Origin of the sequence: Nesterenkonia sp. YGD6 (assembly GCF_022565895.1) — a bacterium.
In the GTDB taxonomy this organism is placed as follows: Bacteria; Actinomycetota; Actinomycetes; order Actinomycetales; family Micrococcaceae; genus Nesterenkonia.
The window spans coordinates 113,045-169,652 of the sequence record NZ_JAJOYY010000003.1 but is presented as its reverse complement, the minus strand read 5'-3'; the positions used below and the strand labels follow the sequence as shown (position 1 = coordinate 169,652).

The 56,608-nt window shown below is 67.8% G+C and carries 56 protein-coding genes (2 of these 56 cut by a window edge); 39 read left to right on the top strand and 17 right to left on the bottom strand.

All coding sequences use genetic code 11. The features are described 5' to 3' along the window. The 11 genes from infA to glmM all read left to right on the top strand — a co-directional run. Window positions 1-57, top strand: partial view of a translation initiation factor IF-1 gene (infA, locus tag LTI14_RS06040; protein ID WP_036473267.1) — the end only. 165 nt of this gene lie to the left of the window's left edge; 57 of the gene's 222 nt are visible here — the last part of the coding sequence; the start codon falls outside the window, past its left edge; its stop codon occupies window positions 55-57. A 62-nt stretch (window positions 58-119) separates the two neighbouring features. Next, a complete protein-coding gene (rpmJ, locus tag LTI14_RS06035) occupies window positions 120-236 on the top strand; it encodes a 50S ribosomal protein L36 (protein ID WP_036473268.1) in 117 nt (38 codons plus the stop codon). A gap of 214 nt (window positions 237-450) precedes the next feature. Further along, entirely contained in the window at window positions 451-819 is a 369-nt protein-coding gene (gene rpsM, locus LTI14_RS06030) for a 30S ribosomal protein S13 (RefSeq protein ID WP_241465376.1), read from the top strand. A 63-nt stretch (window positions 820-882) separates the two neighbouring features. After that, window positions 883-1,284, top strand: coding sequence for a 30S ribosomal protein S11 (rpsK, locus tag LTI14_RS06025; protein WP_036473271.1), 402 nt, complete (start codon window positions 883-885; stop codon window positions 1,282-1,284). Window positions 1,285-1,403: 119 nt separating this feature from the next. Beyond that, entirely contained in the window at window positions 1,404-2,420 is a 1,017-nt protein-coding gene (locus LTI14_RS06020; protein ID WP_241465375.1) for a DNA-directed RNA polymerase subunit alpha, read from the top strand. 77 nt (window positions 2,421-2,497) lie between these two features. Further along, window positions 2,498-3,034: a 50S ribosomal protein L17 gene (gene rplQ, locus LTI14_RS06015; protein WP_241465374.1), complete on the top strand. Its 537-nt coding sequence runs from the start codon at window positions 2,498-2,500 to the stop codon at window positions 3,032-3,034. Between the two features lie 107 nt (window positions 3,035-3,141). Then, window positions 3,142-4,020, top strand: coding sequence for a tRNA pseudouridine synthase A (locus LTI14_RS06010; protein WP_241465373.1), 879 nt, complete (start codon window positions 3,142-3,144; stop codon window positions 4,018-4,020). A 229-nt stretch (window positions 4,021-4,249) separates the two neighbouring features. Next, entirely contained in the window at window positions 4,250-5,713 is a 1,464-nt protein-coding gene (locus LTI14_RS06005) for a sugar porter family MFS transporter (protein ID WP_241476053.1), read from the top strand. 368 nt (window positions 5,714-6,081) lie between these two features. Then, window positions 6,082-6,525, top strand: a complete 444-nt coding sequence (gene rplM, locus LTI14_RS06000; RefSeq protein WP_241465371.1) for a 50S ribosomal protein L13 — start codon at window positions 6,082-6,084, stop codon at window positions 6,523-6,525. A 37-nt stretch (window positions 6,526-6,562) separates the two neighbouring features. Further along, window positions 6,563-7,060, top strand: coding sequence for a 30S ribosomal protein S9 (rpsI, locus tag LTI14_RS05995; protein WP_241465370.1), 498 nt, complete (start codon window positions 6,563-6,565; stop codon window positions 7,058-7,060). A gap of 115 nt (window positions 7,061-7,175) precedes the next feature. Beyond that, window positions 7,176-8,528: a phosphoglucosamine mutase gene (glmM, locus tag LTI14_RS05990; RefSeq protein ID WP_241470570.1), complete on the top strand. Its 1,353-nt coding sequence runs from the start codon at window positions 7,176-7,178 to the stop codon at window positions 8,526-8,528. A 180-nt stretch (window positions 8,529-8,708) separates the two neighbouring features. Here glmM and LTI14_RS05985 read toward each other — a convergent pair whose 3' ends face one another. Both LTI14_RS05985 and coaA read right to left on the bottom strand, forming a co-directional pair. Beyond that, window positions 8,709-9,656: a M15 family metallopeptidase gene (locus LTI14_RS05985; protein ID WP_241476052.1), complete on the bottom strand. Its 948-nt coding sequence runs from the start codon at window positions 9,654-9,656 to the stop codon at window positions 8,709-8,711. A gap of 53 nt (window positions 9,657-9,709) precedes the next feature. Then, window positions 9,710-10,702: a type I pantothenate kinase gene (coaA, locus tag LTI14_RS05980; RefSeq protein ID WP_255727424.1), complete on the bottom strand. Its 993-nt coding sequence runs from the start codon at window positions 10,700-10,702 to the stop codon at window positions 9,710-9,712. An 83-nt stretch (window positions 10,703-10,785) separates the two neighbouring features. Between coaA and glmS the strand changes: the two genes are divergently transcribed. The 8 genes from glmS to tsaD all read left to right on the top strand — a co-directional run bounded on the left by glmS (window position 10,786) and on the right by tsaD (window position 18,925). Next, a complete protein-coding gene (glmS, locus tag LTI14_RS05975; RefSeq protein WP_241476051.1) occupies window positions 10,786-12,657 on the top strand; it encodes a glutamine--fructose-6-phosphate transaminase (isomerizing) in 1,872 nt (623 codons plus the stop codon). A 74-nt stretch (window positions 12,658-12,731) separates the two neighbouring features. Beyond that, entirely contained in the window at window positions 12,732-13,082 is a 351-nt protein-coding gene (locus LTI14_RS05970) for a holo-ACP synthase (RefSeq protein WP_241465366.1), read from the top strand. A gap of 2 nt (window positions 13,083-13,084) precedes the next feature. Continuing rightward, window positions 13,085-14,569, top strand: a complete 1,485-nt coding sequence (locus LTI14_RS05965; RefSeq protein WP_241476050.1) for an NAD(P)H-hydrate dehydratase — start codon at window positions 13,085-13,087, stop codon at window positions 14,567-14,569. Window positions 14,570-14,612: 43 nt separating this feature from the next. After that, window positions 14,613-15,860, top strand: a complete 1,248-nt coding sequence (gene alr / locus LTI14_RS05960) for an alanine racemase (RefSeq protein WP_241465364.1) — start codon at window positions 14,613-14,615, stop codon at window positions 15,858-15,860. After that, window positions 15,857-16,468 carry a tRNA (adenosine(37)-N6)-threonylcarbamoyltransferase complex ATPase subunit type 1 TsaE gene (gene tsaE, locus LTI14_RS05955; protein ID WP_241476049.1) on the top strand — a complete coding sequence of 204 codons (612 nt, stop codon included), beginning with the start codon at window positions 15,857-15,859 and terminating at the stop codon, window positions 16,466-16,468. The genes alr and tsaE overlap by 4 nt, the downstream gene beginning before the upstream one ends. Next, window positions 16,465-17,205 (top strand): tRNA (adenosine(37)-N6)-threonylcarbamoyltransferase complex dimerization subunit type 1 TsaB, encoded by a 741-nt coding sequence (gene tsaB / locus LTI14_RS05950; RefSeq protein WP_241465362.1) that lies wholly within the window; start codon window positions 16,465-16,467, stop codon window positions 17,203-17,205. Before tsaE ends, tsaB begins: the two co-directional genes overlap by 4 nt. Next, window positions 17,202-17,789: a ribosomal protein S18-alanine N-acetyltransferase gene (gene rimI, locus LTI14_RS05945; RefSeq protein ID WP_342357727.1), complete on the top strand. Its 588-nt coding sequence runs from the start codon at window positions 17,202-17,204 to the stop codon at window positions 17,787-17,789. The genes tsaB and rimI overlap by 4 nt, the downstream gene beginning before the upstream one ends. Continuing rightward, the gene (gene tsaD / locus LTI14_RS05940; protein WP_241476048.1) at window positions 17,786-18,925 is read left to right on the top strand and encodes a tRNA (adenosine(37)-N6)-threonylcarbamoyltransferase complex transferase subunit TsaD; all 1,140 of its coding nucleotides are present in this window, start codon (window positions 17,786-17,788) and stop codon (window positions 18,923-18,925) included. The genes rimI and tsaD overlap by 4 nt, the downstream gene beginning before the upstream one ends. Window positions 18,926-18,957: 32 nt before the next feature. Here the strand turns inward: tsaD and LTI14_RS05935 are convergent, their stop codons facing one another. Continuing rightward, entirely contained in the window at window positions 18,958-20,121 is a 1,164-nt protein-coding gene (locus LTI14_RS05935) for a glutamate--cysteine ligase (protein WP_241465360.1), read from the bottom strand. A gap of 171 nt (window positions 20,122-20,292) precedes the next feature. Here LTI14_RS05935 and LTI14_RS05930 point away from each other — a divergent pair, with 171 nt between their 5' ends. Then, window positions 20,293-22,161, top strand: coding sequence for a glycoside hydrolase family 3 N-terminal domain-containing protein (locus LTI14_RS05930; protein WP_241476047.1), 1,869 nt, complete (start codon window positions 20,293-20,295; stop codon window positions 22,159-22,161). Window positions 22,162-22,167: 6 nt separating this feature from the next. Here the strand turns inward: LTI14_RS05930 and LTI14_RS05925 are convergent, their stop codons facing one another. Continuing rightward, window positions 22,168-23,457: a THUMP-like domain-containing protein gene (locus LTI14_RS05925; protein WP_241476046.1), complete on the bottom strand. Its 1,290-nt coding sequence runs from the start codon at window positions 23,455-23,457 to the stop codon at window positions 22,168-22,170. Window positions 23,458-23,768: 311 nt separating this feature from the next. Here LTI14_RS05925 and LTI14_RS05920 point away from each other — a divergent pair, with 311 nt between their 5' ends. From LTI14_RS05920 to LTI14_RS05905, 4 genes are all read left to right on the top strand, one after another. After that, window positions 23,769-24,860, top strand: a complete 1,092-nt coding sequence (locus tag LTI14_RS05920) for a siderophore ABC transporter substrate-binding protein (RefSeq protein ID WP_241476045.1) — start codon at window positions 23,769-23,771, stop codon at window positions 24,858-24,860. 180 nt (window positions 24,861-25,040) lie between these two features. Further along, the gene (locus tag LTI14_RS05915; RefSeq protein WP_241476044.1) at window positions 25,041-26,090 is read left to right on the top strand and encodes an ABC transporter permease; all 1,050 of its coding nucleotides are present in this window, start codon (window positions 25,041-25,043) and stop codon (window positions 26,088-26,090) included. After that, a complete protein-coding gene (locus LTI14_RS05910; protein ID WP_241476043.1) occupies window positions 26,087-27,178 on the top strand; it encodes an iron chelate uptake ABC transporter family permease subunit in 1,092 nt (363 codons plus the stop codon). Before LTI14_RS05915 ends, LTI14_RS05910 begins: the two co-directional genes overlap by 4 nt. Then, window positions 27,175-27,945, top strand: coding sequence for an iron ABC transporter ATP-binding protein (locus LTI14_RS05905; RefSeq protein WP_342357726.1), 771 nt, complete (start codon window positions 27,175-27,177; stop codon window positions 27,943-27,945). Before LTI14_RS05910 ends, LTI14_RS05905 begins: the two co-directional genes overlap by 4 nt. Here LTI14_RS05905 and LTI14_RS05900 read toward each other — a convergent pair. The 8 genes from LTI14_RS05900 to LTI14_RS05865 form a co-directional block, all read right to left on the bottom strand. Beyond that, entirely contained in the window at window positions 27,939-28,232 is a 294-nt protein-coding gene (locus tag LTI14_RS05900) for a hypothetical protein (RefSeq protein ID WP_241476042.1), read from the bottom strand. The genes LTI14_RS05905 and LTI14_RS05900 overlap by 7 nt on opposite strands. 166 nt (window positions 28,233-28,398) lie before the next feature. Beyond that, window positions 28,399-28,977 carry a DUF3618 domain-containing protein gene (locus tag LTI14_RS05895; RefSeq protein ID WP_241476041.1) on the bottom strand — a complete coding sequence of 193 codons (579 nt, stop codon included), beginning with the start codon at window positions 28,975-28,977 and terminating at the stop codon, window positions 28,399-28,401. Further along, entirely contained in the window at window positions 28,974-29,333 is a 360-nt protein-coding gene (locus LTI14_RS05890) for a phage holin family protein (protein ID WP_241465352.1), read from the bottom strand. Before LTI14_RS05890 ends, LTI14_RS05895 begins: the two co-directional genes overlap by 4 nt. A gap of 101 nt (window positions 29,334-29,434) precedes the next feature. Beyond that, on the bottom strand, window positions 29,435-30,262 hold the full coding sequence (locus tag LTI14_RS05885; protein ID WP_241476040.1) for a hypothetical protein: 828 nt from the start codon (window positions 30,260-30,262) through the stop codon (window positions 29,435-29,437). 227 nt (window positions 30,263-30,489) lie between these two features. After that, entirely contained in the window at window positions 30,490-31,593 is a 1,104-nt protein-coding gene (locus tag LTI14_RS05880; protein ID WP_241465350.1) for a YihY/virulence factor BrkB family protein, read from the bottom strand. 63 nt (window positions 31,594-31,656) lie between these two features. After that, window positions 31,657-31,836, bottom strand: a complete 180-nt coding sequence (locus LTI14_RS05875; protein WP_342357725.1) for a DUF4235 domain-containing protein — start codon at window positions 31,834-31,836, stop codon at window positions 31,657-31,659. A 74-nt stretch (window positions 31,837-31,910) separates the two neighbouring features. Next, window positions 31,911-32,162: a phage holin family protein gene (locus tag LTI14_RS05870; protein ID WP_241476039.1), complete on the bottom strand. Its 252-nt coding sequence runs from the start codon at window positions 32,160-32,162 to the stop codon at window positions 31,911-31,913. Between the two features lie 326 nt (window positions 32,163-32,488). Continuing rightward, on the bottom strand, window positions 32,489-33,256 hold the full coding sequence (locus LTI14_RS05865) for a DUF2382 domain-containing protein (RefSeq protein ID WP_241465347.1): 768 nt from the start codon (window positions 33,254-33,256) through the stop codon (window positions 32,489-32,491). A gap of 542 nt (window positions 33,257-33,798) precedes the next feature. Here LTI14_RS05865 and LTI14_RS05860 point away from each other — a divergent pair. Beyond that, on the top strand, window positions 33,799-34,515 hold the full coding sequence (locus LTI14_RS05860) for a TetR/AcrR family transcriptional regulator (protein ID WP_241465346.1): 717 nt from the start codon (window positions 33,799-33,801) through the stop codon (window positions 34,513-34,515). Between the two features lie 523 nt (window positions 34,516-35,038). Beyond that, the gene (locus LTI14_RS05855) at window positions 35,039-36,451 is read left to right on the top strand and encodes an MFS transporter (RefSeq protein WP_241465345.1); all 1,413 of its coding nucleotides are present in this window, start codon (window positions 35,039-35,041) and stop codon (window positions 36,449-36,451) included. Between the two features lie 90 nt (window positions 36,452-36,541). Here the strand turns inward: LTI14_RS05855 and LTI14_RS05850 are convergent, their stop codons facing one another. Continuing rightward, on the bottom strand, window positions 36,542-38,551 hold the full coding sequence (locus LTI14_RS05850; RefSeq protein WP_241476038.1) for a BglG family transcription antiterminator: 2,010 nt from the start codon (window positions 38,549-38,551) through the stop codon (window positions 36,542-36,544). Window positions 38,552-38,690: 139 nt separating this feature from the next. Here LTI14_RS05850 and LTI14_RS05845 point away from each other — a divergent pair, with 139 nt between their 5' ends. From LTI14_RS05845 to LTI14_RS05825, 5 genes are all read left to right on the top strand, one after another. Next, entirely contained in the window at window positions 38,691-39,038 is a 348-nt protein-coding gene (locus LTI14_RS05845; protein ID WP_241465343.1) for a PTS sugar transporter subunit IIB, read from the top strand. Next, the gene (locus tag LTI14_RS05840) at window positions 39,035-39,307 is read left to right on the top strand and encodes an HPr family phosphocarrier protein (protein WP_241465342.1); all 273 of its coding nucleotides are present in this window, start codon (window positions 39,035-39,037) and stop codon (window positions 39,305-39,307) included. Before LTI14_RS05845 ends, LTI14_RS05840 begins: the two co-directional genes overlap by 4 nt. Further along, the gene (gene ptsP, locus LTI14_RS05835; RefSeq protein ID WP_241476037.1) at window positions 39,307-40,965 is read left to right on the top strand and encodes a phosphoenolpyruvate--protein phosphotransferase; all 1,659 of its coding nucleotides are present in this window, start codon (window positions 39,307-39,309) and stop codon (window positions 40,963-40,965) included. Before LTI14_RS05840 ends, ptsP begins: the two co-directional genes overlap by 1 nt. 118 nt (window positions 40,966-41,083) lie before the next feature. Next, window positions 41,084-43,114 carry a PTS mannitol transporter subunit IICBA gene (locus tag LTI14_RS05830; protein ID WP_241465340.1) on the top strand — a complete coding sequence of 677 codons (2,031 nt, stop codon included), beginning with the start codon at window positions 41,084-41,086 and terminating at the stop codon, window positions 43,112-43,114. 133 nt (window positions 43,115-43,247) lie between these two features. Continuing rightward, on the top strand, window positions 43,248-44,390 hold the full coding sequence (locus LTI14_RS05825) for a mannitol-1-phosphate 5-dehydrogenase (RefSeq protein WP_241465339.1): 1,143 nt from the start codon (window positions 43,248-43,250) through the stop codon (window positions 44,388-44,390). A gap of 82 nt (window positions 44,391-44,472) precedes the next feature. On the opposite strand, the gene LTI14_RS05820 is transcribed toward LTI14_RS05825, so the two are convergent. From LTI14_RS05820 to LTI14_RS05805, 4 genes are all read right to left on the bottom strand, one after another. After that, the gene (locus LTI14_RS05820) at window positions 44,473-46,353 is read right to left on the bottom strand and encodes an ATP-binding protein (protein WP_241465338.1); all 1,881 of its coding nucleotides are present in this window, start codon (window positions 46,351-46,353) and stop codon (window positions 44,473-44,475) included. 79 nt (window positions 46,354-46,432) lie between these two features. Further along, entirely contained in the window at window positions 46,433-47,089 is a 657-nt protein-coding gene (locus tag LTI14_RS05815) for a Maf family protein (RefSeq protein WP_241465337.1), read from the bottom strand. Further along, window positions 47,086-47,478: an acyl-CoA carboxylase epsilon subunit gene (locus LTI14_RS05810; protein WP_241465336.1), complete on the bottom strand. Its 393-nt coding sequence runs from the start codon at window positions 47,476-47,478 to the stop codon at window positions 47,086-47,088. The genes LTI14_RS05815 and LTI14_RS05810 overlap by 4 nt, the downstream gene beginning before the upstream one ends. 14 nt (window positions 47,479-47,492) lie before the next feature. Beyond that, complete coding sequence (locus LTI14_RS05805; protein ID WP_241465335.1) at window positions 47,493-49,076, bottom strand: acyl-CoA carboxylase subunit beta; 1,584 nt, start codon at window positions 49,074-49,076, stop codon at window positions 47,493-47,495. A 179-nt stretch (window positions 49,077-49,255) separates the two neighbouring features. On the opposite strand from LTI14_RS05805, the gene LTI14_RS05800 reads away from it, so the two are divergent. The 8 genes from LTI14_RS05800 to gatA form a co-directional block, all read left to right on the top strand. Then, complete coding sequence (locus LTI14_RS05800) at window positions 49,256-50,263, top strand: SDR family NAD(P)-dependent oxidoreductase (RefSeq protein ID WP_241476036.1); 1,008 nt, start codon at window positions 49,256-49,258, stop codon at window positions 50,261-50,263. A gap of 36 nt (window positions 50,264-50,299) precedes the next feature. Further along, window positions 50,300-51,310 carry a biotin--[acetyl-CoA-carboxylase] ligase gene (locus LTI14_RS05795; RefSeq protein WP_241476035.1) on the top strand — a complete coding sequence of 337 codons (1,011 nt, stop codon included), beginning with the start codon at window positions 50,300-50,302 and terminating at the stop codon, window positions 51,308-51,310. A gap of 78 nt (window positions 51,311-51,388) precedes the next feature. Then, window positions 51,389-51,964: a hypothetical protein gene (locus tag LTI14_RS05790; protein WP_241465332.1), complete on the top strand. Its 576-nt coding sequence runs from the start codon at window positions 51,389-51,391 to the stop codon at window positions 51,962-51,964. Continuing rightward, the gene (locus LTI14_RS05785; protein ID WP_370642710.1) at window positions 51,957-53,522 is read left to right on the top strand and encodes an adenylate/guanylate cyclase domain-containing protein; all 1,566 of its coding nucleotides are present in this window, start codon (window positions 51,957-51,959) and stop codon (window positions 53,520-53,522) included. The genes LTI14_RS05790 and LTI14_RS05785 overlap by 8 nt, the downstream gene beginning before the upstream one ends. 84 nt (window positions 53,523-53,606) lie before the next feature. Next, window positions 53,607-54,386 (top strand): PP2C family protein-serine/threonine phosphatase, encoded by a 780-nt coding sequence (locus LTI14_RS05780; RefSeq protein WP_241465331.1) that lies wholly within the window; start codon window positions 53,607-53,609, stop codon window positions 54,384-54,386. Between the two features lie 116 nt (window positions 54,387-54,502). Next, on the top strand, window positions 54,503-55,558 hold the full coding sequence (locus LTI14_RS05775; RefSeq protein WP_241470551.1) for a baeRF2 domain-containing protein: 1,056 nt from the start codon (window positions 54,503-54,505) through the stop codon (window positions 55,556-55,558). Window positions 55,559-55,705: 147 nt separating this feature from the next. Beyond that, entirely contained in the window at window positions 55,706-56,002 is a 297-nt protein-coding gene (gene gatC / locus LTI14_RS05770; protein WP_241465329.1) for an Asp-tRNA(Asn)/Glu-tRNA(Gln) amidotransferase subunit GatC, read from the top strand. Between the two features lie 8 nt (window positions 56,003-56,010). After that, window positions 56,011-56,608, top strand: partial view of an Asp-tRNA(Asn)/Glu-tRNA(Gln) amidotransferase subunit GatA gene (gatA, locus tag LTI14_RS05765; RefSeq protein ID WP_241465328.1) — the 5' end (the start) only. Its footprint extends 953 nt past the window's final position; the window shows 598 of its 1,551 coding nt (coding positions 1-598); it begins with the start codon at window positions 56,011-56,013; its stop codon lies off the right edge, out of view.

Sequence of the window (56,608 nt, the reverse complement as noted above, 5' to 3'; positions counted from 1 at the left end):
GTGGAGATGAGCCCGTATGACCTCAACCGTGGGCGCATCGTCTACCGCTACAAGTGAGTAGCCGAACGCGTCGGTCAACGTAAAAAACTGTCGCACGCGACCGAATAAGAGGAGAACCCATGAAGGTTCAGCCGAGCGTGAAGCAGATCTGCACTGACTGCAAAGTCATCCGCCGCAGCGGCGTGATCCGTGTGATCTGCAAGTCGAACCCACGCCACAAGCAGCGCCAGGGCTGAGTCCTTCACTTACATCACGTAAGTGAGGGCGCACCCGCGCTGGACAGCTCACATCATATGCAGTGCAGCCCGTCACTGAGCTGGACGAGCACACCCCCGGTTTCCGAAGGCCGGGGACCCGCTGATGACATCACCTCCGATGTCGGACCGTTCAGGTCCCAGAGGGAATTGCACTGCTTGAGACCTTCGGAAGAGAACAAGGAGGACTGCCACTGTGGCACGTCTGGCAGGTGTAGACATCCCGCGCGAAAAGCGCACGGTGATCGCACTCACTTATATCTACGGCGTTGGGCGCACCAGCGCCGAAGCAGCCGTTGAAGCAATCGGTATCGAAGCAGGTACCCGCGTGAAGGATCTGACTGACGATCAGCTGATCTCTCTGCGTGACTACATCGAGAGCAATCTCACCGTCGAGGGTGACCTTCGTCGTGAGGTCGCTGCTGACATTCGCCGCAAGGTGGAGATCGGCTCTTACGAAGGTATCCGCCACCGTCGCGGCCTTCCGGTCCGCGGTCAGCGCACCAAGACCAACGCTCGTACCCGCAAGGGCTCGAAGAAGACCGTCGCAGGTAAGAAGAAGTAGTTCAGCAGCGCAGGCTCACACCGAGTCAGCAGTTGATCCGAAGAACTCAGTCACGGAGAAGAAATGCCACCAAAGTCACGCGCAGCGGCACGCAAGCCGCGCCGCAAAGTCAGCAAGAACATCACCCAGGGTCAGGCTCACATCAAGTCGACCTTCAACAACACCATCGTCTCCATCACCGATCCCCAGGGCGCAGTGGTGTCCTGGGCGTCCTCAGGTGAAGTTGGATTCAAGGGTTCACGCAAGTCGACTCCTTTCGCCGCGCAGCTCGCCGCCGAGCAGGCCGCGAAGCGCGCACAGGAGCACGGGATGAAAAAGGTCGAGGTCTTCGTCAAGGGACCCGGTTCGGGACGCGAAACCGCGATCCGCTCGCTCCAGGCCGCAGGCCTGGAGGTCGGCTCCATCTCGGACGTCACCCCGAGCGCGCACAACGGTTGCCGCCCGCCCAAGCGCCGTCGCGTCTGAGCAAACTTCTTTAACAAGACATTAGAGTCTGCCCCCGGCCGCAACGCCGGGGGCAGGCCGAGCATCATTACTCAGTGAGAATGCGTCAAATAGCGGACGCACTCTGAAAGGAACAATCAGTGCTCATTGCACAGCGCCCCACGCTGACCGAAGAAGTTGTCGCCGACAATCGCTCCCGCTTCGTCATCGAGCCCCTCGAGCCCGGCTTCGGCTATACCCTGGGCAACTCCATGCGTCGCACCCTGCTCTCCTCCATCCCCGGTGCGGCCGTCACCAGCGTTCGGATCGATGGTGTGCTCCACGAGTTCACCACCATCGCCGGCACCAAGGAAGACGTCACCGAGCTCATCCTCAACGTGAAGCGACTCTCCGTCTCTTCCGAGCATGATGAGCCCGTCGTCGCATACCTCCGCAAGGAGGGCCCCGGTCCCGTCACCGCGGCGGACATCACTCCGCCGGCAGGCGTGGAGTTCCACAACCCGGACCTCCACCTCGCCACGCTGAACGAGCACGGCAAGCTCGACATGGAGCTGACCGTCGAACGCGGCCGCGGCTACGTCTCGGCGGCACAGAACAAGATGGCCGACGCAGAGATCGGCCGGATCCCGGTTGACTCCATCTACTCCCCGGTCCTGAAGGTCTCCTTCAAGGTCGAGGCGACTCGTGTGGAGCAGCGCACCGACTTCGACAAGCTCACCGTCGACGTGGAGACCAAGTCGTCCATGGAGCCCCGCGATGCCCTGGCATCGGCAGGCACCACCCTGGTCGAGCTCTTCTCGCTGGCTCGCGAGCTCAATGTCGCAGCCGAGGGCATCGAGATCGGCCCTTCGCCGACCGACGCCGCGCTGGCTGCCGACATGGCTCTGCCCATCGAGGACCTGGAACTGACGGTGCGCTCCTACAACTGCCTCAAGCGCGAGGGCATCCACAGCGTGGGTGAGCTCGTGGCACGTTCAGAGGCCGATCTGATGGACATCCGGAACTTCGGTGCCAAGTCCATCGACGAGGTCAAGGACAAGCTCGTCGAGCTTGGTCTGAGCCTCAAGGACTCCCCGGCAGGCTTCGACCCGACCGCGGCTCGCTTCCAGGAAGCTGGCGACGAGGACTACGTCGAAGAAGAGCAGCAGCGGTTCTAGAGAACTGCGGCCCACGACAACTATTCGCGCTGACGTTCAACTGAACTGACTGCGCACCACTCAAGGAGAACCAGACCATGCCTACCCCCACCAAGGGTCCGCGCCTGGGCGGCAGCCCGTCGCACGAGAAGATGATGTTGGCGAACCTTTCCGCCAACCTGTTCGAGCACCGCGCGATCACCACCACGCTGACCAAGGCCAAGCGCCTCCGCCCCTACGCCGAGCGTCTGATCACGATGGCGAAGCAGGGCGACATCGCTGCTCGCCGTCGCGTGGTCGGCAAGATCAGCGCCAACAGCGCGACCAACCAGGCCATCGTCCACGAGCTGTTCACCGTGATCGCCCCGGCCATGGCCGAGCGCGAAGGCGGCTACACCCGCATCGTGAAGATCGGCAACCGCAAGGGCGACAACGCTCCGATGGCTGTCATCGAGCTCGTCATGGAGCCCGTCTCGCCGAAGCAGGCAGTGGTCAGGGAGGCCGAACAGGCCACCGCGACCCCCGCCCAGCAGCCGGCGCAGGAGGAGACCACCGAGGTCGAGTCCACCGAGGCTGCGGCCACCGAGTCGGAGTCCGCTGCGTCGGAGTCCACCGAGGCCGAGGGTCAGAAGTAGACCCTTCAGCACGCATTCGTCAGGCGCCCCCGATCTCAGCGATCGCGGGCGCCTGACGTGTCTGCAGCTGAGCCCGCATCGAACTCTGCACGTACAGGGGGCAACGCATGAACATCCGCGAAGACCCGCAGTGCCTGACCCTGCGGGTGCGTCTGGACCTGGCCTATGACGGAAGCGCGTTCCACGGGTGGGCCGTCCAGCCTGGGCTTCGCACCGTGGAGGGAGCCCTGCGTGAGGGCCTGGCCACCCTCCTGCGCCGCGAGGTGCCGCTTATCGTGGCCGGACGCACCGACGCCGGAGTCCATGCCCGGGGGCAGGTGGTCCACCTCGACCTGAGCTTGGCCGAGTATGCAAATCTGGGTCGAGACCGAGGGATCACCCCGGAGGAGGCGCTCGTGCGCCGCCTGACCGGGGTTCTGCACGGTGAGCGCGGCGCCGTCGTCGTCTTCGCCGCTGCCATCGTGTCGCAGGACTTCGACGCGAGGTTCTCCGCGCTGAGCCGCACCTACCGCTACCGCATCGCCGACGCCGCCTCCCACCGCGACCCGCTGCGTCGCCTGGACACGGCGTGGCACCGGGTGCCCCTGAACGCTGAGCTGATGAGGCTCGAGGCCGCCTCCGTGGCCGGACTGCAGGACTATGGCAGCTTCTGCCGGCCCCGGGAGCGCAGCACCACCATCCGGGAGCTGCATGACTTCAGCATCCACCGGGACGCCGACGGCGTGATCCTCGCCGCGCTCACCGCCGACGCCTTCTGCCACCACATGGTGCGCGCCCTGATGGGGGCCTGCCTGGACGTGGGGGAGGGGCGCCGGGCCCCCGGCTGGCTGATGAGCCGGCTCGCCGAGCCGGTCTGGGACCAGCGGGTCCGTCTGGCCCCGCCCGGCGGCCTGGTGCTGGAGTCCGTCCAATACCCGGCAGACGAGCAGCTGGGCCGCCGCGCGGAACAGACCCGAGCGCTCCGGCAGCCTGCTGAGCAGGGCTGAGAGTCGGGACCTGCTGTGATATCAGTCACAGCAGACCGCCGCCCCGGACAGGTCAGTCCGGCTGGAGTGCCCTGTCAGTGCTGGGCAGGACACTCGCGTCACCGCTTCTGAGGCAGCGTCAACCGGGGTCGCGGGAGTCGCGAGGTTCACGATCGAGGACCATAATCGTTCGGGCTCGCCTTCACCGACGAAGGCCCTCATCCCTGACCTGCAAAGGAACCAACCACTGATGAGCATCACCTCTCGCTCGCAGGACTCCGGCATCGGCGGCGTCGCCTGGGTCGTCCTGGTCGCCGCGTTCGGCGGCTTCCTCTTCGGCTTCGACACGGCGGTGATCAATGGGGCCGTCGGTCCCATTCAGGCCCAGTTCGACCTCTCAGACATCGCTGTCGGCTTCACCGTCTCCTCGGCCCTGCTGGGCTGCATGATCGGCGCCTGGGCCGGCGGCAGCCTCTCTGACCGCATCGGCCGCCAGCGCGCCATGATGGTCGCCGCCGCACTGTTCTTCGTCTCCGCGATCGGCTCCGGCCTGGCGTTCGGCGCCGTCGACCTGGTGCTCTGGCGGGTGCTCGGCGGCATCGGCGTCGGCATGGCCTCGGTGATCGCCCCGGCCTACATCGCCGAGGTCGCCCCGACGCACCTGCGTGGACGCCTCGGCTCGACCTGGCAGCTCGCGATCGTGGTCGGCATCTTCATGGCTGCCTCCTCCAACGCCTTCATCGCCAACGTCGCCGACGGTGCGGCCGAGGAGCTGTGGTTCGGTCTGGAGGCCTGGCGCTGGATGTTCCTGCTGGAGGCAGGACCGGCGCTGCTCTACGGCCTGCTGGCCTCCTCGATCCCCGAATCGCCGCGCTACCTGGTCTCCCGCGGTCGCGAGAAGCAGGCGGCCAAGGTGCTCGAGGAGATCGTCGGCATCCAGGGTGAGTCTGCGATCGCGCAGAAGATCAAAGAGGTCCGCGAGACCATCAACCTGGAGGCGAGGCAGAAGTTCCGCGACCTCATCGTCAGCGGCAGGCTCACGCCCATCGTCTGGGTGGGTCTGGGCCTCGCGGTCTTCCAGCAGTTCGTCGGCATCAACGTCATCTTCTACTACTCCAACACCCTGTGGCAGGCCGTGGGGATCGCCGAGGACCAGGCGTTCCTGGTCCAGATCATCACCACCAGCGTGAACATCGTGGCCACCGTCATCGGCATCATCATCGTGGACAGGGTGGGTCGCCGCATCCCGCTCGCCGTCGGCTCAGCCGGCATGGCGGCGGGACTGGGCATGATGGCCGTGGCGTTCAGCCAGGCGGTGGTCACCGTGGGCGCCGACGGCGAGGAGCTGGTCTCCCTGCCGGGTGCCTGGGGCATGGTCGCGCTGGTCTCCGCGAATGTCTTCGTGCTCTTCTTCGGCGCCACCTGGGGACCGTTCATGTGGGTCCTGCTGGGGGAGATGTTCCCCAACCGGATCCGCGCGGTGGCCCTGGGCGTCACCGCCTCCGCAAACTGGGCGGCGAACTTCCTGATCTCGATGCTCTTCCCCGAGATGGCCGCGTTCTCGCTGGTCTTCGCCTACGGCTTCTACGCGGCCTCGGCGCTGCTCTCGATGTTCTTCGTGCTCAAATGGGTCCCGGAGACCAACGGGCGCGAGCTTGAAGACATGTCAGACACCGCCTACGCGAAGGCTCCTCGCGCCGCGAAGACCCGATGAGGCGGCCCTGAGGACCCAGCCGATCCAGCGCTGGGAACACAGCAGGATCAGCCGCGTCCCCGCCCGGAGAACAGGTCACCGGCAGGGGTCCTGGAGCGTGACTTTGCTCAAAGGCGGGGGTGCTCTGTATAGTTGTTGGTTGTTGTGCGTGTCCACCCCTGCGTGGGTCCGTGTCGAGGCGGCTCAGTTGCATGGTCGTCAGCCTCCGCGGACTGCAGGGGAACCCACGGGCCCGGTCTCTTCCCAGTCCTCACCTGGGAATCCGGACGTCGCACTCGCGAAGAAACAGTCACTGACACTCGGTGCCTCTCACACACCAGAGAGTCCAGTGCGCTGAACCGTAGAACATCGACCGAAGGCATACCAACGTGCGTACGTACACCCCGAAGCCTGGCGACGCCGACGCCCAGTGGCACGTCATCGACGCGACTGACGTCGTGCTGGGCCGTCTCGCCTCACAGACTGCTGCGCTGCTGCGCGGCAAGCACAAGCCGACCTTCGTCCCACACCAGGACATGGGCGACTTCGTCATCATCATCAACGCCGAGAAGGTCGCCATGACCGGCGACAAGGCCGAGAAGAAGCGCTACTGGCGCCACTCCGGCTTTCCCGGCGGCATCAAGTCGCTGACCTTCAACGAGATGGTCTCGCGCTACCCCACCCGCGCTGCGTACCAGGCGGTCAAGGGCATGTTGCCACATAACAAGCTCGGAACGGCCCAGCTGAAGAAGCTGCGCGTCTATGCAGGTGCAGAGCACCCGCATGTCGCCCAGCAGCCGAAGCCGTTCGACATCTCCCAGGTCACTCAGTAGTCCTGGCCACCCGACACTAGAATTTTCAAGGAGAATCGTGGCTCAGAACACTGAAGAGCTCACCGAAACCGAGGAGCTCTCAAGCTACACCTCGGAATCAACCCCCACCGAGGAGACCGCCGGCGAGTCCGAGCGTGCACCGTTGACCGTCGGCGGAGCCGCCATTGGTCGACGCAAGCGCGCACGTGCTCGCGTCCGCATCACCCCGGGCACCGGCACCTGGACCCTCAACGGTCGCAGCCTGGAGGAGTACTTCCCCAACAAGCTGCACCAGCAGGAAGTGAATGATCCCTTCACCCTGCTGGGCCTCAAGGGCGCCTACGACGTCATTGCTCGCATCGACGGCGGCGGCCCCTCGGGCCAGTCCGGCGCCCTGCGGCTCGGCATCTCCCGTGCACTCAACGAGATCGACCGCGATCACAACCGCGCGGCACTGAAGAAGGCTGGATTCCTGACTCGCGACGCCCGTGCGGTGGAGCGCAAGAAGGCCGGTCTGAAGAAGGCCCGCAAGGCACCGCAGTACTCCAAGCGCTGATCCTTCAGCACTGGTCCCAGTGTTGATCCCCAGCTGCTCGAAGAACCCCGCCGGAGACTCTCCGGCGGGGTTCTTCGCGTATGTGGGGGATCCGCCCAGTAGACTGACCGTCATCATGGCAAGACTTTTCGGCACTGACGGCGTGCGCGGTGTGGCCAACGAGCTGCTCACCGCTGAACTCGCCCTCACCCTCTCCCAGTCAGCAGCGACCATCCTCGGCCACCGGCAGGTGACCCCCGGCACCCGACCCACCGCAGTCGTGGCGCGGGATCCGCGCATCTCAGGGGAGTTCATCTCCGCCGCGGTGCAGGCCGGCATCGCCAGCAGCGGGGTCGACGTCTTCGACGCCGGCGTGCTGCCCACCCCTGCCGCCGCCTTCCTGGTCGCTGACATCAATGCAGACTTCGGCGTGATGATCTCCGCCTCGCACAACCCCGCCCCGGACAACGGGATCAAGTTCCTGGCCCGCGGCGGGCACAAGCTCGACGACGCCGCCGAGGACGCGATCGAGACCGAGATGGGGCGGACGCCCCCGCGGCCCACCGGGGCCGACGTCGGGCGGGTCAGCCGGTTCGCCGACGCCGAGGACCGCTACCTGGTGCACCTGCTGCGATCCCTGAACGGCATCAGCCTCAAGGGGCTCAAGATCGTGCTCGACTGCGCCCACGGCGCCGCCGCCGGCGTCTCACCCCAGGCCTTCACCGACGCCGGGGCCGAGGTGATCGTCATCGGAGCCGAGCCCGATGGGCTGAACATCAACGAGGGCTACGGCTCCACCCATCTGGGTCCGCTGCAGGACACTGTGCGTGAACACCGCGCCGACCTGGGCATCGCCCACGACGGCGACGCCGACCGCTGCCTCGCGGTCGACCACACCGGAGAGATCATCGACGGTGACCAGATCATGGGCATCCTGGCCATCGCGCAGAAGGAGGCCGGGACCCTGGTGGATGACACTCTGGTGGTCACCGTGATGTCCAACCTCGGTCTGAAGCTCGGCATGGAGGCGGCCGGGGTCAGACTCGTGGAGACCGCAGTCGGGGATCGCTATGTGCTCGCCGCGATGCGCGGAGCCGGCTACAACCTCGGTGGCGAGCAGTCGGGGCATCTGATCTTCGCGGACTACGCCACCACCGGTGACGGTCTGCTCACCGGGCTGCAGCTAGCGGCCCGGGTCGCCGCCACCGGGAGATCGGTCCGGACCCTGGCCGCGGAGGCGATGACGCGGCTCCCGCAGGTGCTGATCAACGTCAAGGGCGTGGATCGGACCCGGGTCAAGACGCATCAGCCGGTCCAGGAGGCCGTCGCGCAGGTGGAGGCCCGTCTGGGAGCCACCGGCCGAGTGCTGCTGCGCCCCTCCGGCACCGAACCGGTGGTACGGGTCATGGTGGAGGCACCGACCGCGGATCTCGCCCGGGCGGAGTCCGAGGCGCTGGCCGACGTCGTGAAGGCCGAACTGGCCCTCTGAGCCGGCTCGCTGAGCCGGCTCGCTGAACCGGCCGCACCCCACCCAGCGCGTCGAGCGGCGGACTCTCCGAACATCTCAGGCCTGGACGGCCCTCGGATGAGCCGAGAATCCGCCCCTCAACACTGGGGGTCCTCGCCTGTGCCCAGCGCCGGGTGCCGATCAGGAGATTCACCGCGGGCCTCAGGGTGCAGACAGGTCTGGCTCCGCGACGTCGTACTCCGCCGCTGCCGGCTGGTCCCAGTACTCCTCCAGGGTGAGGCCCTGCGCGGCGACCTCACCTGCCGTGTCCTGCCCGACGTAGCGCAGATGCCAGGGTTCGAACTCGTAACCGGTGATCTCCTCGGCGCCTTCCGGATACCGGATCACGAAGCCATGGTCCGCGGCGTGCTCCGCCACCCATTGCCCCTCAGGCGTATCGGCGAAGCAGTGCCCCTGGATGCAGTCGGGATTGTCGATGCTGATCACATCTGCCGCGAGACCTGTCTGATGCTCCGAATAGCCCGGGCGGGCCACCAGCTCATCGGTCTCCTCGGTGCCGACCGCCGAATGTCGGTTCGCATACAGCTCAAGCTGTGCCGCATAGGAGCGGTACCCGCTGGTCATCGCCAGGACCTGACCGTCCTGGGCTGCGGCGTCTATCAGCTGGGCGAGCGCCTCAGCGGCGGGTCGGCGCAGCAGCAGCTGATTCTCGGTGGTCATCCGCACGTCCGGAGCCTCCAGGTCTGAAGGGGCGTGGTCCTCGGGGTCCAAGGAGTTCTGCGGGTTCACCAGCACGTGGATGGAGTCCGGGTCCCAGGAGGGATCGCTGGCGCGCACAGGGGTGGGTTCAGGACTGGGCTCGGCGTCAGCCTCGGCGCCGGAGTCCGGCTCAGCGCTGGACTCCGCCCCCGGTGCCGGGTCCTCCGCCTCGGGGAGCTGATCACCGCGCACCTCGGAGAGCGTCTGGTCCCCGGTGAGGCCCGCGCGGACCGCATCCCATGCGCGGGGCAGGAAGTACCCCGCCAGCAGCAGCGCACCGATGGTCAGGGCAGCCACGAGCACCCGACGTCGGCGGTAGACCCGGGCGCGCCGGGCCTGCTGCTCCGGCCACTGGCGACGACCGTCCGGGGTCAGCTGTGCCTCAGACATAGAGCACCCCGGGACGCGGAGGGGCGCAGCGGGGCAGAACCAGCTTCACGGACTCAGACCTTGCGCAGCAGGACGCGGGAGACGGAATGGTCCTCGCCCTTGGCCATCACGAGCCGCGCCCGGGAGCGGGTCGGGGCGATGTTCGCGCGCAGGTTCGGGCCGTTGATCCGGTTCCAGATCTCGGAGGCGCGAGCCTGCGCCTGCTCGTCGTCGAGGAAGGAGTACTGGTGGAAGTAGCTCTGCGGGTCCGCGAAGGCTCCGTCGCGCCAGCGCATGAACCGGTCCACGTACCACTGCTCGATGTGCTTGGGCTTGGCATCGACATAGATGGAGAAGTCGAAGAAGTCGCTGAGCGCCAGGCCGGTGGTGCCGTCCTCGCGCACCCGCGCCGGCTGCAGCACATTGAGCCCCTCCACGATGAGCACATCGGGCTGACGGATCACCACTTCACGGTCCGGGACGATGTCATAGACCAGGTGCGAGTACCAGGGGGCGCGCACCTCGGGCTTGCCCGACTTCACCTCGGAGACCATCCGCAGCAGCGCCCGGCGGTCATAGGCCTCCGGGAAGCCCTTGCGGTCCATCAGGCCGCGACGCTGCAGCTCGGCGTTGGGGTAGAGGAAGCCATCGGTGGTGACCAGCTCCACCCGCGGGGTCGACGGCCAGCGGCGAAGCATCTCCTGGAGCACCCGGGCGGTCGTGGACTTGCCCACCGCCACGGATCCGGCCACACCGATGACGAACGGGGTGCGCAGGGTCTGCTCGCCGAGGAACTCATTGGCCGCGGAGCGCAGCTGCGCGGCGGACTCCACATAGATCGAGAGCAGCCGGCTCAGCGGCAGGTAGATCTGCTCGACCTCATTGAGCGAGAGATGTTCGCCGATGCCGCGCAGCCGGTCGACGTCGTCCTGGTTCAGCGGCTGTTCGATGGTGTCGGCCAACCGGGCCCAGGCCTGGCGGTCCAGCTCCGCGAAGGGGGAGTGGGAGGTGTTCGGCTGATCGGGCTTGAACGGGGACCCCGCCCAGGGCGCGGTGCCCGCCACCAGGGCGGGAAGCGGACCCGCAGAGGTGCGCGGATGAGGATCTTCGGATGGGCGCTCAGACACGTTGACACGATACGCTATCCCTCATGTGTGGAATCGTCGGCTATATAGGCCTGCCCGAGAAGACCAGTCAGCACTCAGCCCTCGACGTGCTCCTAGAAGGACTCCGTCGCCTGGAGTACCGCGGATATGATTCCGCGGGCGTGGCGACCGTGACCGGCGGAAGCGTCTCGACGAGGAAGAAGTCCGGCAAGCTCGCCAACCTCCTCGCCGAGATCGAGGCGGACCCGATGGCTGAGGCCTCGGTGGGCATCGGTCACACCCGCTGGGCCACCCACGGGGCGCCCACGGACCAGAACGCGCACCCGCACCTGGCCGACGAGGGCAAGCTCGCCGTCATCCACAACGGCATCATCGAGAACTTCGCGCAGCTCAAGGCCAAGCTCGTCGCCACCGGCGAGGAGTTCAGCTCGCAGACCGACACCGAGGTGGCCGCGAAGCTGATCGGCCAGTACTTCGCCGGCTCCGCCGCGGGTGACCTGACCGAGGCGATGCGTCTCGCGGCCAGCGAGCTGGAAGGCGCGTTCACGCTGCTCGCCGTCCACGCCGACCAGCCCGACCGTGTGGTCGCCTCACGCCGCAACTCACCACTGGTGGTGGGCCTGGGCGAGGGGGAGAACTTCCTCGGCTCCGACGTCTCCGGATTCATCGACTTCACCCGTGAGGCCGTGGAGCTGGAGCAGGACCAGGTCGTGACCATCACCACCGACGACGTGGCCATCATCAACTTCGACGGCACCCCCGCCGAGGGCAAGCGCTTCTCGGTGAACTGGGACGCCGCCGCCGCCGAGAAGGGCGGCTACGGCACCTTCATGGAGAAGGAGATCCACGATCAGCCCAAGGCCGTGGAGGACACCCTGCTGGGGCGCACCGACGCCTCGGGCCGCCTGGTGCTCGACGAGCTGCGCATCGACCCCGGAGAGCTCAAGGACATAGGCAAGATCATCGTGCTGGCCTGCGGCACCTCCGCCTACGCCGGCATGGTCGCCAAGTACGCCATCGAACACTGGGTGCGCGTGCCCGTGGAGGTGGAGCTCAGCCACGAGTTCCGCTACCGCGATCCGATCATCGATGACTCGACGCTGATCGTCTCGCTCTCCCAGTCCGGGGAGACAATGGACACCCTGATGGCGGTCCGCTACGCCAAGGAGCAGGGCGCCCGCACCCTGGCGATCTGCAACACCAACGGATCCACCATTCCGCGCGAGTCGGACGCGGTGCTCTACACCCACGCCGGACCCGAGATCGCGGTGGCCTCCACCAAGGCCTTCCTGGCCCAGATCACCGCCTCCTACCTGCTGGGCCTCTACATGGCACAGCTGCGCGGGAAGCTCTTCCAGGGGCAGATCGAGGACATCCTCGCGGACCTGCACAAGATCCCTGCCAAGATCCAGGAGATCCTCGACGGGGCCGATGACATCCGCAAGCTCGCCCGCGAGATGGCCCAGGCCCCTTCGGTGCTCTTCCTCGGGCGCCACGTCGGCTACCCGGTGGCGATGGAGGGCGCGCTCAAGCTCAAGGAGATCGCCTACATCCACGCCGAGGGCTTCGCCGCCGGCGAGCTCAAGCACGGCCCGATCGCGCTGATCGATGAGGGTCAGCCGGTCTTCGTCGTCGTCCCTTCCCCGCATGGCCGGGATTCGCTGCACGCCAAGGTGGTCTCCAACATCCAGGAGGTCCGCGCCCGCGGCGCCAAGACGATCACCGTGGCCGAGGTCGGCGACGCCGACGTCGTGGACTACTCCGAGACGGTCTTCTACGTCCCGGAGACCCAGCCGCTGCTGATGCCGCTGCTGACCACCGTCCCGCTGCAGATCTTCGCCTGCGCACTGGCCGCCGAGAAGGGCTACGACGTCGACCAGCCGCGCAACCTGGCCAAGTCGGTCACCGTGGAGTGACCATCTAAGTGGAGTGACCATCTAGGTGGTGTGTCCCTTTGAAAGAGAGTGATCCCGCGCAGAAGGAGCAGCACATGATCGTCGGAATCGGCGTCGACGTCGTCCTGGTGACCAGGTTCGAACACCAGCTGCGCCGGACTCCGGCGCTGCGGCAGCGGCTCTTCGTCCCGGCCGAGCGTGAGCTGAACACGCGCTCCCTCGCCGCGCGCTTCGCGGCGAAGGAGGCGGTGGCCAAGGCGCTGGGCGCCCCGGCGGGGATGAACTGGCAGGACTGCCAGGTGGTCATGGACTCCGCGGGTGCGCCTCATGTCGAGGTGTCCGGGACCGTGGCGCAGGTGGCCGAGTCCAAGGGCGTCAAGCGCTGGCACCTCTCGCTCTCCCACGACGGTGACGTGGCCACCGCCATGGTGGTCGCAGAGGGCTGACCATGACTGCATCCTCGCTTCCGCTCTATTCCGGCACCCAGATCCGCGCCGCTGAAAGGCCCCTGGTCGAGGCCGGCGAAGGTCCGGCCCTGATGCGCCGCGCCGCCTATGGCCTTGCCAGCCAGGTGCTGGAGCTGCTCCGCAGCGCCGGTGGAATCTATGGGGCGCGGGTCGTGGGTCTCATCGGCGCCGGCAACAACGGCGGCGATGGACTCTACGCCTTGGCCGAGCTGCGCTCCCGAGGCGTCGATGCGCACGCAGTGCTCCTCGCTGACCGCGCCCACCCGCAGGCGTTGGAGGGCTTTCTCCGCGCCGGCGGTCGGCTGCGTGAGGACGTCCCTGCAGACACGACGGTGCTGATCGACGCGATCCTGGGCACCGGAGCCCGCGGCGCCTTCGTCCTCCCCGAGGTGTCCGGGCTGACCGACGCGGCGCGCACCAGCACCGTCGTCGCCTGTGACATCCCCTCAGGAGTCGACGCCGACACGGGCCGCTGCCCCGGTGACGCCCTGGCGGCCCAGCACACCGTCACCTTCGGAGCGGCCAAAGTGGGGCTGCTGCTGGGTCAGGGTGGTCTGCTCAGCGGGGAGATCCACACCGTGGACATCGGAATGGATGACCGGCTGCCCACTCCTGCGGCCTGGGAGCTGACCGGACCTGAGCGCAACGCCCCGCGACCACGACCGGGGGACCATAAGTACAGCCGCGGGATCCTGCAGGTGGTGGCCGGCTCCGCACAGTTCCCCGGGGCGGCCGAGCTGACCGTGGGCGCCGCCATCACTTCAGGCGTCGGGATGGTGCGGCTGCAGGCCGAAGCCAGCGTCTCATCCTCGGTGCTGCAGTCCTGGCCCGAAGCCGTGATGAGTCACGGGCGCGCAGAGAAGGCCATCGAGGGTGCCACCGCCGCCGCCATCGGACCTGGTCTCGGACGTGATCGGTCCCGCCAGGTGGAGGCCGAGACCATGCTGCGCGCCACCGTGGAATCGCGGATGCCCTGCGTGCTCGACGCCACCGGCCTGGAGCTGCTCCGCGGTGATCTGCTCAGCGCCGGAGAACTCGGTGCCCAGCTGATCCTGACCCCGCACCTCGGCGAGGCGCGACGAATGGCCGAGGTGCTGGAGGACGAGTCCCTGCAGAGCCTGCTCGCCGAGGATCCGGACACCCTCGAAGCGACCCGCGCGCTGGCCCGGGCGCTGGGCGCAACAGTCCTGCTCAAAGGGCCCAGCACGGTGGTGGCGGGCCCCGACGGCGCCGCGCCGCTGATCGTGCGCTCCGCGACTCCCGGGCTGGCCACCGCAGGCACCGGTGACGTGCTGACCGGGATCATCGGGGCGCTGCTGGCCACCGCGTCGAGCGCGCAGAACCTGGACTTCGCCCGCATCGCAGCCGAGGGCGCCCGGCTGCACGCCGCCGCCGCGCAGCGCCTGGATCCCCACGGTCGGGGACACTTCGGAGCCAGCGCGCTCATCGGCGCGCTGCGCGAGTAGCGCCGCCGCCCGAAGTGTCCGTGGCTCTCGATAGGGTGGTCACATGAGCATCATCGGCGACCCCCGCGCCACCCCCCATCCCGAGGCCGCCGAGCGCGCGGCGGTGATCGACCCCGCCGCGATCAGGCACAATGTGCGCACCATCGCCTCCTACGTGCATCCGGCCAAGGTGCTCGTGGCGGTGAAGGCCGAGGGCTACGGGCACGGGGCGGTCACCGCCGCCCGGGCGGCCCTCGACGGCGGAGCGGACTGGCTGGGCACCGCTCATGTCAGCGAGGCGCTGGTGCTGCGCGCCGCCGGAATCCAGGCGCCGATCCTTGCCTGGCTGCACACCCGCGGGACGGACTTCGCGGCGGCCATCACCGAACACATCGACCTGGGCATCTCGGGCTGGGAGATCCACCACGTGGCCCGCGCCGCGGAATCCCTGCAGAAGCCGGCCCGCGTGCATCTGAAGATCGACACCGGGCTGGGCCGCAACGGCTGCACCATCGAGGATTGGCCCGACCTGCTGCGCCTCGCGGCGCAGTTCCAGGAGCGTGGCCTGCTCAGCGTGGAGGGCATCTTCACCCACCTCGCCGTGGCCGACGAGCCTGACCGCCGTGAGACCGACGAGCAGCTTCAGGTGTATCGGGAGGCGCTGACCCTGGCCGAGGAGCACCGGATCGTGCCAGACCTCCGCCATGTGGCGAACACCCCCGGCGCGTTCTCCCGGCCTGACGCCCATTTCGACATGGTGCGGGTCGGGGTCGGCGTCTACGGGCACAGCCCCTTCGCCGACCGGACCGCCGAGGACCTGGGACTGCGCCCGGCCATGGAGCTGCGCACCTCCGTCGCCAATGTGAAGCGCGTGCGTGCGGGCCAGGGCATCAGCTACGGACTCACCCACCGGGTGGACCGCCCCACCAGCCTGGCCCTGATCCCGCTGGGCTACGCCGACGGCATCCCGCGCGTGGCCGTCCACGCCCCGGTATGGATCAGCGGCAGGCGCTACCGGTCGGTGGGCCGGGTCGCGATGGACCAGTTCGTGGTCGACCTCGGAGAATTGGACACCGACGTCCAGGTCGGCGACGAGGTGGTGATCTTCGGAGGAGACTCCGGGATCGAGGCGGCTGACTGGGGCAGCGCCGCCGGAACCATCAACTACGAGATCATCACCCGGATCGGGGAGCGCGTCCCGCGCATCGTGGTGGACTCTGAGCTGACCCCGGCCGCAGGCGGCGCCACGAGTTCGGTCCACGCCGCCGCGTCACCCGCCACACCGGCCACGCCCCCGCGGGGTCCGGCATGAGCCACGGCCAGGACCCCGCCGCACCGCTGGAGGGGGAGCGGTGGAGCGTCGAGGTCATCCTGGATGACCTGCACGCCACCGCCGGGTTCGCCGAGGATCTCGCCAGCCTGTTGAACCCGGGCGTGCTGCTGGTGCTCACCGGAGGTCTGGGAGCGGGCAAGACCACCTTCACCCAGGCCCTGGGCGGCGCGCTGGGGGTCAGCGGGATGGTCAGCTCGCCGACCTTCATCCTCAGCCGAATCCACCGAGCGCAGGGCGACGGGCCGGACCTGGTCCACGTGGACGCCTATCGCACCGACCCCGACGGCCTGGAATCCCTGGACCTGAGCTCCACGCTGACCGATTCCGTGACCGTGGTGGAGTGGGGCCGCGGGATGGTCGAAGCGGCACTGGTCGGGGTGGAAGGCTCCTGGCTGGACCTTGAGCTGATCCGGGGTGAGGGCACCGAGTCCTCGCCGCGAGCGGGTGGGCAGCAGACCGAGATCGTCACCGACTTCTCCGAGACCGAGGCCGATGTCTTGGGATCCCGACGGCGCGCCGTGCTGCGCGGCTACGGGCCTGACTGGGCGCGGCCCCCGCAGCTGGGACGAACTACGATGGAGGGGTGATTCTCGCGATCGACTCCTCCGCCGGCGCCTCCGTGGCCGTGCTCGACCACGGCCACGTGCGCGCCCAGTGGCGCACCTCCGAGACGACGACCCATGCTGAGGTCCTCGCCGAGGCGGTGGCGCACACGATGCGCGAGGCCGAGGTGAGCGGAGCCGGTCTGTGCGGCGTCGTCGTCGGAGTGGGTCCCGGGCCCTTCACCGGGCTGCGGGTCGGACTCGCGCTGGCGCATTCGCTCGCCGAGGTATGGGGTGTCCCGCTTCATGGGGTGTGCAGCCTGGACTCGATGGCGCAGCGCGCCGTGAACTCCCCGGCCGAGCCTTCAGCCGTGCCCGGGGAGTTCCTCGTCGCCAGTGACGCCCGCCGTCGCGAGGTGTACTGGGCCCGCTACCGCGCCGACGCCCACGGATTCGCCGAGCTGCTCGACGGGCCCCAGGTCAGCGCGGCCACCGAGCTGCCAGATCTGCCGGTTGTCGGCGTGGGCGCGAGCCTGTATCCGGAGGCCCTGACCCCGCGCGCGGCGCCGGAGTCGCACTGGCTGCCCGATGCGGTGGAGCTGGGCCAGCTCGCCCAGCGCGAGCTTGGGCGTGACCGGCGAGTCCCGGGCCAAGCTGGGGCGCACCCGGCGGCCCAGCCCGACAGCGTCGCCAGCGCGGTGCTGCGCGAACCCCTTCCGCTGTACCTGCGTGAGTCTGACGCCAAGGTGCCCGCCCAGATGCGCGCGAAGCAGGCGTCATGACCGGCACGAACCCGCCCATCCCCACGGACCCTGCCGATTCACCGAACCAGGCTGACCCTGCGCCCGAGCCATTCGGCGTCATCCCGATGACCGCTCTGGACGTGCCGGAGGTGCTCGCCCTGGAGAACCGGCTCTTCCCGCATGATGCCTGGCCGGAGAGCTTCTTCTACGACGAGCTGGGGCACACCTCCGCCACCGGAGGCGCCGAGCCCACCCGGCGCTATTGGGCGGCCCGGGATGCCGCAGGTCGGCTCGCCGGCTATGCCGGCATGATGTGCGTGCTGCCGCTGGCCGATGTTCAGACCCTGGCGGTGGCCCCCGAGGCACAGGGCCACGGACTCGGCACCCGGTTGCTGCGCCTGCTGATCCTTGCCGCTCGGGAGCAGTCCGCCGAGCAGATCCTGCTCGAGGTCCGCGCCGACAACCCCGGGGCGCAGGCGCTCTACCGGCGTGAAGGCTTCACTCACATCCACACCCGGGCGCAGTACTACCCCGACGGCGAAGATGCGCTGATCATGCAGAAGCCGTTGACCGACCTCACCGCGCCCAGCTCAGCGGCAGACCTCAGGAGTCCGACCCCATGACCAACACCTCCTCGGCCCGCGGCGCCCCGCTGGTGCTCGGCATCGAGACCTCCTGCGACGAGACCGGCATCGGGATCGTTCGCGGGACCCAGCTGCTGGCGAACACCGTCTCGTCCTCCATGGAGGAACACGTCCGCTTCGGCGGCGTGATCCCGGAGATCGCCGCACGCGCCCACCTCGAAGCCTTCATCCCGACGCTGCGCCAGGCACTGGACACCGCCGGGATCGAGCTGCGTGAGGTCGACGCCATCGCGGTCACCGCCGGTCCCGGGCTCGCCGGAGCGCTGATGGTCGGCCTCTCCGCCGCCAAGGGACTCGCCCTTGCCGCGGACAAGCCGCTCTATGGGGTCAACCACCTCGTCGCCCACGTCGGCGTCGGCCTGCTCGACCCCGCCGACGAGCCTGGTGAGCAGCAGGGCCATGCCGCGACCGCGGCCGGAAGGGGCATGCGAGCGCTGCCGGAGAACACCGGAGCGCTGCTGGTATCCGGCGGCCACACCGAGATCCTGCGGGTCGGCTCGCTGACCAGTGACGTCGAGCTGCTGGGATCCACGATCGACGACGCCGCCGGTGAGGCCTTCGACAAGACCGCACGGCTGCTGGGGTTGGGATACCCCGGAGGCCCCGCCATCGACGCCGCCGCAGCCTCCGGTGATCCGCGCGCCTTCCGGTTCCCGCGCGGTCTGACCATGCCGAAGTTCGAAGGCTCCGCCGAGGCGCCGGGGAAGCATCGGCACAACTGGTCCTTCTCTGGGCTGAAGACCTCGGTGGCCCGCGCGGTGGAGCAGTTCGAGGCCGCCGGCCGACCGGTCCCGGTCGCGGACATCGCCGCCAGCTTCCAGGAAGCGGTGGTGGACGTCATCACGGCCAAGGCCGTGCGCGCCGCGGCTGAGCACGGCATCACCACGCTGATGCTGGGTGGGGGAGTCGCGGCGAACAAGCGGCTGCGCGAGCTGCTGGCGCAGCGCTGCGCCGAGGCAGGGATCGAGCTGCGGATTCCACCGGTGAGCCTGTGCACGGACAACGGCGCCATGGTCGCGGCCCTGGGCGCGCAGCTCGTCGCCGCCGGTGTCGCCCCTTCCTCGCTGCAGATCCCGGCAGACTCCTCCCAGCCGGTGCAGCTGATCAGCGTCTGATTCAGCCGGTCTGAACGCTCAGGCCCGCGCGGTCAGACCCGCCGCGGCCCATTGATGGACATCCGGGTCCGCGCGGCCGCATCGAGCACCACCTGCCGCAGATCCCCCTGGTGGGTCTCGGCCACCTGGCGCTGACGGATGTAGCCCGCGCCGTCGCGCATCATCTGCTCCACCAGGGCGAGCTCATCGGCACAGCCGAGCTCCTTGGCCACCGGTTCGAGCCGGTTCAGCTCCTGCTGAAGGTGATCGGTGACCAGCATCTCGTCGCCGTCGGCGTTGAGGATGATCTCGGCGTCCAGGCCGTAGCGCGCGGCGCGCCACTTGTTCTCCTGCACGAACCACGGCGGCATCGAGACCACCTTGCCGCCGTTCTCCAGGTCCTTGACCGTGGAATGCACGATGCACTGGGTCAGCGCCGCGACTCCAGCGATCTCCTCCAGCGTGGCCAGTCCGTCGCAGACCCGCAGCTCCACGGTGCCCAGCCGTGGCACGGCGCGGACGTCCCAGCGCACCTCGGTGACATCGTTGATCACCCCGGTGTGCTCCAGGTCGCTGACGGCCTTCTCATAGCCGGACCATTCCTCGAACTGGAAGGACGCGCCCGCGGTGGGCAGCTGCTGGAAGACCAGCGCCCGCTGCGAGGCGTAGCCGGTGTCCTCCCCGGACCAGTAGGGAGAGGAGGCGGTCAGGGCCTGGAAGTGGGCGTTGTAGTTGCACAGCGCGTTCACCGCCGGCATCGCCTGGGCCACGTCGTCGAGCCCCACGTGCACATGCACCCCGTAGATCACCATCTGTCGGCCCCACCACTGGGTGCGCCGGATCAGCTCCGCGTAGCGCTCCTTGTCCGTCACCTCCTGCTCGGTGGGGGCGGCGAAGGGATGGGAGCCCTGGCAGTACAGCTCGACGTCGAGCGGCTCACAGTGGCGCATCACATTGCGAGCGGTCTCGCGCAGCTGGTCCACACCGGTGTTCACATCCGGGCAGACATCGGTGATCAGCTCCACCGTGTTGGTCAGCAGCTCCTGCTTCACGTAGGGGTGCTCGTCCTCCGGACGAAGATCCGGCATGTCCTCATGACAGGCGCTGAGAATCTTGTCCGCCACCGACCGGAGGTCTCCGGACTGTCGATCCACCAGCGCCAGCTCCCATTCAAGGCCAAGGGTGGAACGTCGTGATTCAGCGAAGGGTAGTTCCAACTTGGCTCCTCAGGGTGTCAGGGCCGGCGGCCGCATCACCACACAGAATACTGCCCCGACCGGCCGATCCCGGATGCCCGGCCCGTCGTTCGCTCAGGCGTCGGACCCACCTGGGTGGTGACCCGCGGGGTCGGACGCGGCTGTCCAGGCTGCGCGGATATCCTGACTGACATGTCTTCTGCCGGTTCCTCGCGTCGTCGCCCGCTTCTGGCTGTGGCGCTGCTGTCTTGTCTGCTCCTCAGCTCCTGCGCCGGGGCGGGCGATCCCGATGCCCCCGAGGGTGAGTCGACGGATGGGGCCTCGCCGAGCGAGCAGAGCGCCGAGGAGGCCGCCGCGGCCGCGGAGGAACAGCGCCGCGCCGACGCCGAGCAGGCCCAGGAGGCCGCGCTCGCAGGACCCGGGCAGCCGCACCAGGAGCGCGCCGCCGAGATCGTGACCGAATATTCGCTCGCCGAGCTGGCCGGGTCCGTGCTGGTCGGGGAATACGCGACCACCGATGCCTCCGCGATGGCGGACCTGATCGAAGAGCTGCACCTGGGTGGCGCCATCATCATGGGCGCCAACGTTCCCGCCTCGGACGGGGGTGTCGACACCGAGGAGCTGGCCGAGGAGCTGAGCGCCCTGCGTGACGCCGGCGGCGAGCGTGAGGTGCCCCCGATGATCAGCGTGGACCAGGAGGGTGGTCTCGTCACCCGGGTCGGCGCACCGCTGACCGAATGGCCCACGCCGATGGCCTACGGCGCGGCCGCTTCAGGGCTGGGCGCGTCCGAGCAGGACGACCCGGAGGCACGCGGGCAGCACGACGAGCAGGACGACGATCCGCTCGCCCGCTCCGGTCACCGCCTGCTCGCCACGGAGCTGGCCGAGCTGGGGTTCACCACCAGCTTCGCCCCCAACGGAGACGTCACCGTGGGGGCCTCGGATCCGACCATCGGCTCACGGTCCTTCGGCTCTGACGCCGCGTCAGTCGCCGCACTGACCATGGAGAGCATCCGCGGCCTCGCCGACGGCGGGCTGGCGGGCTCGGTCAAACATTTCCCCGGACACGGTTCGGTCACCGAAGATTCACACCAGACGCTGCCGGTGCAGAGCGCCAGCCTGGAGGAGCTGCGCACCCGCGACTGGGCACCCTTCGCTGAGGCCGCCGAAGCTGGTGTCCCGATGATCATGATGGGCCACATCGAGGTGCCTGCCCTGGAAGCAGGCGTTCCCTCCTCACTCTCGGCCGCCGCCTACGCAGAGCTGCGCGAACTCGGCCACGACGGCGTGGTGGTCACCGATGCGCTGAACATGGGCGCCATCGTCCAGGGCTACGGCGGCGATCAGGCCGCGGTGACCGCCCTGGAGGCGGGCGCGGACCTGCTGCTGATGCCAGCCGATGTCCGCGGCGCCCACATCGGCCTCGTCGCGGCCGTGGAGTCAGGTGAGCTTGACCGGTCCCGCCTCGAGGAGGCGTCCGAACGCGTCGCCGCGCTGCAGCTCTGGCAGGCCGAGCTGGCCGCCGGAGACCTTGCCGCCGGGCCCGGGGCGCAGCTGCCCGAGGAGCTGCGCAGCGAAGAGGCAGCCGGCGATGAGACGGATCCGGACCAGGCCGAAGCGGACGGGACAGCAGGCAGTCCTGCCGAGGAAGCGGAGTCCGGCAGCGCCGCAGAGACCGCGGTGCAGCTGAGCGAATCCGCGGTGACCCTGGTGGCCGGAGAGTGCGAGGCCGATCTGGGCTCGTCCGGCATCACCATCGTCGGCGGCAGCGACCAGGACCGCTCCCGGCTGACGCAGGCCGCCGAGGCTGCCGGCCTCAGCGTGGGCACCGGAACCGTGGTGAACCTGGTGGGCGAGTCCAGTGCCGCTGGCGGAGACGTCGCGGTGGCCCTGGATCGCCCCGAGGTGCTGGCCGGAGCCGATGCCGCGACCCAGATCGCGCTCTACGGCCGCACCCAGGAATCCTTCCTGGCGCTCGCCGCGGTGCTCGCCGGAGCACAGGCGCCTGGAACGCTGCCGGTGGAGGTCGGGGAGCTGCCGCGCGGGCACTCCGCCTGCTGAGTCTGCTCACAGCGGTTCCACCACCGCGAAGACCCGGTCCTCGCCCAGCCGGGTGACCACCACCGTGGCGTGATGCTTGCGCCCCTTGGGCCGCTTCTTCGGCAGGACCTGCTGGCGCAGCTGTTCCGGGACGATGTCGACCCCACGCTTCTTGATCTCCAGGCTGGTCACCCCGGCGCCAGCCGCCCAGGACTTGAGCGCCTTGACGTTGAAGGCCTCGACCTCGAGCACCCGGAACTGCCGGGAGAGCCGGTGGGACGGGTCCGTCACGGGTGCATCCGTGCAGAAATAGGCGATGTGCTCGTCGAGCATGTGACCGTCCAGGGAGTCGGCAAGCTCGACGACCAGGCCGGACCGGATCACCGCAGGGTCCGGTTCATGCAGCACCCCGGCGAGCCCGGTCCGCCCGGCTGGTCCGAGCTCGACGCCGGCGCCGAAGTCAGCCGGACTGTTCAGCTCCACGGGTGCGGCGGTCCCGCTGTGCAGCAGCGTCGCGGTCCGGCGCACTCCGGGTCGGGCCAGTGCGTTGAACCAGAGCACCACCTCCACGAGGTCCCCGTCCACGGAGACCCATTCGGCCTCGCAGTCGGACGGGATCAGCTCATGCGGCAGTCCCGGGCCGAGCTTGACCCCCATCGGGGTGCCGGTGCGCGCCAGAGCGGTCACGAAGCTCAGCGGCGGGGAGAAGGACTCGGGATCCCAGAGCCGGGCGGGCCCGGTCGATGCGGCGTCCTGGGCTGCATGCGGGTCTCGGCGGGCGGGATCCAGCCACAGACCCCAGCCGGGGGGAGCACCGGCGTGAAGCAGGCCGAAGGTCTCTGCGAAAGCCTCCGCGGTGCCATGCTGGACCGCTGCCTCCGGAAAGGGATGCAGGTTCATGGTCGCCGCTGCCGCGATGCTCTGATCGGCCTCCACGGCCGTCACCGCCAATCCCAGCGACGCCGCAGCCAGCGCATCACCGCCCAGGCCGCAGCCGAGATCGATCACCCGGTCAAGGTTCGCGGTGCGGAAGCGCTGGGCATGGCGCGCCGCCACCGGCAGCCGCGTGGACTGCTGCAGTCCCTCGTGGGTGAAGAGCATCCGCTCGGCGAAGTCACCGAACTTCTTCCGCGCAGCCGCGCGCAGACGTGACTGTGTCAGGGCCGCCGCGACCAGGTCCGGCGGGTGGCCGGCTTCGCGCAGCCGCATGTTCAGTCCGAACGCCGCGTCCTCGTCATAGGGCGGCAAGGAGTTCAGCAGCTCCCACCCCTGGGGAGTGAGAACTGGGGCGAGCGGATCAGCAGCGTGGGAGGACATCGCTCCTACGGTACCGGTCGCCAGGAACAGTCCCGGGCTTCAGAGATGCACTCCAGCCCGCCTGACGCCAATACGTCACGACATGCTGCGCGAATCGCTTCTGCTGTCATATTCGAGGCGCCGTTTGCGCTTAATTAGTTAAGTCGGTAGCTTCTATTTAGCTAAGGCGACACTAAGTCTCCACGTCACTCCGCTGGTTCACTCCGGCACTCTGCATCGTGAAAGGTAGGGCCATGCCCATTGAAGAATTCACATCCGAGGACATCGCGTCTCAGTGCCCTGGGTGCGAGAATGTCTCCCACGAGGGGCCTGTGCGCAGCGCCTCTCGGGCGCATCGATCCAGGATTCTGGGCACGCTCTCCATCGGCGTCATCGCGCTGCTCGCCCTGAGTGCCTGCGGGTCGCAGGCCGAGGCCGAGGAGTCGGAAGCCGCCCAGGCGGAAGCAGGCGGGCCGGAAGCCGCCGAAGCGGAGGAGGGTGAGACCGAGGCCGCCGAGGCTGAAGCTGAAGGCGCAGGCGCGGCGACGATCACCATTGAAGATGACCACGGCACGCACGAGGTCTCCACCGATTCGCAGAGCGTCGTCGTCACCGACAACAGGTCCTATCGGACCTTGGAAGCTTTCGGGGTCGAGCCCACCGCCGCGGCGCGCAGCCTGATGGATGCCCAGACCCACGCCTACGCCGCGGATGAGTCCATCCTGGACCTGGGCAATCACCGCGAGCCCGATCTGGAGAACGTGGTCGCGGCAGAGCCCGATCTGATCATCAACGGGCAGCGCTTCCAGGACTACTACGACGACCTCCGTGGACTGGCGCCGGAGGCCGCCGTCCTGGAGTTCGAGCCCCAGCCAGACGCTGACCTGGTCGAAGAGCTCATCCGCAAGACCGAATCACTCGGCGAGGTCTTCGGAAAAAAGGATGTCGCCGCGGAGCTCGTCGAGGAGCTTCAGGCCGAGATGGCCCGGGTCCAGGACGCCTACGACGGCGAGTCCACCGTGATGGGGCTGCTCACCTCCGGCGGTGACATGAGCTATGTCGCCCCAGGTCCTGATGGCCGCGCCATCGGGCCGGTCTTCGACACGTTCGACCTCACTCCCGCACTGGAGCAGGAGGGTGAGAACGAGTCCCACGGCGATGACATCTCGGTGGAGGCGATCGCCACCGCGAATCCAGACTGGCTGCTCGTGCTGGACCGCGATGCCCGGATCACCCAGGAGGAGGGCGAGGAGTACAGCCCCGCTGCAGAGATCGTCGAGGAGTCGGCCGCGCTGGCCGACGTCTCCGCGGTGGAGAACGGTCAGATCGTGTACCTGCCGGAGAACTTCTACCTCACCGAAGACATCCAGGCCTACACCGAATTCTTCCGCGACTTCGCAGACGCACTCGAGGCCGCGGAATGACCGCAGTTCACTTTCTTGCCAGTCGGTGAATGATGGTCGCCCGACGGTCCCACGCAGGCCTGGACAACCTGTGTGGGACCGTCCTTGATAGCGCCATGCCAGTATTCGCTATTCCGAATCAAACGTGACAGACAATGCAAGGACTTGCATAGTTATGCTTCTGCTCCTGGAAAGCCTCCCATGCCTGAAACCCCTCCCGCGGCGCTGAGCCGCGACGGACACGCGCCTCCGGAGACCCCGCCGGAGTCTCCGGAGGCGCGCGGGACCCGCAGGCAGCGCCTCTTCACCCCGGCGCTGGTGATCGGGATCCTGATCACCCTGGGGCTGCTGCTGCTCTCGCTGACCACCGGGCAGTACGACGTCTTCTCGGAGGACGGGTTCTGGATGTTCGGCATCACCCGCGTCCCGCGCACCATAGCGCTGGTCCTGGCGGGCGCCTCGATGGCCATGTGTGGACTGATCATGCAGCTGCTCACCCAGAACCGCTTCGTGGAGCCCACCACCACCGGCACCACCGAATGGGCGGGGCTTGGACTGATCCTGGTGCTCTGGCTCTTCCCCGGCGCCTCGATGCTGGCCCGGACGGGCGGCGCCGTGACGATGGCCTTCATCGGCACCGTCATCTTCTTCCTGTTCCTGCAGCGGGTGACCCTGAAGTCCTCGCTGATCGTGCCGATCATCGGCATCATGCTGGGCGCCGTGGTCAGCTCCTTCACCACCTACATCGCGCTGATGACCGACCATCTGCAGACCCTAGGCATCTGGTTCGCCGGATCCTTCACCCGCGTGGTCGAAGGGCGCTATGAGCTGATGTTCCTGGTGCTGGTGGTGACCATCCTGGTCTTCATCACCGCCGACCAGTTCACCGTGGCCGGACTCGGCAAGGACATGGCCACCAACGTGGGCCTGAACTACGCCGCCGTGCTGTTCATGGGCACCGCCATGGTTGCGGTGGCCACCGGGGTCACCGCCACCGTGGTGGGCACGCTGCCTTTCCTGGGGCTCGTGGTGCCCAACATCGTCTCGCTCTTCCGCGGCGATGACCTGCGCAGCAACCTGCCATGGGTCGCGCTGCTCGGGATCGCGACCGTGACCGTCTGCGACCTGATCGGCCGCACCATCCGTGCGCCCTTCGAGATCCCGGTGGGTCTGGTGCTGGGGCTGGTCGGGGCCGTGGTGTTCGTCGGCCTGCTCCTGCGGCAGCGAAGGAAAGGTGGGCTCCTCACATGACCGCGCAGCTTGATCGCGAGCGGCGCACCCCACAGGTCTCCGCCGGAACCGCCACGACCTCCGCCGGCACCACCCCCGCACCGCGACGCCGACGCTCCGGGGCGATCACCACCCGACGCCATGGCCTGCGCTGCTGGGGCGTCATGGCGCTGCTTGGCGGGCTCTCGGTGTTCTTCACCGCCGGGATCCTCAGCTACGACAACCCGATGCCCTTCGGCTCTGACGGATACTGGCTGATCGCGGGAATGCGCGTGGAGACCGTGCTGGTCATCGGCGTCGTCGTCTTCTGCCAGGCGATGGCCACGGTGGCGTTCCAGACGGCGACCAACAACCGGATCATCACCCCCTCGATCATGGGATTCGAATCGCTGTATGTGGCGATCCAGACCGGCGCGGTGTTCTTCTTCGGCATCGCCGGGATCACCCTGGTCACCGGACTGCCGCAGTTCCTGATGCAGGCCGCTGCGATGGTGCTCTTCGCCACGATCCTCTACTCCTGGCTGCTGAGCGGGAGGTTCTCCAACATCCACATCATGCTGCTGGTGGGCGTGGTGATCGGCGGCGGACTCGGCTCGCTGTCGACCTTCATGCAGCGAGTGCTCACCCCGAGCGAGTTCGATGTGCTCACCGCCCGACTCTTCGGCAACATCGGCAACGCTCGCGCCGAATACCTGCCCTATGCGATCCCGATCGCGCTGGCAGCCGCGGGCGTGCTGTGGTGGCGGGCGCGACGGCTCGATGTGGTCGCCCTGGGACGCAGCACCGCAGACAACCTCGGGGTCAACCACAGGCGGGAGGTGATGATCATCCTGACACTGGTCTCGGTGCTGATGGCCATGAGCACCTCGCTGGTCGGCCCGATGACCTTCCTGGGCTTCCTGGTCGCCACCCTTGCGTATCAGTTCGCCGACACCTACTCCCACCGGATGCTGTTCCCGATGGCCATGCTGATCGGCTACACCGTCCTGGCCGGGGCGTACTTCATCATGCGCAACATCTTCTACGCCCAGGGCGCGGTGACCCTGATCATCGAGCTCATCGGCGGAGTCGTCTTCCTGATAGTCCTGATGCGAAAGGGCCGCCTGTGATCAGCCTGACCGAGGTCACCAAGAACTACGGCGCAGCAGGGGCCGGCGACACCGTCGCCATCGGCCCGGTCAGCGTGGACATCCCCGCCGGCGGGATCACCGCGCTGGTGGGCCCCAACGGCGCCGGAAAATCCACGATCCTGACCATGATCGGGCGGCTGCTCGATGTGGATTCCGGACGGATCGAGGTGGCTGGGCACGACGTCGTGAACTCGCCGTCGAGGACCATCGCCAAGATCCTCTCCATCCTGCGCCAGGAGAACCACTTCGTCACCCGGCTCACGGTGCGCCAACTGGTGGGCTTCGGCCGGTACCCGCACTCGCAGGGCCGGCTCACCCAGGACGACGAGCGGCACATCTCTGAGGCCATCGACTTCCTGGACCTGACCGCACTGGAGGGGCGGTACCTCGACCAGCTCTCCGGTGGTCAGCGCCAGCGCGCCTATGTGGCGATGGTGCTGGCGCAGGACACCGACTACGTGCTGCTCGATGAGCCGCTGAACAACCTCGACATGCAGCATGCGGTGCAGATGATGCAGCAGCTGCGCCGCGCCGCCGACGAGCTGGGCCGCACCATCGTCATCGTGCTGCACGACATCAACTTCGCCGCCCGCTACTCGGACAAGATCCTGGCCATGAAGAACGGCGTGGTGGTCGAGCACGGAACCCCGGAGCAGATCATGCAGGATGCGGTGCTGAGCAGGGTCTTCGACACCGAGGTCACCGTGATCGAGGGTCCGCGCGGGCCGCTGGCGGTGTACTACTGAGAGCTCGTGGTGATCGAGTTCACTCCTGGGCGGTCGCGGATCAACCCTATGGAGGCCTCGTTCTTCGCGCTCGCGCTCGCGGACGTGAAGAACGAGAACGCTCGGGAAGGAGAGGCATCAATGACCTGCAGACCGAGCAGCTCTAGTTGGTGAGTGGTCTCGAGGCGATGGTCGCGGATGGGCTCTATGGCGATCTGTCCTTCACCGCCGACCTCGGCCCCCATCATCCCCGGTAAGTCGGTGGTGTTCGATGCGTCGAGGGTCACTGCGAACGACACCGTGCTCACGGCTGCGGTGCAGTCGGTGTGGAATGCCCCCGGAAGTAGGTCAACGCGCGCCCGAAGAGCAACGCCAGGGGTGTAGAGGGCGATGACTGAAACCACCTTCGCGAGCCATCGATGACCAGGGCGGGTCCAACGTCGATACCGCAGGCCCGCCCTGGTGCACCAAGTGTCAGCTGCCCCGGACGTCCTCAGCCGAGGACTTCGCGGAGTCAGCGACCGTGTCCTTCTGGTCCTGAACTTCAGACTTCACGTTCTGAGCGCTGTGCGTGGCGGAGTCCTGAACCCGCTGCGCCGATTCCAGGGCGGGCTCCTTGAGCTCCTCGGCCATCGACTGCGCCTGGCGCTTCGCGTCATCCACCAGCGGCTGAGCCTGATCCTCAAGCTTCGCCGCTGTCTTCTTCTCCGGCTCAGAGGCCGGAAGGATGGACGCCGCCAACCAGCCCGCCCCCAGAGCGATCAGACCCGCCGCGAGCGGGTTGCCCCGGGTCTTGCGCTTGAGCTCCTGGGGTGCCCGCTGGGCGCTCGCGGCGGCACTATGGGCATTCTCAGAGACCTCCGAAGAGGCATCATCGGCTGACCCCATCACACTGTCCTTCCAACCTCCAACGGTGCTGCGAATCTTCTCGGTCTGGCGCTGGGCCACCTTCGACGGGGAAACCTTGTCGGCGACGGCGTCAACGTCTAGGGAGAGGCTGTTGCGGGTCCGCTCGATATCGGCGCGGATCTCATCGGGGCTCTGCTGTGTCATCGGGTCTCCTTGGAAGGGGTGAGAGCATCAGGGATTTCCTTCAGGGTCTCCGCGGTCTGCGGCGCTCCTTCGGCCTGATCGAAGTTCTTCTTGCCGAGCACCGCCAGCACGGCGGCGATGATCGCCCAGATCGCAGCGACGATGACCGCAGACCAGGCGCTGCCGATCGCGGTGGCACCCAGGGCGGCCCAGAGGGCGACGGAGAGGAAGAGCAGCACAAAGTGGCCGGCGACTCCGGCGCCGCCGAGCATGCCGGCACCCTTTCCTGCGTTCTTCGCGGTCTCGCTCAGTTCGGCCTTGGCGAGGGCGATCTCCTGCCGGATCAGGGTAGAGAGGTCACTGCTGACGTTGGACATGAGCGAACCCAGGGATTCCTCTTCCGCTCTGCGCTCCAACCCAGGCGTGGATCCTGTCCCAGATGTGGGTTCTGGGTCCATGGGGCGACGGGCATGGCTGCTCATCGGCCAGCACCGCCGGCGTAGGGATCGGTGCCGCCGGTGTAACCCGGGGTGGGACTGGCGGGACCGGTCTCATAGGCCGGGGCACCAGCGCTCTGGTGTCCGGACACCGGAGCTGCCGGTGAGCCGGATCCTGACCGGGCCGTCCCTGGTCCGGCCGGGGCAGTGCCGGAGTCGGCACCACCGGCAGCAGGCCCGGTTGCGACGGCGCCTGCGTCATCGGCGTGGTGCTGCTTGAGTCCTCGGGTCAGCCGGCCGGCGGCGAAGCCGACACCGGCTGCGATGGCAAGGAAGGCAACCGGACGACGCCGCGCGAAGCTCTGGACCTCGTGGAGGACCTCCCTGGGGTCATGGTCCTCAAGCCAGGTCGCCGTGGCCTCGGCCCGGGAGCTCAGCTGGTCCAGGAGGTCGTTCGCGACACCTGGTTCGGGCTTCTCACCGCGAGCGATGCGCGCGACGTCGTCGCTGAAGGTGCGCACCGTGCCCGCTGCGCGGTCCAGCTGCTCAGACGCCTGGGACTCCAGCATCGTGCCCGCCTCGCCGCCGAGGCGCTTGGCCCCGCGGACGGCGTCGTCCTTGACTCCGGCGGCTTCCTGGGCCGCGGTGTCCTTGACTGCTCGTCCGGCGTCCTTGGCGTCGCCGGCGACATCTTGGGCTGCGCCCTTGGCCTGATCCGACTTCTTCTGGGTCTGAGACGCAGAATCGGACGCAGAATCGGACGCAGAATCGGACGTGGAACCAGACGTGGAACCAGACGTGGAATCGGACGTGGAACCAGACCCGGAGCCGGGACGCCCCGAGTGCTGTGGCTGCCCGGAGATCGGCATGGTCCCAAGTGGGAGATCGTTCGTTGCAGAACCCGTTTCCCTGCCGGGTGAGGTCGACGGAGGCGTCGGGAGCGTATGGGCTCGTGACGCGTCCTCTCCGCCGAGATTGCTATGAGGGGTGCTGTGTGGGTTTGACATGATTACCTTTCGTCGTGTCCTCGAATTCGCGGCGAACCGAGGTTGAAAAGAGAGTCTGGAGATCAACTGGACGGGCGACGCCCGACATCTCAGCGCCGGACAGCTTCATCCGGTCCGACTGCTGGTTCGTCTTGGCTGCGGCCTGCAGACCTGCGCAGATTACGTGCGCGCTGGACATCCTCCTGATGCTTCTTCGCCTTCTTATCGCTGGCCTTGGTGTCTCGGGCTGGCAGCTGGAGGTTCTCCTCTGCAGGCATTCCAGCCTGCAGCTCACGGCCGCGCTCGACTTCGCTATCAACCTCCGCACCGAAGAGCAGGATCGCGTTGACGATGTATATCCACAGCAACAAGATGATGACCCCGGCCAGCGCCCCATAGGTGGCGTTGTAGTTGCCGAAGTTGGACACATAGAAGAAGAAGCCCACAGAGGCCAGTACTGCGACCACGATGGCGATGACGGCACCGACGCTGACCCAGCGGAACTTCGGTTGATGCACGTTGGGAGTCGCATAGTAGAGCAGAGCAACGACGAACACGACGACGAACGCCAGGACGAACCATTGGGCGATGCTCCACACCGTGATCGCGGTTGAGCCAAGCCCGATCGCGCTTCCCACGGCTTCTGCGACCGGTCCCGACAAGATGAGGATCATCAGGGCAACCGCTCCCAGGACCAGGATCAGCGCTGTCAGGAGGTACATCTGCACATTGAGCTTGATCCCACCACGACCTTCAGGAACCTCGTGGATGATGTTCATCGCCCGGCCGAAGGCCTTCACGTAGCTGGAGGCCGACCACAGCGCGGCCAGCAATCCGAGGATGAGCCCCAGCCCCGGAGCAGGGGCTGTCAGGACAGACTCCAAGGCAGGTCGGACGGTGCCCCACGTGTCGGAGGGAACAATGCCCTCCGCCTGATCGAGGACCGCGGTGACGGTTCCTCCGCCCTGCCCGAAGAGACTCAGCACCGAGACCACGGCGATCAGTGCCGGGAAGATGGAAAGGACAGTGCGGTAGGTGAGGCCGGCGGCCAGATCGGTGCAACCGTCCGCGGAGAATTCGCGGATCGTGGTCCTGAGGATGTACTTCCACGTGGGTTTGGTGATCTCAGCAGGAGAGTCAGGCTTGCGATCGTCTTCCGGGTGAGGAGCGTCCGCCGGATCACTCTGGGTATTGTCGCGGGAGCTGTGAGACATGAAACGTGCCTTTCTCCGGGTGTGTAGGGAGCACGAGCTCCTGGAAACGGTGACGGTCTGGGTCTAGTCGCCTGGCCACTCTCCGGTGAGCCGCTGAAACGCCCGAGGTCCACCGCGATCTACGAGGGCATCGACAAAGGCGAAGAACGCTCCGTGTACAGCAGCCGCGAGAAGCACCTCACCGACGAGCCCGGATGGCTGGGAGGAGGGCTGCGGTCGCGGCGAGAGCCCCGACAGTCTCACCGAGCTCGCGCCGACTGAGCAGCGGAAGGGTTCTTCGTGCCTGTAGTCGGCGGGGCCCCTGAGGATTCTCGTGTTCAGCGGGTGTCATGGCGAGTGTGTTCCTTGACCTCGGCAACGTCTTGCTTGACGTTGGTGATCGTCCGTTCCAACCCCAGGGCGGGTGTGGTGATCAGAACACCGACGCCAAACCACGCCAGGAGGCCTCCGACGCTGAGGAACCCAGCACCGATACCGCCCTGTCTAGCCTTCGCGGTCAGCTCCGCCTGGGCGAGTCGCACCTCGTCGCGGACCAATCGTGAGGTCTGTTCTGAGAGGCGGGTCAGCAACTCTGGAACTGTAGGTTCGGGCGGCTTAGCGGGGTGACTCATGATGTGTGCCCTCTACATGTGAAACGACGTGCAACCAGTAGTTGCTGCTGGCATTCGAAGGTCAAGCTGCCCCGTGCCGCAGGACCGGTAGATGGATCGGGCCCAGGAACCGGCCATCACGGATTTCCCGATCAGCAGGAGATCCTGCATCTTGCGAGAGTGCCCTCCGGGCACCCGGGGCCTGTTCTTGATGGCACCTACCAGGGGTCGGATCCCACTCTCAGACCCGCCCCCGGTAGGTGCTCGACGTCAGACCCTGAATGCGCAGGCTGCAGAGATGTCACTCACCGCTTCGCACCGGGCTCAGCGTCGCCTTCAACGTCGATCTCTTCCTTGCGGACCTCGCCGGAGACGGTTTCGGTGTCCTGGACGGTGCGTTTGCCGACATTGACCTTCTCCGTGGCCACGGTCTCCTTGTCGACCACGGGGCGCTCCTCGCGCAGCGTCACCACCTCGTCCTGGCGACCCGCATCATCGATCGTGCCTGCAGAGCGCGCCTCGGCAGAGTTCGGGTCGACCGTCTCCCGCTCGACGACGAGCTCTTCGCGCTGGACGGGCACTTCAATGCTCTGGTTCTCGGTGCGAACCCGCTTGCGCAGGCGCACCTGGCCTGCCTCGCGCTGCTCGGTGCCGACCTTCAGCCGCTCCTCATGAGCGACCATCTTGTCGGCATCTGCGGCAGTGGTGTCAAGACCGGGACCGCCAGCGTCTGTTCCCTGGCGTCCGGTGCCGCGATCAGGGCTGTAGTAGTCCCAGAGGCGCTGCTCCTCTTCAACGCTGAGGTGTCCGTCGACGTCGATGTTGGGGGCATCCTTGATGTAGGCCTTGGTGAACGGCACCCTGAGACCTTCGGGGGAGTAGTCGGTCGCGCCGAAGGGAATGAAGGTCTCTTTGGCGCCGAAGAGGCCGATATTCACGGTGACGAACTCGGGTTCTTGAGTCTGACTGTCCACGTAGACCTGACCGACGGAGCCGACCTTGGCTCCCTCACTGTCATATACATCTGCGTTCTCGATCGAGTCGATGTCGAAGTTGCTGTTGACCATGGTCATTCACTCGCCTTCCCATGCCCCCGAGCTTCGGGGGTCAAGATTATTGAAACGAACATTTATATGCCAATTGATTCGAGTTAAATAATTGCTGGAATCAACTGCACCGTCTATGTCATCGCGGCAACCGTGCCTGCAGGTGCTAGAGGGTGCTCCCGGCTCCGACCGAAGCGTTCGTAGCAGGCAAGCACCCGTCGTCGCGTCATCGCTGCGGCTTCGGGGTTTCAGCCTGCTCTGGAGATTACACTGTAAACACAGCCCTGAGCAATAGTCATCCAGTCGGAATCTGAGGATCACGTGGCAGCACGCCGCGCTGCGCCGGGCAAGGCGGCCCGACCTGCCAGGGCCCATCGGCGATCGCTTCTGGTCTGGGCATCCGAGTCGATGTCCAAGACCTTCGATCCTGGGCATGCGGTTCCAGCGGTGAACTCGACTGAATCTGCGAAGAAACTCCGCCGGAGTACCATGGATGAGCGCACGCAGAAGCGTTCACCAGCTGGGCGTCTTTTGGGGAAGTCACCTATCAGGTATCGGGGTAAACGCAAATGGATCGGACAACCGACGCTGCAGGTTCAGACAAGGCGCGACCCGGGCTCAGCCGTGAATTGGTTGTGAGGTCGGCCCTGTCGTACATCGACACGCATGGTGCACAGAAGCTGACGATGCGCGCCCTCGGTGCCAGCCTAGATGTGGAGGCGATGGCGCTGTACAGGCACGTCTCAGGGCGCGAAGACCTGCTCGAGAGCGTCGTCGCTGAACTTTTACAAGGGTTGGAAGACGATCTCGACAAGCAGCTCAGTGAGACGTGGCAGGGGTATCTTCAGACATTTGCCCATCAGGTTCGCCAGATCGCGGTCGAGCACCCTCTGGTCTTCCCGCTCGTCGCGACCCGCCACCCTTCGGCACCGTGGCTTCGCCCCCCACTGCGCAGCCTCTCCCTGGTAGAAGGCTTCCTGCGCGCGCTCATCGACCATGGTTTCAGCGACTCTGCCGCAGTTCACACCTATCGAATAATCAGCAGCTTCCTTCTGGGGCACCTGCTGCTGGAATCAGTCGTCCGCGGAGCTGAGGTCTCATCCGTAGAGGTTCCCCTGGACGAGGGAAATGCGATTGTTCCTGAAGGGGATTCCGGACTCGACCTCAGTGCAGTCCCAGTGGTAATGCGTTTGAAAACAGCCCTAAGCGAGGATCACTCAAAAAATGAATTTGAGATCGGCTTGGAAGCATTAATTGATCGCATTGAGTTCTATATCAGCCAATAGGTTTAAGTTCGTTTTATTAGCAATTCTATTGCTGGTTATTGGATGTATATTCTCTGGTCGCGAACGCGGTGGGCATGCCTTTTTGGAGCCGATACTTATATCTCGCGGCGGGTCCGGCGGAAGCTTTTTCGGATTCACGGGGTGCGCTGGGAGACGAGTCTTTCACGACCGTCATCCCAAGCGATTTCATACCACGAAGGGCTCGAAACCAGGGGGCGTACCTGCGCTCCGCGTAGACGCGCGACTCCGCAGCGCGAACACGTGGCATCGGCGCCACGCCTGAATCGGGCGACAGAGTCGCCAAGAGTGACGTACGAGCGTAGGCCCGACCAGATCAGTACGACTCGAAGAGATGGATCATCCCTGGAACGATTCGGATCGGTCTCTGGAAGCCGCCCCTGCAGTCTCAGCTGATGAGACTGCCTCGGCTCGGGTGCCGGGCTCCCACGGCCTCGTCCTATCATTTTGGGTCTGCGCCGCACTCGGCGCCTCACCATCAATCCTTCTGTGGAGATGCCCAGCAATGTCTACCTCTCTTGACCCCTCTGTGCCCAGCGCCTCGAAACGAAGAGTCGATGACGTGGCCGATGAGAACCTCACCGTCCCGCGCCGCCGGATCATCATGGCCTCGCTGATCGGGACCACGATCGAGTTCTATGACTTCTACATCTACGCCACCGCGGCCGTCTCGATCTTCCCGCTGCTCTTCTTCTACGGCGACGAGGGCTCCGCGCTGCTGGCCTCCATGGCCACATTCGGTGCGGCCTTCGTGGCGCGGCCGCTGGGCGCGATCATCTTCGGCCACTACGGGGACAAGGTCGGACGCAAGGCCACCCTGGTCGGCGCGCTGCTGACCATGGGCATCGCCACGTTCCTGATCGGTCTGCTGCCCACCTACCACCAGGTCGGGCTCTGGGCGCCCGCGATGCTGACCATCCTGCGCTTCTGCCAGGGACTGGGACTGGGCGGGGAATGGTCCGGTGCCGCGCTGCTGGCCTCGGAGACCGCCCGGCCGGGCAAGCGTGCGCAGGCGGCCATGTGGCCGCAGCTCGGTGCTCCCTTCGGCTTCATGCTCGCCAACGGCCTCTTCCTGCTGCTGGCCACCCTCTTCGCCTATGACTCCACCGCGCGTGACCTCGATGATCCGTTCCTGGTGTGGGGCTGGCGCCTGCCGTTCCTGCTCTCGGTGCTCATGGTCGCCGTCGGGCTCTACGTCCGGCTGCGGATCGAGGAGACCCCGGTGTTCGCCAAGGCCATGGCCGGCAACGAGCGGGTCAAGACCCCCATCGGGGAGGTCTTCCGGCGCAACTGGTGGGAGATCATCCTGGGCACCTTCATCATGCTGGCCACCTACGGGCTGTTCTATCTGATGACCACCTGGGTGCTCTCCTACGCCATCGGCAGCGCCGAGGTCGGAGGCCTGAGCTACGGCTACCAGGACTTCCTGGTGCTGCAGATCGTCGCCATCACCTTCTTCGCGATCTTCGTGCCGGTGGCAGGCCGACTGGCCGACCGCTTCGGCCGACGCCCGATGCTGATCGTGGTCACCCTGGCGATCATGGCCTTCGGACTGAGTTTCCGCTACTGGCTCTCCGCCGACTCCATGGGCACCGGCGAGGACCTCAACGTCTGGCAGATGCTGGCCTTCCTCGCCGTCGGCATGACGCTGATGGGTCTCACCTTCGGTCCCATGTCCGCGGTGCTGCCGGAGCTGTTCCCCACGAACACCCGCTACACCGGATCGGGTGTGGCCTACAACGCCGCATCCATCCTCGGTGCGGCGCTGACCCCCTTCGTGGCGGCCTGGCTGGTGCAGGCCTACGGCGTCGGCGCGGTCGGGCTGTACCTGGCCGGACTGGGCGTGCTGACCCTGATCGCGCTGATCCTCGCCCCGGAGACCTCGAAGAAGTCCCTGTACACCGAGGCTGCCGAGTAGCCAGCCGCCGACAGCTGCCCCGTCCAAGGCCACGGCCCTGGGCGGGGCAGTGCTGTGTCCCGGGTCATCCAGGACCCGGCGAGAGCCGGCTCAGCCGTCGATGACCGCGACCAGCTCATCGAGGAACCCGCCGAAGTCGGTGCCCCGACGCAGGATCCGCTGCAGCGACTCCCGTTCGCTGAGCACCTCCACGAGCTGCTCGAAGACGGTCTGGAACGCATCGCGCTCGGACTCGGAGAACGCCGCCAGGGCCACGACCTGGATGCGCCCTTCGCCCCAGCGGATCGAACCCTCGGCGATCCCGATCGAGAGCGCGGTGCGCCGCGCCGTCATGGTCAGCGCGTGCGGGACCGCGAGGGACTCGGTGAAGGCCGTGGAGGAGAGCCGCTCGCGCTCGATCGTGCCGCGCACATAGTCCTCATCGATGATGCCCTGGGCGAGGAGCGGTGCGCTGAGCTGGCGGATCGCATCTTCTTCGTCCTTCGCCCGGAGCGGGCGGAGGAAGGCATCGGGGCTGAAGTAGCGCTCCAGCTCTCCGCGCAGCCGGGTGAGCCGCCGGGTGCGACGACGCCTCGACGCCACCGCGGCGATGCGCTGCATGTCGGCGTCGGTGATGAACGGGGCAAGCTGGACCGTGCGCTCATCGGGCACCGGGGGTTCGATCGTGGTCAGCACCAGATCGGTGTTCATTCCAGCCCAGTCGGGATCCGTCCGGGTCTCCACCGCGGTGACCTCGATGCCAGGCCCGAGTGATTCATCCAGCCGCGAGCGCAGCAGGTCATGGAGCTCGTAGTAACCGGGGCAGACGATGGTCGCGGTCAGCGCGGCCTCGGCGCGGCGGCTGCGTTCCAGTCGGCCGCCCACATGCATTGCGATGTAGGCGATCTCATCCTCGCGGATCAGCACGTCCAGCTGCTCGGTGATGTCGCTGGCGATGGAGACCGCGACCTGGAAGATCATCGGATAGCTGGACTTCAGCGACTTGGTCAGCGGATTGCGTGAGAAGGCCTGCTCCCGCGCCCGATGGACCAGATTCTGCACGTGCAGGCTCAGTCGCCGGATGAAGTCGGCGTGGGCGATGTCCACCAGATACTCCTCCGCGGCGTGGCCCACGGCGCGGATCACCGCCCGCTCCACCTCGGGGTCCAGCGGCACCTCGGTGCCCGCGCTGCCGTCCGAGGCGACCACCCGGGTCAGCACCAGCGAGGCCAGATGCTGCAGGTCGCCCTGGCCCAGACTCACTCCGAAGTGCTGGGAGGCCAGAGCCCCGACGACGCCGGCCAGCCGTTCCTGCTGGGCGCTGGGCTGCAGATGGGTCCCCTCCAGCGGGTGGCCGTGGCTGACCCGGTCGGCGGCGATGGCCACGTGCAGGACCACATCGGCGGAGGCGAACTCGTTGACGTAGTAGCCCTGCTCGGCCAGCTGGGCCGCCAGTTCTCGCTTGAACGGACCGAAGGCCTCCGCCTCCAGAGACCCCAGTCCCGCCGCACGGCGCAGGCCCTCGCCGTCGAAGGAGCCGTGCTCCATCTCTTCATGGGCGAGCTTCGAGACCAGCCGCCGCTGGGCGAGCTCATCGCCGACCAGCAGCGCACGCGCGCCTGAACGTTGGATGGTGTTGCCGGTGCCGGCCAGCAGCTCGCGGACCCGGACCAGATCGGCCTCCACCGTGGCCATGGAGACATAGAGGCGTTCGGCGGTGCGGCGCAGATCGATCCCGTTCTGCGCCTCGAGCAGCTCGTGCACCAGGCCGTGGAGCCGGTCCCGGGTCGAGGCGCGGCCGGAGTCGCTGCGCAGCGCTGCCAGTGCGGCCCGGTCCGCCCGGTATCCGGCGGGCCCGGATTCGATCAGCGCCGTCGGCTGGGCAGATGCCGAGTGTGCGACGGTCGAACGAGGTGCCGCGGAGTTTGAGGTGCTGGAGTCGGAAGAGGCCGGGTGAGGAGCAGCGGCCTGAGGTCCAGCGGGGGCGCGTGCATTGAGCTGAGCGATATAGGACCTGACGCTGCGCGGGGTGACGCCGAGCAGGTCAGCCAGCGAGCCTGCGGTGATCCACCCGGGCTCACGCAGGAGCAGGTTGATCAGCTGCTCCTGGCGTCTGCTCATCCGGTCCACGCTCAAACCTTACCGGCCGGCCACATCGGCCGGGCGATTCTTCCTCCCCGGCGGAAAGAACTCTCGGCCCCACGCCGGTGCAGTGTGCCCTGAATCACTGCACAATCGAGGAGGAAGGAGTGTGAGATCAATGGAGATCCTGGTGGTCTGTGGTGCTGGCGCGTCCAGCACCTTCGTGGCACAGCGTGTGAAGAAGGCGATGCGCCTGGCCGGCGTGCCCTACGCAGTGCGCGCAGGAAACCAGGCCTCCCTGCTGCATGATCTCGACTCCGCAGATCTGATCCTCCTGGGCCCGCATCTGGCGGACTCGCTGGAGGACATCCAAGGACTCACCGCGCCGGCAGGCACCGTGGTGAGACTGCTTCCGGCAGACATCTACACCGACCTCGAAGGCACCAGCGCCTTGGCGCTGATCCTCGAGGCCCTCCCCATGCCCGACGCGGCCGCCGCCGCATCAACCCGAAAGGGACTCTCATGAGCTCCACTCGCACTGTCACCGTCGCCTCCTCCCAGGGGCTGCACGCACGTCCGGCCAAGCTGTTCGTGGAGGCCGCCCAGGCCTCCGGCGCGCAGGTGACGATCGCCAAGGGTGAGAAGTCCGTCAACGCGGCCAGCATCCTCGGGGTGCTCTCCCTCGGCGTGGAGAAGAACGATCAGGTGGTGCTCACCGCCGAAGGCGGGAACGAGGAGCAGACCCTGGAGAGTCTGGAGCAGTTCCTGACCACCGACCACGACGAGGCCTCCTGATGCCGGAGCTCTCCGGAATCGGCGTCGGAAGGGGCATCGCCGCGGGACCCGTGGCCCGTATGTCCGCTCCGCCGCCGGCGCCCGCGGATGAAGCCTCCGCGCTCAGCGCCGACGCTGAGACGCAGCGGGTGCAGGTGGCAGTCGCCGAAGTGGCCGCCGAGCTCGAAGCCCGCGGCCGCACCGCCGGCGGCATGGCCCGCGACGTGCTCGAGGCTCAGGCCATGATGGCCCAGGACCCGACCCTGCACGACGCCGTGGCGACCCGGCTGAAGGCGGGCAAGACCGGCGAATACGCCGTGCACGAGGCCTTCGCCGAGTTCCGCGCCACGCTGGAGGCGCTCGGCGGCTATCTCGGCGAGCGCGCCTCGGACCTCTCCGACGTGTCCCAGCGCGTGATCGCCAGCCTGCGTGGGCTGCCCGCCCCGGGCATCCCGGACCCCGGACACCCGTTCATCCTGGTGGCCGAGGATCTGGCGCCGGCGGACACCGCGCTGCTGAACCTGGACCAGGTCCTCGCACTGGTGACCATCCAGGGCGGACCGACCTCGCACACCGCGATCCTGGCGCGCGAGAAGTCCATCACCGCCATCGTCGGCGTCGCCGAGGCCGAGAGCCTTCTGGAGGGCCAGCAGGTGATCGTCGACGCCGGAGCCGGCGCGGTGATCGCTGATCCGACCCAGGAGCAGCTCGACGAGGCCGAGGCCCGCCGCGCCGCGCATGCGGCGGAGGCCGTGGCACCGGTGACTCCGGGCGCCCTGGCAGACGGCACCGCGGTGCCGCTGCTGGCGAACCTCGGCTCGGCCAAGAGCTCGGCCAAGGCGGTGGCGCTGGGCGCCGAAGGTGTGGGGCTCTTCCGCACCGAGTTTCTCTTCCTCAGCGCCGACGAGGCGCCCTCGGTGGAAGAGCAGCGCGAGGCCTACCAGTCGGTGCTCGAGGCCTTCCCCGGCCAGAAGGTGGTGGTCCGAGCCCTCGACGCCGGCGCTGACAAGCCGCTGAGCTTCCTCAACGACGCGCCCGAGGAGAACCCGGCACTGGGTCTGCGCGGACTGCGCGCGCTGATGGCCAATGAGCAGATCCTCACGGACCAGCTCACCGCCCTGGCCCAGGCGCAGGAGAACACCGATGCCGACGTCTGGGTGATGGCTCCGATGGTCTCCACCGTGGAGGAGGCCGAAGCGTTCACGGCGCTGGCCAAGGAGCACGGCCTGCAGACGGCCGGGGTCATGGTGGAGGTCCCCTCGATCGCGCTGATGGCCGATGAGCTGCTCACACGCACCGACTTCGCCTCCATCGGCACCAACGACCTGACCCAGTACACGATGGCGGCCGACCGCCTGCTCGGTTCCGTGGCGTCCCTGCAGGATCCCTGGCACCCCGCGGTGCTGCGGCTGATCCGTGAAGTCGGCGCCGCCGGGATCGCTTCGAAGAAGCCCGTCGGAGTCTGTGGCGAGGCCGCCGCGGACCCGCTGCTCGCCGTCGTCCTGGTCGGACTCGGCGTGAACACGCTCTCGATGTCTCCGGCCGCGCTCGCAGATGTGCGGGCCGAGCTGAAGCTGCACACCTTGGAGGAGGCACGCTCCATCGCCGCCGCCGCGCTTGCTGCCGCCACCGCGGCGCAGGCGCGGGAAGCCGCACAGACCGCGGCGCAGAAGTCCTGAACCACGACTGAACAACTGAATCATCGCCTAAGTCGCTGAGATCGGCCCTCGTTCCAGGGCCGACACCTTTGACGCACCCGCAGGGGGCGTCTCACCATCACAAGAAAGAGGCTCCGTCATGACAACGGTGTCAGCTGAGACGAAGGATCGGGGCGGCACACGTGTGGCCGTCCAGCGATTCGGCTCATTCCTGTCGGGCATGATCATGCCCAACATCCCCGCCCTGATCGCCTGGGGCATCATCACCGCGCTGTTCATCGAGGTCGGTCCGTTCCCGAACGAGGCGCTCGCCTCGATCGTCGGCCCGATGATCCATTACCTGCTGCCGATCCTGATCGCCATGCAGGGTGGCCGGATGATCTACGACACGCGCGGTGCCGTCGTCGGCGCGATCGCCACCATGGGCGTCATCGCTGGCTCCGACTGGCTCGTCGCCCAGTTCAACGCGACCCTCCCAGAGGGTGCCGGCGAACTGGGGCAGGTCCACATGTTCATCGGTGCGATGATCATGGGTCCCCTGGGCGCCTACGCGATCAAGCAGCTCGACAAGCTGTGGGAGGGCAAGATCAAGTCCGGCTTCGAGATGCTGGTCAACATGTTCTCCGCAGGCATCGGCGGCTTCCTGCTGGCCCTCGCCGGCTTCTACTGGGTCGCTCCGGCGATCAACGCGCTGATGGATGTCATGGGCAACGCGGTGCGCTGGCTCATCGAGACCAATCTGCTGCCGCTGACCTCGGTCATCATCGAACCAGCGAAGGTCTTCTTCCTCAACAACGCCATCAACCACGGTGTGCTGACGCCCTTGGGCATCGCGGATGCGGCTGAGAACGGCCAGTCGATCCTGTTCCTGCTCGAGGCCAACCCGGGGCCCGGCTTCGGCGTCCTGCTGGCCTTCTCGATCTTCGGCACCGGCATTGCACGGGCCACCGCCCCCGGTGCTCTGCTCATCCAGTTCGTCGGCGGCATCCACGAGGTCTACTTCCCCTACGTGCTGATGAAGCCAGCGCTGCTGATCGCCATGATCGCCGGTGGCGCCACGGGCGTCGGCACCAACATGGTCTTCGAGTCCGGTCTGCGAGCCCCCGCCGCACCGGGTTCGATCATCGCGGTGGTGGCGCAGACCGCGCAGGGCTCCTACGTCGGGGTCATCCTCTCGGTGATCCTCTCGGCAACGGTGACCTTCTCGGTCGCTTCGGTCATCCTGCTCTCCAGCCGGAAGCGTGATCTTGCGGCGAATGAGGACAGCTTCGCGGCGGCCGTGGCGAAGACCGAGGCGAACAAGGGCAGGTCCTCCTCGCATCTGGCGAACCTCTCCGCCGCGACCCAGGTCCCGGCGCAGAAGATCACGAACATCATCTTCGCCTGCGACGCCGGCATGGGCTCCTCCGCGATGGGCGCCTCGGTGCTGCGCAAGAAGATCTCCGGGGCAGGCATCGAAGGCGTCACGGTCACCAACAAGGCCGTCGCCTCGCTGCCGGGGGACGCCGATCTGGTCATCACCCAGCAGCAGCTCACCGATCGGGCACGCGCCAAGGAGCCGCAGGCGGTGCACGTCTCGGTGGACAGCTTCATGAACGCCCCGGAGTACGACGACGTCGTCACGCTGATCCGGCAGAGCGAGGCCAGGTCCTCCGGGCGGGATGCTGATGACGGCGTCGACTCGCACGAGTCCTCCGCCGGGGGAGTCGCCATGGACACCCGTGTGCGCAGCGACTCACAGATCCTGACCCGCTCGCAGGTCCGCATCCACACCGGCTCCGCCACCCAGGACGAGGCGCTCACCGAAGCGGCCGAGATCCTCGGCGCAGCCGGCGCGGTGACCGAGGAGTACCTCAGGGCCATGAAGGAGCGCGAGGCCACGGTCTCCACCTACATGGGCAACGAGCTGGCCATCCCACACGGCACCAACGACGCGAAGTCAGCTGTTCTGGCCTCGGCGCTCTCGGTGACCCGCTACGACGGCGGCGTGGACTGGGCCGGAGAGAAGGTCACCTTCGTGATCGGCATCGCCGGGGTCGGTGACGAGCACCTGGAGATCCTCTCCAAGATCGCTGAGCTCTTCTCCGACGACGCGGAGGTCGCCAAGCTCAAGCAGGCCTCCTCCGAGGAGGAGCTGTTGACGCTGCTCTCGGCGGTCAACGCCGGCTGAGCCTGGGCTGACACCGGTGCCCGCGGGCACCCGCTGAGCCGAAGGGGGTGCGTCACACGGATCACCGGTGGCGCACCCCCTTCGCCGCTGCACACACCACATACATCTGAGCACTCAACCTTCGGGAGTCAACATGCTGGCAGTCCATTTCGGCGCGGGAAACATCGGCCGCGGCTTCGTAGGAACCCTGCTGCACGAGGGAGGCTATGAGGTGGTCTTCTCCGACGTCGCAGCACCCCTGGTGGACGCGCTCTCGGAAGCGCGCAGCTACACCGTGCACGAGGTCGGAGCCGGTGGCGTCGATCGGGAGGTCACGAACTTCCGGGCACTGAACAGCACCGAGGACCCGCAGGCGGTGGCCGCAGAGGTCGCCTCCGCCGATGTGGTCACCACCGCCGTGGGACCTGCCATCTTGAAGTTCATCGCCCCGCATGTGCTCTCCGGCCTGCTGCAGCGCCCGGCCGAGGCCCAGCCGCTGCAGATCATGGCGTGCGAGAACGCGCTGGGCGCCACCGACACGCTGCGCGACCATGTGCAGGAGCTCGCCGGGGAGCAGTGGGAGATGCTCTCGGCCCGGGCAGTGTTCGCCAACACCGCGGTGGACCGGATCGTCCCGGGACAGCCCGTCGACGGAGGAGTCGACGTCACCGTGGAGCCGTTCTACGAATGGGCCATCGAAGCAGGACCCTTCGGTGAGGACCGGCCGAACATCCCGGGCGCCCACTTCGTGGACGACCTCGGCCCCTATATCGAGCGCAAGCTCTTCACCGTGAACACCGGCCACGCCGCCACCGCCTACCTGGGGTTCCGCGCGGGCCGCAGCACGATCGCCGAGGCGCTGACCGATGAGACGGTCTTCGCCGGAGTCCGTGCCGCCCTCGAGGAGACCTCGGCGCTGCTGGTGGACAAGCACGGCTTCGCCCCCGAGGAGATGGCCGCCTACCGAGCGACCATCCTGGAGCGCTTCCGCAACCCGGAGCTTCCAGACACCGTGGATCGGGTGGGTCGGCAGCCGCTGCGCAAGCTCTCCCGGCACGAACGCCTGATCGGGCCCGCCGTGGAGGCGGCGGAGCGCGGCCTGAGCGTGGAGGGGCTGCTCGCCGTCGTCGAGGCGGCGCTGCACTTCGAGTCGGCCGCCGATGAGCAGACCCGGCAGCTGCAGAAGCTGCTCACCGAGCTCGACGCCGACGCGCTGACCACCCAGATCACCGGGCTGCAACCGGCAGATCCGCTCTACAGCAGAGTCCGCGAGCTGGTCACCGCCCGGCAGGGCTGACCACCCGCACCACCCCGGGGACTTCCCTCCACACGCTGACCACACCCGTTTGTCGCCATGCGGAGGATCTGCTGGGGGAGGATCAGTCGATGATGCTGGCCACGACCTGGCCGGCGGTCACGGTGGACCCGGCCTTGGCCTTGAGCCCCTTCAACCGGCCGGCCTTGTGCGCGGTGATGGGCTGCTCCATCTTCATCGCCTCCAGGACCAGCACCAGATCTCCTTCGGCGACCTTCGCACCGTCCTTCGCGGCCACCTTCACGATCGTGCCCTGCATCGGTGAGGTCAGATCATCCCCAGAGACCGCCGCGGCGGAGGTGCTGCGCGCCTTGCGCCGCTTCTTGCCCCCGGCAGGCTTGCCGCCGAGCTTGCCGCCGGCCAGGGCCGCGGGCAGGTTCACCGTGATGCGCTTGCCGTTGACCTCCATCACCACCGACTCGCGCGGCTCCTCATGGCCGTGGGCCGGGTGGGCCATGAGCGCGTTGTACGGCGGGATCTGGTTGTTGAACTCGGTCTCGATCCACCGCGTGTGCACGCTGAAACTCTCCGCGGCGGGCGCCCGGCGTCGTGCCAGCCGCTCCGCGGCCTGGGAGACCGCGTTGCCGTGGCCGCCAGCTGCTCCTGCGCCTGAGGAGGGCTGGGTCGCGGCGGCAGGGACCAGCTCGGGGGCGAAGGCGATGTCTTCGAGCACCGCACGGTGGAAGGGCAGAACCGTGGGCATGCCTTCGACCTTCATCTCCTTCAGCGCGCGTCGGGCACGGCGCAGCGCCTGCTCGCGGGTGGCGCCGGTGATGATGACCTTGGCGATCATCGAATCGAAGGCTCCGGAGATCGTCTCCCCGGCGTGGACGCCGGAGTCCACCCGGACGCCGGGCCCGTGCGGAAGATCGAAGGTCTCCAGGGTGCCCGGTGCGGGCATGAAGTTGCGCCCCGGGTCCTCCCCGTTGATGCGGAACTCGATGCTGTGCCCGCGGATCTCCGGATCCTCGTAGCCCAGGCGCTCGCCCCGGGCGATCCGGAACTGCTCACGGACCAGGTCGATGCCGGTGACCTCCTCGGAGACCGGGTGCTCGACCTGCAGCCGGGTGTTGACCTCCAGGAAGCTGATGGTGCCGTCCTGACCGATGAGGAACTCACAGGTGCCGGCGCCCACATAGCCGGCCTCACGCATGATGGCCTTGGAGGACCGGTAGAGCTGCCGGTTCTGCGCCCGGGTCAGGAACGGCGCCGGGGCCTCCTCGACGAGCTTCTGGTTCCGCCGCTGCAGCGAGCAGTCCCGGGTGGAGACGACGACGACGTTGCCATGTTCGTCCGCCAGGCACTGGGTCTCGACATGGCGCGGGGAGTCCAGGAAGCGTTCGATGAAACACTCGCCGCGACCGAAGGCGGAGACCGCCTCGCGCACCGCGGATTCGAAGAGCTCGGCTATCTCGTCATGTTCACGCACCACCTTGATGCCGCGGCCGCCGCCGCCGTAGGCGGCCTTGATGGCCAGCGGAAGTCCCTGCTTCTCGGCGAAGCGCATGACCTCTTTGGCGTCCTTGACCGGTTCCTTGGTGCCCGGCGCCAGCGGCGCACCCACCCGCTCGGCGAGCTGCCGCGCCGAGACCTTGTCTCCGAGGATGTCGATGGCCTTCGGCGAGGGCCCGATCCAGGTCAGCCCGGCGTCGATCACGGCCTGGGCGAACTCGGCGTTCTCGGAGAGGAACCCGTAGCCGGGATGCACGGCGTCGGCGCCGGTGGCCCGGGCCGCCGCGAGGATCTTCGGGATGCTCAGGTAGCTCTCGGCGGCTGTGGCGCCGCCGAGGGCGTAGGCCTCGTCGGCCATGCGCACATGCACCGAGTCACGGTCCGGGTCGGCATAGACGGCGACGGCGGCCAGCCCCTCGTCCTGGGCGGCGCGGATGACGCGCACGGCGATCTCGCCGCGGTTGGCGATCAGGACCTTGGTGAACTCGGTCATGGTTCCTCTCTCTGCTTTCGCTGTCGCCCACCGGTGAGGGTGGGTCTGCAGGCGCGGGAAGTGCCGCCCCTGGGAAGTCTCAGGTGTGGGTGGCCGCGGGCGGCGGGGACCACAGGTCGGTGATGGAATGCCCCAGCTCGGCGAGCATCGAGTGCAGCGCCGCGGGGGAGACCCCGATGACGGAGAGGTGGTCCCCCTCGATCGCCTCGATGAAGGCGGCGCCGCGGCCGTCGATGGTGAAGCCGCCGGCGCAGTTCAGCGGCTCGCCGGACTCGGCGTAGCGCTGGATCTCGGCGTCGGTGGGCTCACCGAAGCTGACTCGGGTGGAGACCGTGCGCTGGGCCCGGGTGCCGGTGGAGGCGTCGATCAGGGCGTGGCCGGTGTGCAGCACCCCGGTGCGTCCGCGCATCTGCTTCCAGCGCTGCACCGCGACATCGACCTCGAAGGGCTTCCCGTAGCTGGCGCCGTCGAGCTCGAAGACCGAGTCGCAGCCGAGCACCATCACCGAGGGTCGGCTGTTGATGCCGGGCAGATTCGCGACGGCGGCGGCCTTCAGGTCAGCGAGCAGCTGAGCCTCCATGGCCGGGGTGAGCTGATCGCCGTCGAGCTTCTCCTGGGCGGCGGCCACCGCGGCGGGCTCGTCGACATCGGAGACGCGGACTGTGAAGATCACGTCGGCCTGGGTCAGGATGCGGGCTCGGCTGGTCGAGGCGGAGCCGAGGATCAGGCGGGTCATCGCAGGCCCGCCGCATGCTTCCAGGAGTCCGGCCCGGGCCGACCCCACAGGCCGAGCCGACGGCGCCGCTGCAGGGTGCGGTCGCTGGGGCCGGCGCTGCCGGCCCCGTTGTGCTCGACCTCCGAGGCTCCGGCCAGGGTGCCCAGCACGGCGGTCACCGCGGCGAGCTCTTCATCGTTGAGAGTCCCTCCGGCCATCTGCAGGTCCGAGCCGTCCACGGCCTCGGCATCCTGCTCAGCCTCGGAGTCCTGCTCAGAGCCAGAGCCCGGCTCGGCCTCAACGGACGCATCAGACACGAGCGTCGCGGCAGGCTCGGCCGCGTCGGTGGAGACGCTCGCCGCGGCGTCGGCCTCGGGGAGCTGCTCGGTGCTCAGGATTGCGTGGGTCATGGTCTGAAGCCCTTCTAGAGCGGAATGTTTCCGTGCTTCTTGGCCGGCAGCGCCTCGCGCTTGTGCTGGGTGGCGCGCAGGGCGTTGGAGATCTGCCAGCGGGTCTCGGCAGGTTCGATCACCGCGTCGATGTAGCCGAGCTCAGCCGCCTGGTAGGGGTTCAGCAGCTCGGCCTCGTAGTCGGCGATCAGCGACTTCCGGCGTCCCTCCACGTCCCCGCCGGACTTCTCCACCGCGGCGAGGTCGCGCCGGTAGAGGATGTTCACCGCGCCCTGGGCCCCCATCACCCCGATCTGCGCGGTGGGCCAGGCCAGGTTCACATCGGCGCCGAGCTTCTTGGAGCCCATCACGATGTAGGCGCCGCCGAAGGCCTTGCGGGTGATCACCGTGATCTTCGGCACCGTCGCCTCGGCGTAGGCGTAGAGCAGCTTGGCGCCGCGCCGGATGATCCCGTTGAACTCCTGGTCGGTGCCGGGCAGGAAGCCCGGGACGTCGACCAGGGTCAGGATCGGGATGTTGAAGGAGTCGCAGAAGCGGACGAACCGGGCGGCCTTCTCGGAGGCGGCGATGTCCAGGGTGCCGGCGAACTGGGTGGGCTGGTTCGCGACCACGCCGACCGAGCGGCCCTCGACCCGGCCGAAGCCGATGGTGACGTTGGGGGCGTAGAGGCTCTGCAGCTCCAGGAAGTGGCCGTCATCGAGGATCTGTTCGATCAGGACGCGCATGTCATAGGGGGCGGAGGAGGAGTCCGGGATCAGCGCATTGAGCGCCTCGTCGCCGGTCTCGATCTTGGGCCGCTCCTCATGGTCCTCGATGGGGGCCTCCGCCAGGTTGTTCAGCGGGAGGAACTCCAGCAGCTCCTTGGCGAACTCCACGGCGTCGGCCTCGTCGGAGGCCATATAGGCCGCCGTTCCGGTGACCGTGGAGTGGGACCGGGCCCCGCCCAGGGTCTCCATGTCGACGTCCTCACCGGTGACGGACTTGATGACGTCGGGCCCGGTGATGAACATGTGGGAGGTCTTGTCCACCATGATCACGAAGTCGGTCAGCGCAGGGGAGTAGGCGGCGCCGCCGGCGGCAGGGCCCATGATCAGGGTGATCTGCGGTATCACTCCAGAAGAGTGGACGTTGTTCCGGAAGATGTCGGCGAACATCGCCAGCGAGGACACGCCCTCCTGGATGCGCGCCCCGCCGCCGTCGTTGATCCCGATCACCGGGCAGCCGTTGCGGGCGGCGAACTCCTGGACCTTGACGATCTTCTCCCCGTTGACCTTCGAGAGGGATCCGCCGAAGACCGTGAAGTCCTGGGAGTAGACGGCGACGAGGCGATCATCGATGGTGCCGTAGCCCGAGACCAGTCCGTCGCCCAGCGGATGGCGGGTCTCCATCCCGAAGGAGCTGGAGCGGTGCACCGCCATGGCGTCGAGCTCGACGAAGGAGTCGGGATCCAGGAGCATGTCGATGCGTTCGCGGGCGGTGTTCTTCCCGCGGCTGTGCTGCTTGGCGACGGCTTCCTCCCCGGCAGGGGCATGGGTCTTGTCGCGTCGCCGGCGGAAGTCGGCCAGCTTGCCGGCGGTGGTGGTGAGATCTGACGTCATGGCTGCGCGGTGGCACCTTTCCGATCGCAGGCTGGAGGAAGTCCACAATTCAGCGGCCAGTCTATCCACGGGTGGGGGCCGTTCCGCTGTGGACTCTCTACAAAAAGCCAGACGGGACTTGCATGCTTGGACGGAGCCAGACGCTTCCACCCATGGTTACTCACCGGTAGGGTGCTCCTATGACCCAGTTCACAACACCTGACACCGAACCTGCCGCGAAGACCAGTCCCGCCGCCGCCGGCGAACTCACCGGACGCACCGCGCTGATCTCCGGCGGATCCCGGGGCATCGGACACGCCATCGCCGTCGCACTGGCGGCCCGTGGAGCCAACGTGGCGCTGCTGGCCAAGACCGACACCCCGCACCCGAAGCTCGCCGGCACCGTGCACACCGCGGTGGAGGACATCCGGGCGGCCGGCGGTCAGGGACTGGCCGTGGTCGGCGACGTGCGCCGCGATGAGGACGTGCTCTCCGCCGTCGAGCAGACCGTGGAGGCCTTCGGCGGGATCGACATCGTCATCAACAACGCCTCGGCGATCGATCTCTCACCCACCGAGGTGCTGGACATGAAGCGCTACGACCTGATGCACGACATCAACGTCCGCGGCACCTTCCTGCTCTCGAAGACCGCCGCTCCGCACCTGCGCACCAGCGCCGCGAAGCACCGGGCCCCCGCCGACGGCACGGCCTCGGGGTCTGCGGCAGGAGCAGCGGCGGAGCCGGAATTCACCCCGCAGATCCTGACCCTCTCCCCGCCGCTGGCGCTGAGCGAGGCCGGCCTGGACCCGATCTGGCTCGGTCGGCATCTGGCCTACACGATGTCCAAGTACGGGATGTCGATGACCACCGTGGGTCTGGCCGCCGAGCTCGAGCCAGACGGCGTGGCGGTGAACTCGCTCTGGCCCGCCACCTATATCGACACCGCCGCGATCCGGAACCTGGCCGCGCTCGCCGGTGAGCAGGGCGAGACCATGATCCGCGGAGCCCGACGGGTGGACATCGTCGCCGACGCCGCCGTGGCCGTGCTCTCCGGCCAGGTCACCACGGCCGCGCCCGATGGGAAGCTGCGCCCGATCAGCGGGGCCTTCCTCACCGACGAGCAGGTGCTGCGCCAGCTGGGCGTCGAGGACTTCACCGACTATGCGGTGGATCCCGAGGCCGAGCTGATCCCCGACGCCTTCCTCTGAGGGGTCCCCGCCGATCCCGTGGCCTAGCCTGGGCTCATGACTGCCGCGCTGCCACCACTCGATGAGGCCCTGCTCGCCCGACGCCTCCACACCGACGCCGGGGGAGCCTATGCCCGGATCCAGCGGATCGAGTCGGTCGGGTCCACCAACGAGTGGCTGAGTCAGGTGCTTGCCGAAGAGGCGCAGTCGCGACCGCAGCCGACACGGCAGGCGACGACGGCGTGGCCGCACCTCTCGGCGCTCACCGCGGAGGAGCAGACCGGTGGTCGGGGTCGACTGGGTCGGCTCTGGAGCTCACCGAAGGGGGCGTCGCTCTCGACCTCGATCGTGCTGCGCCCGCAGCTTGATCCCGCGCTTCTGGGCTGGGTCTCGATGCTCGCCGGTCGGGCGCTGGTGGACACGCTGCGTCAGGACTGCGGACTGGATGCCGAGGATCAGCGCGCGGTCCTGAAATGGCCCAACGATGTGCAGGTGACCCAGGCCTCCGGACCGGCGAAGAAGGTCAGCGGGATCCTGGCCACCGCGGTGCCGGGCGCCGTCGTGCTGGGGGTCGGGATCAACGTGCTGCTGACGCCTGAGCAGCTGCCCATCGAGAACTCCACCTCGGTGCTGATCGAGCTCAACCGCCGGGGCGCGGATGCGGAGATCGGATCAGGACCCGCCGCGGGCAGCCAGGAGCCGGGGCAGCTTCGCACCGAGCTGCTGTGCTGCTTCTTGGAACGCTTCGCGGAGCTGCTGGGCCGCATCGAGGACGCCGCACGGCAGGACCCCGCGACGGTGGACGAGGTGCTGATCAACACGATCGGTCAGGTGCTGACCACCCTTGGCCAGGAGGTCCGTGTGGAGCTCCCCGATGGCAGCGCCGAACGCGGGGTGGCGCAGCGGCTGAGCTCCCAGGGCGCGCTTCAGGTGGAGGTGATCGCGCGGCGCGCCGCCTCGGAGCGTGACTGGGAGCCCTGTGCGCCCGTGCTCAGAGCCTTCTCCGCCGGAGACGTGACCCATCTCCGGGCGGTCCGCGGCGGTGCCCAGCCACCCCCGGTAGACTGACACGGCAGATCGCATATGAACTTGCGCGCCCTGGCTAGGGGAGCGTGGACGAAGACCGGCAGGAGGCTGTGGCTCGCGATGAAGCTCAAGCTGGTCGACGGCGAGCAGGTGGTCATCCGCACCCGCGCCCACCACCGCGCGCTGCTCCCCGCGCTGCTGAACTTCCTCGTCACCGTGATGGTGATGAGCTTCCTGCTGGGTTACATCGCCCGCGCCGATCAGCCCGAGTTCGTCGAGCACTACCAGCACATCGGAGTCTTCGTGATCTGGGCCGGCGGGCTCCTCGCGCTCGCCTTCGGCACACTCAAGCCACTGCTGACCTGGGGCAACCGCATGACCTACCTGACCAGTCACCGCCTGGTGCAGAAGAACCTGCTCGGCGCCGCGCAGGCCAGCGTGGTGCCGCTGGGGCTGCTCTCCGAGGTGCAGCTGAAGCAGTCCCGCCTCCAGTCCACGTCAGCGGCGGGTGACCTGGTCCTGCTCCATGGGGCCTATGGTCAGCACCAGCGCACCCGGCTGAGCAACATGCCCGACGCCGCGCATTTCCAGACCGTCATCGCCGAGGAGCTGGGCGAATATCGCCGGCACGTCGCTGCCCAGTACGCGAGCCAGGCACCCGCTCCTGGAGGATACGGAGAAGCACACTATGCCTGAGCCCGGCACGCCGCCAGGACACGACCCCAGACCGGTCTACCTCGGCGGCGAAGACACCGACGCCTCGTGGCGGGCAGTGCGCTACACGCCCCCCGGTGCCAGCCGCGGCCTCGAGCTCAGCGGTGAGCCCTCCAGCCTCTCCCCGGAGGCCGCCGGCTCCGCCGAGGCGGCAGGAGCCGAGGGTCCGCCGCGCGAGGTGTCGGTCAACTACTCCTCCGCTGAGCTCGAGGCGGCCCGCCAGGACTGGTCTGACTTCCATTCCCCGCGGCTGCAGGGCCAGGTCCGCCAGACCGTTCTGCAGGAAGCCGGGGAAGGCCGCATCACCGCCGGCCCCGACGGCGCCGTGGGGGCTGAGGGGCTGGTCGATCGCAGCGCCGGCCTCGCCGCCCGGGAGGCGCAGACCGAGCGCGACACCGGCGCCGACGCAGATGACGGCGCCGGCGCCGCGGCACTCACCGGCCATGAACGCTCCCCGGAGACCGCAGCCATCCCGATCCCGAGCATGGAGCAGCGCGAATGGCACCGCACCATCCGTGAGCTCGAGCGCCGGCTGCTCGGGGCCGAACGCACCCTCACCTACCGCGAAATGGCTCATCAGCTGGGGGTCTCCACCCGCTCGGCCCGGCGGCTCTGGCGGGCGCTCGGCTTCCCCAACCTCGATGACGACGTCAAGGCCTTCACCGAGACCGACGTCGAGGCGCTGGCCACGATGATCGAGCTGGTCCGCGACGGTCACCTCAACGAGGAGACCGCGATCTCGATGACCCGATCGGTGGGCCAGATGACCGACCGCATGGTGGTCTGGCAGATCGAGGCCCTGGTGGAGGACAAGATCGCCAACGGCCAGCTCTCCGACGCGGTGGCGCGCACCCAGGTCGTGGAGACGCTGCCCAAGCTGATCGACCCGATCCAGAAGCTCATCGGCTACACCTGGCGCCGCCAGCTCTCGGCCGCCCTGCAGCGCCTCACCGTCCGGGTGGAATCGGGCCTGGCGGCCACCGAGCAGGGGCGCACCGGGGCCGAGGATGACGCCGCCCTGCCGCTGGCCCGCGCCGTCGGCTTCGCCGATCTGGTCTCCTACACCTCGCTGTCGCGGCAGATGAACGAGCGCACGCTGGCGCATATGGTGCAGCACTTCGAGTCGAAATGTGCCGAGATCATCTCCATCGGCGGAGGCCGGCTGGTCAAGACCGTCGGGGACGAGGTGCTCTACAACGCCGAGACGCCCGAAGCCGGCGCCGAGATCGCGCTGGCCCTGGCGGAGTCCATCGCCGCCGACGACGTCCTGCCCGAGGCGCGGGTCTCAGTGGTCTGGGGCCGTGTGCTCTCCCGGATGGGGGACATCTACGGACCCACCGTGAACCTCGCCGCCCGGCTGACCTCGCTCGCGGATCCGGGCATGATCCTGGTGGACCAGGTCACCGCCCAGACGCTGGATTCCGACCCGGATTACCTGCTGGTCCCGCAGCCTCCGCGGATCGTGCGCGGCTTCGGCGAGGTCCAGCCGTACATGCTGCTGCGCGGCCAGGGGGCCGGGATCCTCGCCGATAACCGCTGAAGCCCCGCCTGGGATCAGCGCTGGCGCAGTGCGAAACGCGCCACACCGTCCCCACATGGACCGGCACCGTGACAAGATGGTGATGTGGCAGCCAGCGCAGACAGTCCAGAGGAACCCCGGGAGCAGCCGGTCCAGCCCGCAGGCCTCTACCTCGACTACGGATACGGGTCCCACGTGGGCCTTCGCCGTGAACTCAACGAGGACTCCTCGGTGATCACCGACACGCTCTTCGCCGTGGCCGACGGCATGGGTGGACATGAGGCCGGAGAGGTCGCCTCGGCGCTGGCCGTGCAGACACTGGCCGATGGCTGGAACCAGGCCGAAGGACGAGTCGCCCGGGATCAGATCCAGACCTTCCTGGCCGAGGCGGACCAGCGGATCCGCGAGGCCACAGACTCCAAGGCCGGCACCACGGTCTCCGGGGCGCTGCTGGCGGACCAGGGAGAAGGCTTGAACTGGCTCGTCTTCAACATCGGCGACTCCCGCACCTACCTCTTCGAGGATTCCCGGCTGCAGCAGCTGAGCCGCGACCACTCCCAGGTCCAGGACATGTTCGAATCTGGGCTCATCACCGCGGAGGAGCTGCACAGCCACCCGCAGCGCAACGTCATCACCCGGGCCCTGGGTGCCGGCGACATGTGGGACGCGGACTACTTCAGCTCCCCGGTGCGTGCCGGTCAGCGACTGATGATCTGTTCCGACGGACTCAGTGGAGAGCTGAACGACTCCGAGATGGAACGCATCCTCGGCGCCGGGCGCAACGCCCAGGACACCGTGGATTGGCTGATCCACCAGGCACTGCGAGCCGGGGGACGTGACAACGTCACCGTCGTCGTCGTGGACGTCCAGGAGCAGGACGGTTGACCTTCTCCCGGCACGTTGACTAGCGTCAGCACCAGTCATCTGTTGCCACAGACCGCGTGCGCCGGACGGTGCAGGAGAACCTGCGCGACCTTCCTCGCACATAGGAAGGATCACCCATGCAGCTGTCGACTCTCCGGGGCGTCTACGAGGCCGAAGGCCCCTTCGCCACCGTCTACCTCGAAGCGCGTTCCCCGTCCGCCGAGGCCGCGAACGAGATCCGTCTGCGCTGGCACGACCTGCGCTCGCAGCTGGCTCATGCGGGCACTTCCGAGGCGGCCCTGACCTCTCTGGATGAGGCCCTCGCGAGCGCCAAGGCGCAGGAGGTCCAGGCCGAGGGTCGCGTGCTGGTGGCCGACAGGTCCCGCGTGGTGCTCGAAGAGCGCTTCGACGCCGCCCAGGAGACCGGGGATCTCGCCGTGCTCGCGGAGCCGCCTCGGCTTGGCGCCTATATCCGACATCGGCTCGCCGCGGCCCGGATGCTCGTGGCCATCGCTGATCAGAAGCAGGCCGTCATCCGCCGTCTCGTCGTCACAGGAGACGACCTGCTGGACGCCGGCTCTGAGGAGACGGTCCGGGGCAGCGTCGAATCGGTGCACAAGCCCCGTGAGGGCGCAATGAGCCACAAGCGGATCCAACGCTCAGCCGATGAGGCCGCTGCGCGGAACATCCGAGACATCGCCGCCGGCGTGGCGGAGATCGCCGACTCTTGGCGGCCCGACGTGATCGTCGTCGCCGGGGAGGTCCAGGGGCGCCGTGCACTGCATGAGGAGCTTCCGCATGCGCTGCGGAAGCTCACGGTGGAGGCCGAGACAGGCGGCGGCATCCCCTCGGGCAGCGCCGATGAGGGCACCGAAGAGGCGCTTCGCGAGGAGCTGTCCGTCATCGCTCGTCGCGTGGTGATCCGGCGCGCCGACGAACAGACCGAGCGCCTCGGGGAGGCCCGCGGAAAGGGGCGTTCTGCGGAGGACCCTGAGGCCATCCGGGCCGCCCTTCGACTCGGTGCCGTGGAGACCCTGCTGCTCCGGCCGCGTGAGCGCGATCCCGAAGAGGACGAGCTGCTCGCCGGAGCCGCCGGCGTCGGCGCGTCTGTGGGGATCCTCGGCACCCAGGCACAGGGGTCGGTCGCCGCGATCCTGCGCTATGAGGTGCCCGTCGAGGACCTCACCGACTGAGCCGTCGAACGGCTCCGCCCTCTGCGGAGGAGATCGCTCCGGCACGACGACGGCGCCCGCTCACCGATGAAGGTGGGCGGTCGCCGTCGTCGTGCCGGCCGATAGACTGGGCCGAGTTCATCCACCACCGATCCCCGAGGGAGCTGCATGTCTGAGATCTCGCGCGCAGACGTTGAGCATCTGGCAAGACTCGCGCATATCAGCATGACTGAGCAGGAGCTGGAGAAGATGGCGCAGGAGCTGGCCGTCATCGTGGACTCCGTGGCGACCGTCTCTGAGGCCGTCTCCGGCGAGGTCCCCGCCACCAGCCACCCGCTGCCGCTGACCAACGTCTTCCGCGAGGACGAGGTCGGCCATGTCTTCACCGCTGAACAGTCGCTGCTCAATGCACCTGACGCTCAAGCCGGCCGTTTCAAGGTCCCGGCGATCCTGGACGAGGAGTGACCCCCGATATGACCACCCACACCCATGAGCTGATCCGGCTCACCGCCGCCGAGATGGCGGCGCAGCTGCGTGCCGGGGAGATCACCTCGGTGGCGCTGACCCAGGCGCACCTGGACCGGATCGCCGCCGTCGACGGCGGCGAGCGCGGCATCCACGCCTTCCTGCACGTCTCCGCCGAGGAGGCGCTGCGCACCGCGGCCGAGGTGGACGCGATCCGCGTCGCCGGCGGCGCCGAGGCCGAGGCCCTGCACCCGCTGGCCGGAGTGCCGATCGCGGTCAAGGACCTGATCGTCACCGAGGGTCAGCCCACCACCGCCGGTTCCAAGATGCTCGACGGCTGGATGAGCCCCTACGACGCCACCGTGGTGACCAAGCTGCGCGCCGCGAAGCTGCCCATCCTGGGCAAGACCAACCTGGACGAGTTTGCGATGGGCTCCTCCACCGAGCACTCCGCCTACGGGGTGACCCGCAACCCCTGGGACATCACCCGGATCCCCGGCGGCTCCGGCGGCGGCTCCGCGGCCGCGGTCGCCGCCTTCGAGGCGCCGCTGGCACTGGGCACCGACACCGGCGGTTCGATCCGCCAGCCCGGAGCCATGACCGGCA

Coding starts and splice junctions, on each gene's coding strand:
- ptsP (WP_241476037.1), top strand. CDS start 39,307: ATGCCGGAGCTCTCCGGAATCGGCGTCGGAAGGGGCATCGCCGCGGGA.
- tsaE (WP_241476049.1), top strand. CDS start 15,857: ATGAGCCACGGCCAGGACCCCGCCGCACCGCTGGAGGGGGAGCGGTGG.
- LTI14_RS06010 (WP_241465373.1), top strand. CDS start 3,142: ATGAACATCCGCGAAGACCCGCAGTGCCTGACCCTGCGGGTGCGTCTG.
- LTI14_RS05825 (WP_241465339.1), top strand. CDS start 43,248: ATGCTGGCAGTCCATTTCGGCGCGGGAAACATCGGCCGCGGCTTCGTA.
- LTI14_RS05795 (WP_241476035.1), top strand. CDS start 50,300: ATGACTGCCGCGCTGCCACCACTCGATGAGGCCCTGCTCGCCCGACGC.
- LTI14_RS05890 (WP_241465352.1), bottom strand. CDS start 29,333: ATGTCCAACGTCAGCAGTGACCTCTCTACCCTGATCCGGCAGGAGATC.
- LTI14_RS05775 (WP_241470551.1), top strand. CDS start 54,503: ATGCAGCTGTCGACTCTCCGGGGCGTCTACGAGGCCGAAGGCCCCTTC.
- LTI14_RS05830 (WP_241465340.1), top strand. CDS start 41,084: ATGACAACGGTGTCAGCTGAGACGAAGGATCGGGGCGGCACACGTGTG.
- LTI14_RS05840 (WP_241465342.1), top strand. CDS start 39,035: ATGAGCTCCACTCGCACTGTCACCGTCGCCTCCTCCCAGGGGCTGCAC.
- LTI14_RS05815 (WP_241465337.1), bottom strand. CDS start 47,089: ATGACCCGCCTGATCCTCGGCTCCGCCTCGACCAGCCGAGCCCGCATC.
- rimI (WP_342357727.1), top strand. CDS start 17,202: ATGACCGGCACGAACCCGCCCATCCCCACGGACCCTGCCGATTCACCG.
- LTI14_RS05790 (WP_241465332.1), top strand. CDS start 51,389: ATGAAGCTCAAGCTGGTCGACGGCGAGCAGGTGGTCATCCGCACCCGC.
- LTI14_RS06005 (WP_241476053.1), top strand. CDS start 4,250: ATGAGCATCACCTCTCGCTCGCAGGACTCCGGCATCGGCGGCGTCGCC.
- LTI14_RS05820 (WP_241465338.1), bottom strand. CDS start 46,353: ATGACCGAGTTCACCAAGGTCCTGATCGCCAACCGCGGCGAGATCGCC.
- glmS (WP_241476051.1), top strand. CDS start 10,786: ATGTGTGGAATCGTCGGCTATATAGGCCTGCCCGAGAAGACCAGTCAG.
- LTI14_RS05910 (WP_241476043.1), top strand. CDS start 26,087: ATGACCGCGCAGCTTGATCGCGAGCGGCGCACCCCACAGGTCTCCGCC.
- rplQ (WP_241465374.1), top strand. CDS start 2,498: ATGCCTACCCCCACCAAGGGTCCGCGCCTGGGCGGCAGCCCGTCGCAC.
- gatC (WP_241465329.1), top strand. CDS start 55,706: ATGTCTGAGATCTCGCGCGCAGACGTTGAGCATCTGGCAAGACTCGCG.
- LTI14_RS05970 (WP_241465366.1), top strand. CDS start 12,732: ATGATCGTCGGAATCGGCGTCGACGTCGTCCTGGTGACCAGGTTCGAA.
- LTI14_RS05880 (WP_241465350.1), bottom strand. CDS start 31,593: ATGTCTCACAGCTCCCGCGACAATACCCAGAGTGATCCGGCGGACGCT.
- LTI14_RS05860 (WP_241465346.1), top strand. CDS start 33,799: ATGGATCGGACAACCGACGCTGCAGGTTCAGACAAGGCGCGACCCGGG.
- LTI14_RS05865 (WP_241465347.1), bottom strand. CDS start 33,256: ATGACCATGGTCAACAGCAACTTCGACATCGACTCGATCGAGAACGCA.
- LTI14_RS05785 (WP_370642710.1), top strand. CDS start 51,957: ATGCCTGAGCCCGGCACGCCGCCAGGACACGACCCCAGACCGGTCTAC.
- tsaD (WP_241476048.1), top strand. CDS start 17,786: ATGACCAACACCTCCTCGGCCCGCGGCGCCCCGCTGGTGCTCGGCATC.
- LTI14_RS05965 (WP_241476050.1), top strand. CDS start 13,085: ATGACTGCATCCTCGCTTCCGCTCTATTCCGGCACCCAGATCCGCGCC.
- LTI14_RS05915 (WP_241476044.1), top strand. CDS start 25,041: ATGCCTGAAACCCCTCCCGCGGCGCTGAGCCGCGACGGACACGCGCCT.
- LTI14_RS05810 (WP_241465336.1), bottom strand. CDS start 47,478: ATGACCCACGCAATCCTGAGCACCGAGCAGCTCCCCGAGGCCGACGCC.
- LTI14_RS05855 (WP_241465345.1), top strand. CDS start 35,039: ATGTCTACCTCTCTTGACCCCTCTGTGCCCAGCGCCTCGAAACGAAGA.
- LTI14_RS05850 (WP_241476038.1), bottom strand. CDS start 38,551: ATGAGCAGACGCCAGGAGCAGCTGATCAACCTGCTCCTGCGTGAGCCC.
- LTI14_RS05805 (WP_241465335.1), bottom strand. CDS start 49,076: ATGACGTCAGATCTCACCACCACCGCCGGCAAGCTGGCCGACTTCCGC.
- LTI14_RS05925 (WP_241476046.1), bottom strand. CDS start 23,457: ATGTCCTCCCACGCTGCTGATCCGCTCGCCCCAGTTCTCACTCCCCAG.
- rpsK (WP_036473271.1), top strand. CDS start 883: ATGCCACCAAAGTCACGCGCAGCGGCACGCAAGCCGCGCCGCAAAGTC.
- glmM (WP_241470570.1), top strand. CDS start 7,176: ATGGCAAGACTTTTCGGCACTGACGGCGTGCGCGGTGTGGCCAACGAG.
- LTI14_RS05800 (WP_241476036.1), top strand. CDS start 49,256: ATGACCCAGTTCACAACACCTGACACCGAACCTGCCGCGAAGACCAGT.
- alr (WP_241465364.1), top strand. CDS start 14,613: ATGAGCATCATCGGCGACCCCCGCGCCACCCCCCATCCCGAGGCCGCC.
- LTI14_RS05930 (WP_241476047.1), top strand. CDS start 20,293: ATGTCTTCTGCCGGTTCCTCGCGTCGTCGCCCGCTTCTGGCTGTGGCG.
- LTI14_RS05885 (WP_241476040.1), bottom strand. CDS start 30,262: ATGCCGATCTCCGGGCAGCCACAGCACTCGGGGCGTCCCGGCTCCGGG.
- LTI14_RS05985 (WP_241476052.1), bottom strand. CDS start 9,656: ATGTCTGAGGCACAGCTGACCCCGGACGGTCGTCGCCAGTGGCCGGAG.
- LTI14_RS05895 (WP_241476041.1), bottom strand. CDS start 28,977: ATGACACAGCAGAGCCCCGATGAGATCCGCGCCGATATCGAGCGGACC.
- LTI14_RS05845 (WP_241465343.1), top strand. CDS start 38,691: ATGGAGATCCTGGTGGTCTGTGGTGCTGGCGCGTCCAGCACCTTCGTG.
- rpmJ (WP_036473268.1), top strand. CDS start 120: ATGAAGGTTCAGCCGAGCGTGAAGCAGATCTGCACTGACTGCAAAGTC.